Annotated in this window: 49 protein-coding genes and 1 pseudogene; 28 read left to right on the forward strand and 22 right to left on the reverse strand. The window is 65.8% G+C overall.

Translation table 11 applies throughout. The features are described 5' to 3' along the window. Positions 1-44 precede the first annotated feature (44 nt). Positions 45-1,235: pseudogene (locus ACTZWT_RS23760) on the forward strand (hypothetical protein); the annotation flags it as partial. 279 nt (positions 1,236-1,514) lie between these two features. On the opposite strand, the gene ACTZWT_RS23765 reads toward ACTZWT_RS23760, so the two are convergent. The 5 genes from ACTZWT_RS23765 to ACTZWT_RS23785 all read right to left on the reverse strand — a co-directional run bounded on the left by ACTZWT_RS23765 (position 1,515) and on the right by ACTZWT_RS23785 (position 6,067). Beyond that, positions 1,515-1,733 (reverse strand): hypothetical protein, encoded by a 219-nt coding sequence (locus ACTZWT_RS23765; RefSeq protein ID WP_444772154.1) that lies wholly within the window; start codon positions 1,731-1,733, stop codon positions 1,515-1,517. A 535-nt stretch (positions 1,734-2,268) separates the two neighbouring features. Continuing rightward, positions 2,269-2,481 carry a light-harvesting protein gene (locus tag ACTZWT_RS23770; protein WP_444772155.1) on the reverse strand — a complete coding sequence of 71 codons (213 nt, stop codon included), beginning with the start codon at positions 2,479-2,481 and terminating at the stop codon, positions 2,269-2,271. 12 nt (positions 2,482-2,493) lie between these two features. Continuing rightward, positions 2,494-2,649 carry a light-harvesting antenna LH1, beta subunit gene (gene pufB / locus ACTZWT_RS23775; protein WP_011440233.1) on the reverse strand — a complete coding sequence of 52 codons (156 nt, stop codon included), beginning with the start codon at positions 2,647-2,649 and terminating at the stop codon, positions 2,494-2,496. Between the two features lie 408 nt (positions 2,650-3,057). Beyond that, on the reverse strand, positions 3,058-3,324 hold the full coding sequence (locus tag ACTZWT_RS23780; RefSeq protein WP_444772156.1) for a hypothetical protein: 267 nt from the start codon (positions 3,322-3,324) through the stop codon (positions 3,058-3,060). Positions 3,325-4,036: 712 nt separating this feature from the next. Next, positions 4,037-6,067: an ATP-binding protein gene (locus ACTZWT_RS23785; RefSeq protein WP_444772157.1), complete on the reverse strand. Its 2,031-nt coding sequence runs from the start codon at positions 6,065-6,067 to the stop codon at positions 4,037-4,039. A 549-nt stretch (positions 6,068-6,616) separates the two neighbouring features. Between ACTZWT_RS23785 and ACTZWT_RS23790 the strand changes: the two genes are divergently transcribed. Beyond that, on the forward strand, positions 6,617-6,934 hold the full coding sequence (locus ACTZWT_RS23790) for a hypothetical protein (protein ID WP_444772158.1): 318 nt from the start codon (positions 6,617-6,619) through the stop codon (positions 6,932-6,934). A gap of 245 nt (positions 6,935-7,179) precedes the next feature. On the opposite strand, the gene ACTZWT_RS23795 is transcribed toward ACTZWT_RS23790, so the two are convergent. Further along, positions 7,180-7,887, reverse strand: coding sequence for a DUF1013 domain-containing protein (locus ACTZWT_RS23795; protein ID WP_444772159.1), 708 nt, complete (start codon positions 7,885-7,887; stop codon positions 7,180-7,182). 258 nt (positions 7,888-8,145) lie between these two features. Between ACTZWT_RS23795 and ispH the strand changes: the two genes are divergently transcribed. From ispH to rnhA, 3 genes are all read left to right on the forward strand, one after another. Then, positions 8,146-9,111: a 4-hydroxy-3-methylbut-2-enyl diphosphate reductase gene (ispH, locus tag ACTZWT_RS23800; RefSeq protein ID WP_322515918.1), complete on the forward strand. Its 966-nt coding sequence runs from the start codon at positions 8,146-8,148 to the stop codon at positions 9,109-9,111. 98 nt (positions 9,112-9,209) lie between these two features. Then, a complete protein-coding gene (locus tag ACTZWT_RS23805; protein WP_444772160.1) occupies positions 9,210-10,190 on the forward strand; it encodes a homoserine kinase in 981 nt (326 codons plus the stop codon). Continuing rightward, entirely contained in the window at positions 10,187-10,648 is a 462-nt protein-coding gene (gene rnhA, locus ACTZWT_RS23810) for a ribonuclease HI (RefSeq protein WP_444772161.1), read from the forward strand. Before ACTZWT_RS23805 ends, rnhA begins: the two co-directional genes overlap by 4 nt. A gap of 151 nt (positions 10,649-10,799) precedes the next feature. On the opposite strand, the gene ACTZWT_RS23815 is transcribed toward rnhA, so the two are convergent. The 4 genes from ACTZWT_RS23815 to ACTZWT_RS23830 form a co-directional block, all read right to left on the reverse strand. Then, positions 10,800-11,285, reverse strand: coding sequence for a peroxiredoxin (locus ACTZWT_RS23815; protein WP_444772162.1), 486 nt, complete (start codon positions 11,283-11,285; stop codon positions 10,800-10,802). Positions 11,286-11,532: 247 nt separating this feature from the next. Continuing rightward, entirely contained in the window at positions 11,533-13,221 is a 1,689-nt protein-coding gene (locus tag ACTZWT_RS23820) for a long-chain fatty acid--CoA ligase (protein WP_444772163.1), read from the reverse strand. A gap of 223 nt (positions 13,222-13,444) precedes the next feature. Continuing rightward, complete coding sequence (locus ACTZWT_RS23825) at positions 13,445-14,860, reverse strand: D-alanyl-D-alanine carboxypeptidase family protein (RefSeq protein ID WP_444772207.1); 1,416 nt, start codon at positions 14,858-14,860, stop codon at positions 13,445-13,447. Between the two features lie 234 nt (positions 14,861-15,094). Beyond that, positions 15,095-16,900, reverse strand: coding sequence for a glucan ABC transporter ATP-binding protein/ permease (locus ACTZWT_RS23830; protein WP_444772164.1), 1,806 nt, complete (start codon positions 16,898-16,900; stop codon positions 15,095-15,097). A 426-nt stretch (positions 16,901-17,326) separates the two neighbouring features. Between ACTZWT_RS23830 and ACTZWT_RS23835 the strand changes: the two genes are divergently transcribed. From ACTZWT_RS23835 to ACTZWT_RS23895, 13 genes are read left to right on the forward strand one after another with little or no spacing between them, the layout of a single operon-like run. Further along, positions 17,327-17,716, forward strand: a complete 390-nt coding sequence (locus ACTZWT_RS23835) for an NADH-quinone oxidoreductase subunit A (RefSeq protein WP_322515925.1) — start codon at positions 17,327-17,329, stop codon at positions 17,714-17,716. Beyond that, positions 17,713-18,339: a NuoB/complex I 20 kDa subunit family protein gene (locus ACTZWT_RS23840; protein WP_444772165.1), complete on the forward strand. Its 627-nt coding sequence runs from the start codon at positions 17,713-17,715 to the stop codon at positions 18,337-18,339. The genes ACTZWT_RS23835 and ACTZWT_RS23840 overlap by 4 nt, the downstream gene beginning before the upstream one ends. After that, a complete protein-coding gene (nuoC, locus tag ACTZWT_RS23845) occupies positions 18,336-20,081 on the forward strand; it encodes an NADH-quinone oxidoreductase subunit C/D (RefSeq protein WP_444772166.1) in 1,746 nt (581 codons plus the stop codon). The genes ACTZWT_RS23840 and nuoC overlap by 4 nt, the downstream gene beginning before the upstream one ends. Next, a complete protein-coding gene (gene nuoE / locus ACTZWT_RS23850) occupies positions 20,078-20,566 on the forward strand; it encodes an NADH-quinone oxidoreductase subunit NuoE (protein ID WP_444772167.1) in 489 nt (162 codons plus the stop codon). The genes nuoC and nuoE overlap by 4 nt, the downstream gene beginning before the upstream one ends. Beyond that, positions 20,563-21,849 carry a complex I 51 kDa subunit family protein gene (locus ACTZWT_RS23855; RefSeq protein WP_444772168.1) on the forward strand — a complete coding sequence of 429 codons (1,287 nt, stop codon included), beginning with the start codon at positions 20,563-20,565 and terminating at the stop codon, positions 21,847-21,849. Before nuoE ends, ACTZWT_RS23855 begins: the two co-directional genes overlap by 4 nt. Further along, positions 21,846-24,464 carry an NADH-quinone oxidoreductase subunit NuoG gene (gene nuoG, locus ACTZWT_RS23860; RefSeq protein WP_444772169.1) on the forward strand — a complete coding sequence of 873 codons (2,619 nt, stop codon included), beginning with the start codon at positions 21,846-21,848 and terminating at the stop codon, positions 24,462-24,464. The genes ACTZWT_RS23855 and nuoG overlap by 4 nt, the downstream gene beginning before the upstream one ends. Next, positions 24,461-25,420: an NADH-quinone oxidoreductase subunit NuoH gene (gene nuoH / locus ACTZWT_RS23865; protein WP_444772170.1), complete on the forward strand. Its 960-nt coding sequence runs from the start codon at positions 24,461-24,463 to the stop codon at positions 25,418-25,420. Before nuoG ends, nuoH begins: the two co-directional genes overlap by 4 nt. Next, positions 25,417-25,932 (forward strand): NADH-quinone oxidoreductase subunit NuoI, encoded by a 516-nt coding sequence (gene nuoI / locus ACTZWT_RS23870; RefSeq protein ID WP_444772171.1) that lies wholly within the window; start codon positions 25,417-25,419, stop codon positions 25,930-25,932. The genes nuoH and nuoI overlap by 4 nt, the downstream gene beginning before the upstream one ends. Then, complete coding sequence (locus ACTZWT_RS23875) at positions 25,929-26,435, forward strand: NADH-quinone oxidoreductase subunit J family protein (RefSeq protein WP_444772172.1); 507 nt, start codon at positions 25,929-25,931, stop codon at positions 26,433-26,435. The genes nuoI and ACTZWT_RS23875 overlap by 4 nt, the downstream gene beginning before the upstream one ends. Further along, positions 26,432-26,740: an NADH-quinone oxidoreductase subunit NuoK gene (gene nuoK / locus ACTZWT_RS23880; protein ID WP_444772173.1), complete on the forward strand. Its 309-nt coding sequence runs from the start codon at positions 26,432-26,434 to the stop codon at positions 26,738-26,740. Before ACTZWT_RS23875 ends, nuoK begins: the two co-directional genes overlap by 4 nt. 2 nt (positions 26,741-26,742) lie before the next feature. Beyond that, positions 26,743-28,809, forward strand: coding sequence for an NADH-quinone oxidoreductase subunit 5 family protein (locus ACTZWT_RS23885; protein ID WP_444772208.1), 2,067 nt, complete (start codon positions 26,743-26,745; stop codon positions 28,807-28,809). Beyond that, entirely contained in the window at positions 28,800-30,245 is a 1,446-nt protein-coding gene (locus tag ACTZWT_RS23890) for a complex I subunit 4 family protein (RefSeq protein WP_444772174.1), read from the forward strand. The genes ACTZWT_RS23885 and ACTZWT_RS23890 overlap by 10 nt, the downstream gene beginning before the upstream one ends. Beyond that, positions 30,242-31,603 carry an NADH-quinone oxidoreductase subunit N gene (locus tag ACTZWT_RS23895; protein ID WP_444772175.1) on the forward strand — a complete coding sequence of 454 codons (1,362 nt, stop codon included), beginning with the start codon at positions 30,242-30,244 and terminating at the stop codon, positions 31,601-31,603. The genes ACTZWT_RS23890 and ACTZWT_RS23895 overlap by 4 nt, the downstream gene beginning before the upstream one ends. 167 nt (positions 31,604-31,770) lie before the next feature. Here ACTZWT_RS23895 and ACTZWT_RS23900 read toward each other — a convergent pair whose 3' ends face one another. From ACTZWT_RS23900 to ACTZWT_RS23930, 7 genes are all read right to left on the reverse strand, one after another. Continuing rightward, the gene (locus ACTZWT_RS23900; protein WP_444772176.1) at positions 31,771-33,078 is read right to left on the reverse strand and encodes an O-acetylhomoserine aminocarboxypropyltransferase/cysteine synthase family protein; all 1,308 of its coding nucleotides are present in this window, start codon (positions 33,076-33,078) and stop codon (positions 31,771-31,773) included. A 349-nt stretch (positions 33,079-33,427) separates the two neighbouring features. Continuing rightward, on the reverse strand, positions 33,428-34,117 hold the full coding sequence (locus ACTZWT_RS23905; protein WP_322515938.1) for a helix-turn-helix domain-containing protein: 690 nt from the start codon (positions 34,115-34,117) through the stop codon (positions 33,428-33,430). Positions 34,118-34,308: 191 nt separating this feature from the next. Continuing rightward, a complete protein-coding gene (locus tag ACTZWT_RS23910; protein WP_444772177.1) occupies positions 34,309-34,701 on the reverse strand; it encodes a response regulator transcription factor in 393 nt (130 codons plus the stop codon). Between the two features lie 85 nt (positions 34,702-34,786). Further along, entirely contained in the window at positions 34,787-35,404 is a 618-nt protein-coding gene (fixJ, locus tag ACTZWT_RS23915) for a response regulator FixJ (RefSeq protein ID WP_444772178.1), read from the reverse strand. Further along, positions 35,394-36,926: a sensor protein FixL gene (gene fixL / locus ACTZWT_RS23920; RefSeq protein ID WP_444772179.1), complete on the reverse strand. Its 1,533-nt coding sequence runs from the start codon at positions 36,924-36,926 to the stop codon at positions 35,394-35,396. The genes fixJ and fixL overlap by 11 nt, the downstream gene beginning before the upstream one ends. A 154-nt stretch (positions 36,927-37,080) precedes the next feature. Beyond that, positions 37,081-37,812 carry a CBS domain-containing protein gene (locus ACTZWT_RS23925; RefSeq protein WP_444772180.1) on the reverse strand — a complete coding sequence of 244 codons (732 nt, stop codon included), beginning with the start codon at positions 37,810-37,812 and terminating at the stop codon, positions 37,081-37,083. 73 nt (positions 37,813-37,885) lie between these two features. Further along, positions 37,886-38,719, reverse strand: a complete 834-nt coding sequence (locus ACTZWT_RS23930; RefSeq protein ID WP_444772181.1) for a universal stress protein — start codon at positions 38,717-38,719, stop codon at positions 37,886-37,888. Positions 38,720-38,898: 179 nt separating this feature from the next. Between ACTZWT_RS23930 and ACTZWT_RS23935 the strand changes: the two genes are divergently transcribed. Beyond that, positions 38,899-39,729, forward strand: a complete 831-nt coding sequence (locus tag ACTZWT_RS23935; RefSeq protein ID WP_444772182.1) for a universal stress protein — start codon at positions 38,899-38,901, stop codon at positions 39,727-39,729. A gap of 256 nt (positions 39,730-39,985) precedes the next feature. Next, a complete protein-coding gene (locus ACTZWT_RS23940) occupies positions 39,986-41,755 on the forward strand; it encodes a PHA/PHB synthase family protein (protein ID WP_444772183.1) in 1,770 nt (589 codons plus the stop codon). Here the strand turns inward: ACTZWT_RS23940 and ACTZWT_RS23945 are convergent. Then, a complete protein-coding gene (locus ACTZWT_RS23945; RefSeq protein WP_444772184.1) occupies positions 41,737-43,302 on the reverse strand; it encodes a bifunctional aminoglycoside phosphotransferase/ATP-binding protein in 1,566 nt (521 codons plus the stop codon). The genes ACTZWT_RS23940 and ACTZWT_RS23945 overlap by 19 nt on opposite strands. 240 nt (positions 43,303-43,542) lie before the next feature. Between ACTZWT_RS23945 and ACTZWT_RS23950 the strand changes: the two genes are divergently transcribed. Continuing rightward, positions 43,543-43,974: a CBS domain-containing protein gene (locus ACTZWT_RS23950; protein WP_444772185.1), complete on the forward strand. Its 432-nt coding sequence runs from the start codon at positions 43,543-43,545 to the stop codon at positions 43,972-43,974. A gap of 127 nt (positions 43,975-44,101) precedes the next feature. After that, positions 44,102-46,825 (forward strand): bifunctional acetate--CoA ligase family protein/GNAT family N-acetyltransferase, encoded by a 2,724-nt coding sequence (locus tag ACTZWT_RS23955; RefSeq protein WP_444772186.1) that lies wholly within the window; start codon positions 44,102-44,104, stop codon positions 46,823-46,825. Between the two features lie 55 nt (positions 46,826-46,880). Here ACTZWT_RS23955 and ACTZWT_RS23960 read toward each other — a convergent pair whose 3' ends face one another. Further along, the gene (locus ACTZWT_RS23960) at positions 46,881-47,291 is read right to left on the reverse strand and encodes a hypothetical protein (RefSeq protein WP_444772209.1); all 411 of its coding nucleotides are present in this window, start codon (positions 47,289-47,291) and stop codon (positions 46,881-46,883) included. Between the two features lie 163 nt (positions 47,292-47,454). Here ACTZWT_RS23960 and ACTZWT_RS23965 point away from each other — a divergent pair, with 163 nt between their 5' ends. From ACTZWT_RS23965 to ACTZWT_RS23975, 3 genes are read left to right on the forward strand one after another with little or no spacing between them, the layout of a single operon-like run. Then, positions 47,455-48,603, forward strand: a complete 1,149-nt coding sequence (locus ACTZWT_RS23965) for an ABC transporter permease (RefSeq protein ID WP_444772187.1) — start codon at positions 47,455-47,457, stop codon at positions 48,601-48,603. Between the two features lie 2 nt (positions 48,604-48,605). Then, positions 48,606-49,382, forward strand: a complete 777-nt coding sequence (locus ACTZWT_RS23970) for an ABC transporter ATP-binding protein (protein ID WP_444772188.1) — start codon at positions 48,606-48,608, stop codon at positions 49,380-49,382. A gap of 7 nt (positions 49,383-49,389) precedes the next feature. After that, positions 49,390-50,562 carry an ABC-type transport auxiliary lipoprotein family protein gene (locus ACTZWT_RS23975; protein WP_444772189.1) on the forward strand — a complete coding sequence of 391 codons (1,173 nt, stop codon included), beginning with the start codon at positions 49,390-49,392 and terminating at the stop codon, positions 50,560-50,562. On the opposite strand, the gene ACTZWT_RS23980 is transcribed toward ACTZWT_RS23975, so the two are convergent. Then, entirely contained in the window at positions 50,525-50,839 is a 315-nt protein-coding gene (locus ACTZWT_RS23980) for a c-type cytochrome (protein ID WP_444772190.1), read from the reverse strand. The two genes, ACTZWT_RS23975 and ACTZWT_RS23980, sit on opposite strands and share 38 nt — an antisense overlap. Before the next feature lie 186 nt (positions 50,840-51,025). Between ACTZWT_RS23980 and aadR the strand changes: the two genes are divergently transcribed. Then, the gene (gene aadR / locus ACTZWT_RS23985; RefSeq protein ID WP_322515952.1) at positions 51,026-51,745 is read left to right on the forward strand and encodes a transcriptional activatory protein AadR; all 720 of its coding nucleotides are present in this window, start codon (positions 51,026-51,028) and stop codon (positions 51,743-51,745) included. 49 nt (positions 51,746-51,794) lie between these two features. Beyond that, positions 51,795-53,051, forward strand: coding sequence for a cyclic nucleotide-gated ion channel (locus ACTZWT_RS23990; protein ID WP_444772191.1), 1,257 nt, complete (start codon positions 51,795-51,797; stop codon positions 53,049-53,051). 1 nt (position 53,052) lies between these two features. Here ACTZWT_RS23990 and ACTZWT_RS23995 read toward each other — a convergent pair whose 3' ends face one another. After that, entirely contained in the window at positions 53,053-53,376 is a 324-nt protein-coding gene (locus ACTZWT_RS23995; RefSeq protein WP_444772192.1) for a hypothetical protein, read from the reverse strand. A 143-nt stretch (positions 53,377-53,519) separates the two neighbouring features. Here ACTZWT_RS23995 and ACTZWT_RS24000 point away from each other — a divergent pair, with 143 nt between their 5' ends. Continuing rightward, complete coding sequence (locus ACTZWT_RS24000) at positions 53,520-55,631, forward strand: molybdopterin oxidoreductase family protein (protein WP_444772193.1); 2,112 nt, start codon at positions 53,520-53,522, stop codon at positions 55,629-55,631. Between the two features lie 71 nt (positions 55,632-55,702). Here the strand turns inward: ACTZWT_RS24000 and ACTZWT_RS24005 are convergent, their stop codons facing one another. After that, positions 55,703-55,984 (reverse strand): hypothetical protein, encoded by a 282-nt coding sequence (locus ACTZWT_RS24005; protein WP_444772194.1) that lies wholly within the window; start codon positions 55,982-55,984, stop codon positions 55,703-55,705. Positions 55,985-56,246 lie beyond the last annotated feature (262 nt).

Here is a 56,246-nt window from a genome sequence, read left to right on the forward strand (position 1 = left end):
GCAGCGCCGCTTGCGCCCGGTGTTGACGCCGAATTCCTTGCCGCGACGAGCGTGCGCAACGCAGCCTTCGCGTCGAGCCGCCGCCGATCCCGCCGGAGCCGCCGCTGCCCGGCCGCGAGCGCCCGGCGCCGCGCCGTCCCGACCAGCCGCCGGCCGCGGCCCAGGGCGCAGCAGCGCCTGGCGCGGACAATGCGGGGCTGCGCGGCTTCCGCGACGTCACCGCCGATCTCGCCGATCTCGGCCAGGCCGCCGCCCAGGCCAACCGTTCGGCGCGCAAGACCTACGCCAATGTGGCGCCGTCGACCGAATTCGACCGGCTCGAGCCGTCGATGGAGAACCGCGCCGATCCGGATGCGCCGTATTCCTACGACGAGTCGCTCGACGAGGCGTCGCGCTATCAGTCCGCGGCGGCGCGGTCTCGCGGCGAGCAGGACCGCACGGCCCCGCCGCCCAAGCCGCCCCGTCAGCCGTCGAAATTCCCGCTGCGCAGCGCGCTGGTGGTCGGCCTGGTGCTGGTGCTGGTCGGCGCCGGCCTTCTGTGGGGCCCGTCGCTGTACGAGTCGCTGCGCGCCATGATGAGCTCCGAGCCGTCGACCGAGACGGCGGCGCCGGCGCCGCCGCCGGCCTCGACCGAGCGGCCGAAGATCACCGATCGCGTCGGCCAGCCGTCGGGCGCCGAGCAGGTCGCCCCGGTGGCGCAGCGCGTCGTGCTGTACGACGAGGATCCGAGCGAACCGAAGGGCAAGCAATATGTCGGCTCGGTGGTGTGGCGCACCGAGCAGATCAAGGGCGCCAGCGCCAAGGGCGGCGCCGATCTGGCGGTGCGCGCCGACATCGAGGTGCCCGAGCGCAAGTTCAAGATGACGATGTCGTTCCGCCGCAACACCGACACCTCGCTGCCGGCGAGCCACACCGCGGAACTGACCTTCATCCTGCCGCAGGATTTCAGCGGCGGCGGCGTCAGCAACGTCCCCGGCATCCTGATGAAATCGAACGAGCAGGCGCGCGGCACGCCGCTGGCCGGGCTCGCCGTCAAGGTCACCGACGGCTTCTTCCTGGTCGGCCTGAGCAATGTCGAGGCCGACCGCGCGCGCAATCTGCAGCTGCTGAAGGAGCGCTCCTGGTTCGACGTGCCGATCGTCTACAGCAACCAGCGCCGCGCCATCATCGCCATCGAAAAGGGCCCGCCCGGCGAACGCGCCTTCTCCGAGGCGTTCACGGCCTGGGGCGAGTAGGCTGGGGCGAGTAGGCTGGGGCGAGTAGGCCTCCGTCATTCCGGGGCGCGAGCGCAAGCTCGCGAACCCGGAATCCCGATGAGTTCATCCTCCCGTCGTATCAACGTCGAGATTCCGGGTTCGCGCTGCGCGCGCCCCGGAATGACGAGCTGTCGTCGAGGGCTCTCGCTGTCGCGCGCCGACGATGCCGTCAGATGTTGCTGATGTCCTCTCCCCGAATCGAAACGCGCCGCGAAAATCGCGGCGCGTGCAGGAACGGTGGCCGAGGTTGCGGTGGCGCTACGGCGCGCCGTCGGCGCCGGCCAGCACGGCGTCGTGCACCAGCGCGCTCGCATCGGTGACGCCGCGTGCGGCGTTCTGCACGATGATCTGCGCCATCATCGCCTTGGTGGCCGGCGTGCGATGCTCCGTCGCGATCTGCGCGACCGCGATATCGAGCACCTCGCGCAGCGTAGCGACGTAAGCGGGATCGAATTTCGGCTGGTCGGTGGCGGTCATCGAGGGTCTCCTTCTTTGCAGTCCGCATCGTTTGCCGTCGCAATGCGGCTCAAGTGGGTCGCCTGGATGAAGTTGCGGTGACGCGCGCTGATATTTCGGTGATGGGGATCGTGACGCTTTCTTCATGTGTTGGAGAAGTGCCTGCGGCACAGTCATTTCCGGACGCCGCGCCGGCGTGCCGTGGAGCGCCGCTGCTGGAGTCATTCCAAATCGCATGCGGGCCGCGATGCGTCGGTGACGGCGTGTCGATCGCGATGAGTCCGATGACGGTGCTGTGTCCCGGCTGCACGCCGCCGTGTGGCGCGCGCGTGTCGGCGGGCGACGCAGGACACGGTCGGCGCGGCGACGATGCGGAAGAGCGAGGGGCGGCGGCACGATGGGCGCCGCGGTCAGCGCCGCGCCGCGCCGGCGTGGCGCGCGGGGCACGCCGGCGCCTGTGGCGCCGCGGCGCGCCGGGTCGCCGAACGCACAACGCCCGCCGAGGTCCCCCCAGGGTCCTCGACGGGCGTCGGCTATTGCGTCGAAGTAAGGAAGCTTACTTCTTGGCCGGAGCAGCGGCCGGGGCCGGTGCAGCCGGAGCCGCCGGGGCGGCGGCGACGGCGGTGTTGCCGTTCCAGTACTTCGGGAACCACGACGTGTTGTTGATCAGTGCGAGATGCACCAGGATCGCGATCACGGTGACGCTGCCGAGCAGGAGCGGCAGGCCGACGGTCGGATTAACGACGGTCCAAATACGACCTTGATTCATGTTCGATGCTCCTTAGTGCAGCCAGGGCGAGTAAACATACGCCAGGAAATGGGCCACGATCGCGATCGCGCCGAAGATGCGCGTGCCGTCGATGACGTGCTTGTGGATCTCTTCCGACTCCGCGATCGTCAGACCGGTCGGCCAGACCTTGTTGGGATCGTCTGCCATAGGTAACCTCCTCAGAGACTTCATAAACTTCGTGCTGAACCCGCACGCGAGTGCCGCTCACAGCGACCGGGTTCGAGTTCACCGGTCGACCGGGCGCCGGCCGCCCGCTGGGGCCTGCCGCGTCGTCGACCGAGCACTGTGTCCCGGCTGAGACCTCCGCCTCCGGACCTCCTCCAGCGCTGCTGGTCAGGTGCCGATCACGGCGTTCTCTCGCTTGGTCACATTATCGTGACAGCATCGCTTGTCAACTTGACATGACACTACAAGCTGTCCGGTTCATGCCGGACAGTGCCGTGGGGATTGCTGCGGGATGCGGCCGGGATTTCGCTGGCAGCCTTCGCCGCTCATTCCCTCTCGTCTTGCGGGGGAGGGGGTGAGCGGGCACAGCGCCCGCGACGTCCGGCCGCCTCAGGGGTTCAGCGAGGTGATCATGGGCAGCAGTCGGTAGGCGAGCGCGACGGTGAGCGCGATCGCCGCCCAGATCAGCACATGCTGGAGCCAGGCGCCGGTCCTTGCCCCGTGCAGCAGCCCGCGTCCGAGATAGATGGCCAGCGCGGACAGCGCGGCGACGCTCACCACCATCCCGGAGTCGAACAGGCTGCCGTCATAGGCGGCGTCGTTCACGATCGCCGCGGCGGCGCCGATCAGCACGATCGCAAGGAGAAGCCACAACATGGCGCAAGTGTCGGTCGCGATCCGCGGCGCTGTCAATCCGCAGCACCGCCACGGGCGACCCATCGCCGCAGCGGCGTGGTTTGAAGCAATGCCCTCTCCCCGCATCGCAGCGCGCTCCCTCTCCCGCTTGCGGGAGAGGGCTGGGGTGAGGGCGACGCGGGCAGTGAGGCTGCTATTCGTCGACAGCCCTTCCCCCACCCGGATCGCTACGCGATCCGACCTCCCCCGCAAGCGGGAGAGGTTGCGCCGTGCGTGTTGGCAGGCAGGATGAGAACAGCGAGGTGCACTCCGTCGCCTTCGTGCGCAACGCCTCTCCCCGCGCCGCAGCGCGCTCCCTCTCCCGCTTGCGGGAGAGGGCTGGGGTGAGGGCGCGCCGGGCAGTGAGTCCGCATTGTGCGGGCGACATCGTAGGGCGGGTCAGCCGCACGCGTCACCCGCCGATCGCGAAGTCAAAGAAGGCGGCGGATGACGCTGCGCTCATCCGTCCTTCGGATTATGGAATCGGAGTTAGGTCGATAGACCTAGCGCGAGATGTCACCGCTGGAAAAAAGGCGCACCATTTCCGAAAGTAGTTCAGCCCGTAGGGTGGGCAAAGCGTAGCGTGCCCACGCTCGCGCGCGTGATGCACGAGTTCTTTCGACGTGGGCACGGCGCTCCGCGCCTTTGCCCACCCTACGCTTGCTAATCCGCCTACGGGCTTGGCTGATGCACTTTATGGCGCAGGAGGAGATTCTTCTCCTGGAAGCCCCTTACCTCGTGGTGAAGGCTTTGTATTTGACGAGGGCCTCTTTTCGTCAGTCCTCTCCTTCAAAACCGAGGATCTCAGTGCGAGGATCTTTGCGTTAATCTCCTCGGCGGATATCTCAACCCTCAGTTTTTCCTGAATAAAGGAAAGCCGTGATTCGCATTCCCGTATCAATTCTGACCACGTTTTGACCCATACTTGCGAATTTGGACTATCTAGGAACAGGCCAGGCGGGCGCTCTTTCTGAGTGATCCGGTCTTTTATGGTGGGGTGATATTCTCCCGTTATCAGGAAGAAACTCCAAAACGTATCAGTATGAAGGTAATCGGGTTGAGACTTGATCGCGGAAACGTAATCTTCGAGTTGGTCGAGTTCTTTCCGTCCGACCGAAATCGATGGTCGCTTGAGTTCAATTACTAAGTATTCGCGTTTGTTCGAGTCGGGTTGAGGTATGACGCGCCCGAGAAAATTGTCGAGCCTTCCAATCGCTCCGTTTGGCTTTCTTACTTTCCGCGAAGTCTTTGCAGCGAGGTCCTGAGCTACTCGCTCCATTACCTTTGTGAGGCCGCTCTCGGCCAAGGTGATATGAAATTGCTCGCCAAATATCCAAGTATTGTCGCGAACTATAACGTCAAGCTCCCCGCGCTCCCGAACTCGTTCTCGATGCTCAGGATTGAATGCAATTTCTCTCAAAATCTCCAAGGCAACCACTCGGTCCGCAATCAGGCTCGATGCTGAGATAATGTTGCCAAGGCCTGTCTTCTCCAAAAGCGAGGAAAATTCATCTTGACGAGCCTTTGGCAGGTTGACGACTGCGCGTAGAATTGTTGAGAGCGAGTCGGGATTGTGACGTACTGCTTCCTTTAGTAGGGTCAAAGTCATCTTCTTCAGTGAAGTGTCCGCTCGGCCAAATTCGCGTGAGTATGAAGAAACTGCATAGGTGGCAATATCAAAAACCTGACGTTCTTTTCGTTCGATTTCGTCGCGGGGCTCTCCTACGTATGGATATGCGCCCTCAGTCTTCAGTTTGTCGATCAGGCCCCGGGAGTTGTCTGCCTGTCGCTTGCGGAAGTAATCGGTTAGTTGATCTCTGACGTAAATGAGGATCTTGGCAAAGTCGGGATCGGTCAGGCTGTCAATTTCCAATAGATTTGCGTCTGCGATTTCTTGAAAGAAAGTGGAGTATGCGTATGCAGAGTACTCAAACCCTGGGGCTGTGACGTTCGCGGGTTGTGACCCTAAAACGATCCCGTTTTCTCCTCCCAGATGAATTCGCCTTGCTTCGACGTGCGAATTCCACTCGACCACAGTGATGGAAAGGTCAGTTATTGTTCGAGATGGGCAAATGACTATGTCGCGAGGGAGTTCTGTGGAGAGGTATATTGCGTCAGATGGTCTAATCCTCGTTCCGTTGTAATTGATTTCAACATTAGGGTATCGCAGGAGGTACGGCGCGAACACTGCACTCAGTTCTAAGAATGCTGCCTTTGACGCAAGCCAGTCCAGCGGTGACTTGAGGTTGATTAGTTCAACTCGAGTGCCGGTGGACGGATTGGTTGATCGTGCGGGATCACTTACTTCGCATTTACCCAGCGACGCGGCGTCAATTCTGATCTCGATATCTGTAAGTTGGTCGTTCTCTCTGTAAGTCGATTTCCAGATCGCTGCATTTGCGAGAGAGAAGAATCTGAGCCGCCCTCGGCCCTCTTTTCCGTGAAGCGCGCGTTTTCCAATCGTCGTCCTTGCGGACTTTTTCCAGGAGTCGCCGAGGTTGGCGAAGTCTTCCTCAGCTCTTCTCTTAGAAATACCCGTTCCGTTGTCGGAGACTGTGATGGTCTGGATGCCTCCAAGTGGATTCAACGCGAGGTCGATAGATATCTCCGTCGCATTCGCATCCAGTCCATTCCAGATGAATTCGGAGATGGCTTTTATTGGATCGCTTGTTCTCGCGACTTTCTCCAAGTGGTCCTGTTGAGCGGTTAATTTGAGCGTTCCCATGAAAAACTCTTTGCGAGATATAGATTCAATCCTCTCACCTCTAGCATTTCGTATCCAACTTCGCACTTGACAATTCAGGCGACTAGGAATATAGTCAATCCATCCCGCCCCATCGAGGGGCGCGTTGCCGGGACGCTGGTCGTCGCGGGGCGGGGTGTGGCGCCTGCGGGCGCGGGGCAGACGTTGCCCTGCGCCTCCGGGGAGCCGAGGGTACCGTCCGCCGCTACTACGAGCGGCTGCCGCTTTCGTGGCTGGACGGGCGCAGCAGAACGCGAGGTAACTCGCGAGCTCCCTGCGTTCCCGGAAGCACGGCCCTCGGTCAAAAATCGCCACGGTGGAGCGTCGAAAGGCGTTTCCGCGGCCTCTGATCGCCGGCGATCCGGCGATCACGCTGCGGCACTGCTACCAAGTTGCGCCTTTCGGCGCTCCGCCTCCCTCGGCCTGATGGCCGCCGGGAGGCCCCCTGAACCCACCACTCACGCAAATGATTTTGCGGGCAACGCCGCCGCCTGCGCGCGCGCGCGTCCCGCCAGCCGCAGGAGACGATTCATGATTTCTCCGGACGATTCCCTGTCGTGGGGCGAAGACTTCCTTGCCGCGGACGAGGCCGAGGACGACGCCGAGGCGCAGTCTGACGCGGACTACGCGGTCGCCGTGGTGGCGGTGCAGCGCGCGCTCGCCGATCGCGCCGGCGCGCACCAGCGCTGCAAGCTGGGGCGCTGCCGCCGCGAACGCGGCTGCCGCACCTTCGGCGATTGCGCCGTGCGGCCATGGCGCGACCCGGCCGATCATCGATACCAGCCGGCGATCGACGCCCTCTACGAGGCGATCAGGCGCGGACGGCGCGTTGCGGCGTTGGATGGCTGAACGGGGCTGGCCGTGCGGATCGCACCTTCGCTCCCTCTCCCCGCCCTTTTGCGGGGAGAGGGTTGGGGTGAGGGGCCGGGCAATGCGTCGCGATGCGGCGAAAGCTGTCGGGGGAAATCATTGCGCCGCGGAGTCCGCGCGGCCCGCGAGGCTGGTGACGAGGCGGCGTCGTGCCATGCCCCTCACCCGGAATTCGCGCTGTGCGCGAATCCCGACCTCTCCCCGCAGTGCGGGGAGAGCGTCCCTTATTCCTCGTCTTCGTCCCCGGCCTTCTTGCCGCCGATGGTCTTGAGCTTGGCGAACACGGCGTCGACGTTGAGGTCGTCCTCGCTGCGGCCGGAGGCGGCCGGCTCGAATTCGGCGTCCTTGCGGGTGGTCTCGGAGGCCGGCAGCAGCGTGGCGCCGCCGTATTCCTGGTCGGTCGGCTTCTCCTTGGCGGCGCGCTGCACCTCGAAGTCGAGCTCGATCTGCGAGCACAGGCCGAGCGTCACCGGGTCCATCGGCGTCAGCGTCGAGGCGTTCCAGTGGGTGCGGTCGCGCACGCTGGCGATCGTGGTCTTGGTGGTGCCGACCAGCCGCATGATCTGCGCATCCTTGAGTTCCGGATGATTGCGCACCAGCCACAGGATCGCGCTCGGGCGCTCGTGGCGGCGCGACACCGGGGTGTAGCGCGGGCCTTTCTTCTTGCTGGCCTGCGGCAGCACGACCTTGCTCTCGGCGAGCTTGAGGCGGTGGTCGGGGTCCTTCTCGCCCTTTTCGATCTCGTCGCGGGTGAGCTGGCCGGTCGAGATCGGGTCCATTCCCTTGATGCCCTGGGCGGCGTCGCCGTCGGCGATCGCCTGGATCTCCAGCGGGTGCATCTTGGTGAAATCGGCGACCTGGTCGAACGACAACGCCGTGTTGTCGAGCAGCCAGACGGCGGTGGCCTTCGGCATCAGCGGTGCGTTGCTCATGGCAAATCTCCTTTGTCCCTTGCCCCTCTGGTTTCGGAGGCAAGGCGGGTCATCGGCGATGACGGGGAATTGCCGCATATATATGCCGTTCGGGGCTTGCCGCGCAATGGTCCTGCTAAAGTGCAGCAGCTTGACGCCTTGACAGAGCCTCAAAGCCGTCCCAATTCCTTGATCAAGACGAACCCCACGCAACGCCCCAGGGCGTTGGCCGTTGCCGCCGTTCGCGGCGTGCGGGCAAGCCTCCCGGATCGCTCAAAAATGCTGGCCAAACCGCCCCTGAAGATCGTCCTCTGCTCGCCGCGCGGCTTCTGCGCCGGCGTGGTGCGGGCGATCGACACCGTCGAGCGTGCGCTGGCGCTGTACGGTGCCCCGGTCTATGTCCGGCACGAGATCGTCCACAACAAATACGTCGTCGACAGCCTGCGCGCCAAGGGCGCGATTTTCGTCGAGGAACTCGGCGAAATTCCCGACACGCGGGCCCCGGTGGTGTTCTCCGCCCATGGCGTGCCGAAATCGGTACCCGAGGACGCGCTGTCGCGGAACTTCTTCTCGGTCGACGCCACCTGTCCGCTGGTCACCAAGGTGCACCGCGAGGCGGCGATCCATTTCAAGCGCGGCCGCGAGATCCTGCTGATCGGCCATTCGCATCATCCCGAGGTGGTCGGCACGCTGGGCCAGCTCCCGGCCGGCGCGGTGACGCTGATCGAGACCGCCGCCGACGCCGCGAGCTTCACCCCGAAGAATCCGGACAATCTGGCGTTCGTCACCCAGACCACGCTGTCGATCGACGACACCGCCGGCATCGTGGCGATCCTGCGCCAGCGCTTCCCGAACATCTCCGGGCCGCACAAGGAAGACATCTGCTACGCCACCACCAACCGCCAGGCGGCGGTGAAGAAGGTGGCGCCGGTGGTCGACGCCATGATCGTGGTCGGCGCGCCGAATTCGTCGAATTCGCAGCGGCTGCGCGAAGTCGCCGAGCGCGAGGGCTGCCGGGTGTCGGTGCTGGCGCAGCGCGCCGCCGACATCGACTGGTCGCAGTTCGAGGGCATCACCAGCCTCGGCCTCACCGCCGGGGCCTCCGCCCCCGAGGTGATCGTCGAGGAGATCATGGGCGCCTTCGCCGAGCGCTTCGAGCTCAGCGTCGAGACGGTCTCGGCGGCGGAGGAGAACGAGTTCTTCCCGCTGCCCCGCGTGCTGCGCCCGGACGCCGCCGCCGAATAGCGGTGGGGAAGGGGGCCGGCCCCGGGGCCCGCCCTTTCATTGCCGGGCGCGCTGGTCTAGGAAGCCGCCATCACTCCTCACCACCCGGGACGCCCCCCATGGCGGTCTATACCGACGTCGCCGCCGACGACCTCGCGGATTTCCTCAAAGCCTACGAGATCGGCGATCTGTTGTCCTACAAGGGCATCGCCGAAGGCGTCGAGAATTCCAACTTCCTGCTGCACACCACGCGCGGCTACTTCATTCTGACGCTGTACGAAAAGCGCGTCGCGTCGGAAGATCTGCCGTATTTCCTGGCGCTGATGGCGCATCTCGCCGCGCGCGGCGTCAGTTGCCCGCAGCCCGCGAGCAATCGCCGCGGCGAGGTTTGCGGCACGTTGTCCGGTCGCCCGGCGGTGATCATCAATTTCCTCGAAGGCGTCTGGCCGCGCCGTCCCAATGCAATCCACTGCGCCGGCGTCGGCGAGGCGCTGGCGAAAATGCACCTCGCCGGCCTCGATTTCCCGCACACCCGCGCCAATCCGCTGTCGGTCGGCGGCTGGCGTCCGCTGTTCGAGATCGCGGCGCCGCGCGCCGACGAGATCCAGCCCGGCCTGCGCGATTTCATCGCCGCCGAGCTCGACCACCTCGAAGGTTGCTGGCCGCAGCATCTGCCGACCGGCGTGATCCACGCCGACCTGTTTCCGGACAACGTCTTCTTCATCGGCGACACGCTGTCGGGGCTGATCGACTTCCCGTTCTCCTGCAACGACATCCTCGCCTACGACGTGGCGATCTGCCTGAATGCCTGGTGCTTCGAGCCGGACCACGCCTTCAACGTCACCAAGGCGCGGGCGCTGCTCGCCGCCTATCAGCGCGAGCGCGCCTTGAGCGAGGCCGAGCAGGCGGCGCTGCCGCTTCTGGCGCGCGGCGCGGCGCTGCGCTTCCTGCTGACGCGGCTGGTCGATGTTCTCGACGTGCCGGAAGGCGCGCTGGTCAAGCCGAAGGATCCGCTCGAATACGTCCGCAAGCTGCGCTTCCAGCAAACCGTCGCCAGCATTCGCGATTATGGTGTCGAAGCTGCGGGAGCGGTGGCGTGAGCGAGTTACGACCGGTGATCATCCACACCGACGGCGCCTGTTCGGGAAATCCCGGTCCAGGCGGCTGGGGCGCGATCCTCAAATTCGGCGACACCGAAAAGGAACTCAAAGGCGGCGAAGCCCATACCACCAACAACCGGATGGAATTGCTTGCGGCGATCTCGGCGCTGGAAGCGCTGACGCGGCCGTGCACGGTCGATCTCTACACCGACAGCCAGTACGTCAAGAACGGCATCGGCAGCTGGATTCACAACTGGAAGCGCAACGGCTGGAAGACCGCCGACAAGAAGCCGGTGAAGAACGTCGACCTGTGGCAGCGCCTCGACGCCGCGCTGAAGAGCCATCAGGTGCGCTGGCACTGGGTCAAGGGCCACGCCGGCCACGACGAAAACGAACGCGCCGATCAGTTGGCCCGGGACGGGCTAACCGAGAACCGCATGAAATCGCGGATTAGTTGAGGCGGTATACGTCGTAGTGCCGTCATCCTGAGGAGCGAGCCCGAAGGGCGAGCCTCGAAGGATGCGGAAACGCGTGCAAGCGGCCCATCCTTCGAGGCGCGCGCAACAGCGCGCGCACCTCAGGATGACGAGCGTTGTGTAGTTAGTCCGGTTACAGCTGCCCCAGCAGCGTATCGCCGCCCGAGACTTCGACCTTGCCGGGGTTCGGCTCGAGGTTGAGCGTGGTCACCACGCCGTCTTCGACCAGCATCGAGTAGCGCAGCGAGCGGGTGCCGAGGCCGAATCCCGAGCCGTCCATCTCCATACCGATCGCCTTGGTGAATTCGGCGTTGCCGTCGGCGAGGAAGATCGCCTCGTCGCGCTGGTCGGTGTCGCGCTTCCAGGCGCTCATCACGAAGGCGTCGTTGACCGAGACGATCGCGATGGTGTCGACGCCCTTGTCCTTGATCGCATAGGCGTTGAGGAAGATGCTCGGCAGATGCATCTTGTGGCAGGTGCCGGTGTAAGCGCCGGGAACGGCGAACAGCGCGACCTTCTTGCCCTTGAAGATCTCGTCTGTGGTTTTGCTCTGAACGCCGTCCGCGGTCATGACGCGGAACGTGGCCTCGGGCAAGCGGTCGCCAACCTTGATGGTCATCTGCAGTCTCTCCCTGAAAAGGTGTTCGGTTCTAGCTTGCGGGCGGCGCACTGACAATCAGGCGCGGCGGCGAAGGCCGACGCAGATCACCTCACGCTTGCGTCATCGATGATACGTGTCCGCGTCATTCCGGGGCGCTCGCGCAGCGAGCGAACCCGGAATCTGAAACGGGCACCATCACTTCGATATTCCGGGTTCGCGCTGCGCGCGTCCCGGAATGACTGGAAAGGGGAAGAGCAGCTCGGCTTTATGCCGCCGCCTGGTTCTTCTTCTCGTCGCGCAACTCGCGACGGAGGATCTTGCCGACATTGGTCTTCGGCAGCGTGGTGCGGAATTCGATCTGCCGCGGCACCTTGTAGTTGGTGAGCTGGGTGTGACAGAACTTGATGACGTCCTCGGCGGTGAGGTCCGGGTCCTTCTTGACGATGAACGCCTTGACCGCCTCGCTGGTGCGCTTGTCGGGCACGCCGATCACGGCGCATTCCAGCACGCCGGGATGGCTGGCGATCACTTCCTCGACCTCGTTCGGATAGACGTTGAAGCCCGAGACCAGGATCATGTCCTTCTTGCGGTCGACGATCTTGGTGAAGCCGTCCTCGGTCATGACACCGACGTCGCCGGTGCGGAAATATCCGTCCTCGGTCATCACCATCGCGGTCTCGTCCGGCCGGTTCCAGTAGCCGCTCATCACCTGCGGTCCCTTGGCGCAGATTTCGCCGGGGGTGCCGAACGGCACTTCCTTGCCCTCGTCGTCGCGGATCGACAGATAGGTCGACGGCACCGGCACGCCGATCGTGCCGTTGAACTCGGTGACGGTGGCGGGGTTGCAGGTCAGCACCGGCGCGGTCTCCGACAGGCCGTAGCCTTCGGCGATCGGGCAGCCGGTCATCTTCAGCCAGGATTCGGCGACGGGCCGCTGCACCGCCATGCCGCCGCCGTTGGAGATCTTCAGCTTGGAGAAGTCGACCTTGTCGAAGCCGGGCGAATGAAGCAGGCCGTTGTACAGCGTGTTGACCGCCGGGAAGCTGTTGACCTGATACTTCATCAGTTCCTTGATGAAGCCCGGCATGTCGCGTGGGTTCGGAATCAGCAGATTGACGCCGCCGGCGCGCATGCCGAGCAGGTAGCAGGCGGTCAGCGCGAAGATGTGGTACAGCGGCAGCGCGCAGACGATGAACAGCTGATCGACATGCGGCGGCTTCGCCAGCGCCGGCTGCAGCCAGGCGTCGTTCTGCAGCACGTTGGCGACGACGTTGCGATGGAGCAGCGTAGCTCCCTTCGAAACGCCGGTGGTGCCGCCGGTGTATTGCAGGAAGGCGACGTCGTCGGGGCCGAGTGTCGGCTTGGTGAGCTTCAGGCTGCGCCCCGCCGAAACCGCGTCGTTGTAAGCCACCGCGCCGGGCAGCGAATAGGCCGGCACCATCTTCTTGATCTTGCGCACCACCAGATTGACGATCACGCCCTTGAAGCCGAGCAGGTCGCCCATGGTGGCCACGACGACGTGCTTGACGGCGGTCCGGGCGAGCACCTGTTCGACGGTGCTGGCGAAGTTCTCCAGCACGATGATCGCTTCGGCGCCCGAGTCCTTGAGCTGATGCTCGAGTTCGCGCGGGGTGTACAGCGGGTTGACGTTGACCACGGCGAAGCCGGCGCGCAGCACTGCCGCGATCGCGACCGGATATTGCAGCACGTTGGGCATCATCAGCGCGACGCGGGCGCCCTTTTGCAGACCCTTGCCCTGCAGATAGGCGCCGAGCGCGGCCGACATCTCGTCGAGCTCGCGATAGGTGATCGCCTTGTCCATGCAGATGAAGGCCTTGCGATCGCCGAAATCCCGGAAGCTCTCCTCGAGCAGCTGGACCAGCGATGCATATTGCGTCACGTCGATATCCGCCGGCACGCCCGGCGGGTAGTGCTTGAGCCAGATCCGCTCCATGGTCTTTTCCTCACATCGCCGGGAGCGCGTCGCTCCGCGTTATTGATTGTCGCACATCGCCCTGGTCCGGCGAATTGGCCGAAAGGCGCGGCAATTCAATCCTGTTGATTGCCAGTCGAGTATTGGGCGAAGCCGCGGCCGAACGCAAGCTGACCGGCCGCCGCACGCAGCCGTTGCACGGTCTGGGTTAATACGGGTAGTCGACGCGACGGACCGGGCTCCGTCAGGTGCCGGGCTTGGCCTCGCCGCTCGCGCTTTTCGGCCCGGGGCTGGCGGCGGCCGCCTTGGGCTTCGCCGCGGCCGGCCTGTCAGTTGCGGCCGGCGTTCCGGGCTTACCGGCAGGCTTGGTTGTGGCCTGCTTGGCTGAGGCGGGCTTGGCTGAGGCGGGCTTGGCGGCAGCAGGCTTGGCGGTAACAGGCTTGGCGTTAGCAGGCTTGGCGTTAGCAGGCTTGGGCTTGCTGGTATCGATCGTTACCGTCGTCCGGCCATTCTGCTTCTCCCCGGCGGCGGCTTCCTTGGGGGCGTCGTTCCGCTTCGCGCTCTTCTTACTGGTAGTCGTCTTCTTGCCGGCGGCTGCCTGGCGCTCGGCGTCTCTGGCAGCGGCGGCGATCAGGTCTGCGCCGGTCCGGGTCGGCCCGGTGTAAACCTGGATCGGCTCGGTCGGGGCGGGCGCGGCGGCGATCATGTCGACCGGGCGCAGCGCCGGCGGCGAAAACATCGAAAGCATCGTGTCGCCATTGGCGATGACGCTGGCGACCTGTTCGTCCTCGTCGCTGGCCGGCCGCTTGCGCTTGGGTCCGCACATCTCGTCGCGAAGGTTCGGCGGGGTGGCGTCGATCGGCGCGAGGTTGTCGACCGTGCCGAGCGACGGCGTCAGCCATGCGAGCGTGTTGGCCGAGAAGCCGCGCTCCAGCAGCTGCGCCGCCTTGACGGCGCGGTCCTGCCCGGAATTGGCGCCGAGCACCACCGCGATCAGGCGCCGGCCGTTGCGGGTGGCGCTGGCGACCAGATTGTAGCCCGAAGCACAGATGAAGCCGGTCTTGAAGCCGTCGGCGCCCGGATAGCGGCCGATCAGCTTGTTGAAATTGTGGGTGACGCGCTTGCCGAACCGGATCGCCGGGATATGAACGAAGTACTCGTATTCCGGCAGGTCGCGCAACATCGCGCGCGCCAGGATCGCCAGATCGCGCGCCGAGGTGACCTGACCCTCGGCCGGAAGCCCGTTCGGATTGACGTAGTGGGTCTGCGTCATGCCGAGCCGCTGCGCCGTCGTATTCATCATCTCGGAAAAGCCGTCGACCGAGCCGCCGACGCCTTCGGCCAGCACCACGGCCATGTCGTTGGCCGACTTCACCATCATCATCTTCAGCGCATTGTCGACGGTGAGTTGCGTGCCGGGGGCGAAGCCCATCTTCGAGGGCGACTGCGCTGCAGCGACCGGCGACACGGTCAGCAGCGAGTCGAGCGCCAGCCGGCCTTCCTTCACCGCCTTCAACGTGACGTAGGCGGTCATGATCTTGGTGACCGAGGCGGGATACCACGGATAGGTGGCGTTCTCCGCCTGCAGCACCTTGCCGGTATCGGCCTCGACCAGCAGCAAGGCTTCCGCCGAGGCGATCCGCGGCAGAGCCGTCAGCATCAGCAGGGCGGTGAGGGTGATCCAGAACAGCGAAGGGCTGCGAGGCTGCGCGGTGAAAAATTGCACGATCCGATTCCGGTCCTTTGAGATCCGTCCGGTGCGGACGAGGTCTTTACGGGTTGACGTTCGGGTTCAGGCGTTGGCCCAGCAGACCCGACCCTATACCGGCTTGGGCTCGTCGAATAGAGCGCGCATGGGTATTCGGTGAGGAAAGGGGCCGAAATTCGACGGTGCTCAAAGCCTGACGGTGTCGTCCGCACTCGCCGCAACTGTGGCCCGCGCGTCCTCCTGAACCATGAACTGCGCCCGCGCGAGTTCCGCAAAGTGTCCGCGCAGTGCCACCAATTCGTCGAATGTTCCGCTTTCGATCACCCGCCCGCCCTCGAATACGAGGATTCGGGTGGCGTGGCGGATCGTCGAGAGCCGATGCGCAATCACGAACGTGGTGCGGCCTTTCATCACCTCGTCGAGGGCGAGGTTGACTCTGGCTTCGGTCACGGCGTCGAGCGCCGAGGTCGCTTCGTCGAGGATCAGAATCGGCGGATCCTTCAGCAGCGCGCGGGCGATCGACAATCGCTGCCGTTCGCCGCCGGACAACATGCGGCCGCGCTCGCCTGCGGCGGTATTGAAGCCGAGACCGCTGCGCTCGATGAAATCCAGCGCCTGCGCGCGCTCGGCGGCCAGCCGCAATTCGGCGTCGGTAGCGTCCGGCTTGCCGACACGCAGATTGTCCGCGATCGAGCGGTCGAACAGCAGTGCTTCCTGAAACACCACGCCGATGTTGCGTCTGAGCCCCGACAGCGTCAGGCCACGGATATCCATGCCGTCGATCTTGACCGTGCCCGACTGCGGATCGAACGCGCGATGCAGCAGCGCGATCGCGGTCGACTTGCCGGCACCGGTGGCGCCGACCAGCGCGATGGTCTGCCCTGGCAGCGCGGTGAACGACAGATCCTCGATCGCCGGCCGCTTGCCATCATAGGAGAACGACACATCCTGGAATTCGACCAGCCCGGACAACCGGCCCGGATCGATCGCATTGGGACGGTCGCGGACAGCCGGCACCTCGTCGAGCACGGCGACGAATTCCTGCAGCCGCGGCGCTTCCATCAGCAAACTGTTGACGAAGCTCACGACCTGCTCCAGCCGCTGGATCAGCAGGGTGGCGAACGAGACGAACATCACGATCTCACCGACACTGGTGAGGCCCTGCTGATTGAGGACGATGCCGAGCGCGAAGATCGCCAGCACGGTGATCGTGGTCGAGGCGCGGGTGATCACCGTCACCAGCGCCCACCACGACAGCACCGGCATCTGCGCCGCCAGCAGCTTGTCGGCGACGAAACGCAGGCCCTGGACCTCGGCGTCGATCCGTACGTAGCTCTGCACCAGCGCGACGTTGCCGAGCGCATCGGAGGCGCGGGCCGACAGATCGCTGTATTGCGCCTCGACCTCGTTCTGCATGCCGTAGGTCTTGCGCACGACCAGCGTGGTCAGCACCGTGAACACGCCGCACAGCCCGAACAGCAGCAACGCCAGCCGCCAGTTGATGAACAGCGACAGCGGCAGCAGGACGACGAGCGAGAGCAGCGCGGCGAAGTGCTCGCGGAAGAAGCCGAGCCAGACACGCCACAGCGCATCGGTGCCCTGCAGCATCACCTTGATCAGCCGCCCGGAATGGGTGCCGGTGTGGAACGTCGTCGGCAATTGCAGGATGTGTTCGAAATACCTGGTCAGCACCGCCTGGCGCTGGCGATGCGCCAGCCGGTCGGCGTACAGCGAGACGACCGCAGAGCAGAGAATCGTGAACAGGCCGAAGCCGACCCAGGCGGCCAGCAGCGGCCAGGGCGAACGCGTCTCCGGCACCAGCGCGCCGGTGGCGAGATTGCCGGACATCACGTCGATGATCCGTCCGAACAGAACGGGCTCGGCGAATTGGGCGGTGGCGAGCGCCAGATTGGCGACGGCCAGCATCCAGCCGAGCCGGCGCTCTTTGCCTAGCAGCTCGAGCACGCGCGTATAAACACGAAATAGCGACATCGGTCGCCCCCGAGCGATGGAACCCGCTATCGATAGATGATTTCGTCCTGCAGCGGAATGCGGGCGCCGCCGACTCCGGTGGATGGCGCGGCGGGTGACGAAGTCACTGACTGGCATCAGCGCGCGTGATGAAAACGCGGGGCGGCATCGTGCCGCAGCGCAATGCGGCTATTCGAGACGGTTAAGGTCACGCCGTCGCTGCGGGTGGGGAAAGCCCGCGCGAGAGCGATTTGCGCGGTCTCGCCCCGGTTCCAAGTCGCGGATATCATACCGGGATTCGGGCTCTGCAGCGGTGCGGACCTTGATCGGCGTCAACGGTCCTTGACGGCCCGGATGACATGGTCACCATGATGCACCGGCGATCCGGATTCCAGACGGGTTCGAATCGCGCGTGTTGCTGTTTGCCGTTCGCCAGGAGCCTCGTCGGTGAGTGATTCGATCTTCCCGATCAATCCGGATGCTGCACTCGCCATCCATGTCGCGCTGTCGGCGGGCATCGTCGCGGCGATCATCGTCGTTGCCGCCTGGCTGCGCGAGAAGCGCGCCGGCGCGCGTGCCGACGTCCCCTATGAGGGCGGCGTACTGCCGGCCGCGCCACAGCAGGGTCCGGTCAATGCGCCGTATTTCCTGATCGCCGCGTTGTTCGTGATCTTCGACATGGAGGCCGCGATCCTGTTCGCCTGGGCGGTTGCGGCGCGCGACACCGGCTGGTTCGGGCTGATCGAGGCGGCTGTTTTCATCGGCGTGCTGCTGCTGGCGCTGGTCTATCTGTGGGCGGACGGCGCGCTCGACTGGCACAAGGAGCGCAAGCGATGACGATCCTGCCGCCCAATGCGCTTCAACCGGCCGAGCCGGTCTCCGTCGAACAACATATGGCGCTGTCCAGCCTGTTCACCACGCTTGAGGACCTCACCGCATGGTCGCGCAAGCACAGCCTGTGGCCGTTCAATTTCGGGCTGTCGTGCTGCTACGTCGAACAGGTCACCGCGCTGACGCCGGTGTATGATCAGGCCCGCTTCGGCGCCGAAGTGATCCGCGCCTCGCCGCGGCAGGCCGATCTTCTGGTCGTCTCCGGCACGGTGTTTCACAAGATGGCCGCGCCGCTGCTACGGCTGTACGAGCAGATGCGCGCCCCGCGCTGGGTGGTCGCGATGGGCGCCTGCGCCTGTTCGGGTGGGATGTACGACATCTATTCGGTGGTGCAGGGCGTCGACCGCTTCATTCCGGTCGATGTCTATATCCCCGGCTGCCCGCCGCGCCCGGAAGCGATGCTCGATGCGCTGATCATGCTGCAGCAGCAGATCGGCAGCGAACGCCGGCCGCTCGGCGTCACCGTCGGCAACAGCGCCGGCCTCGGCTTCGACGCGCCGCGCCGGCGCGACCAGCGCCACGACGAGCGTATGGCGCAGACCCTCCTCGACCCGCCGGAGACATTGTGAACGACACCGACCTCGTCAGCGAACTCAGCGCGCGGTTTGGAGACGCGGTGCTGGGGGAGCAGACCACGCGCGAGCGATTTCCGACGGTGTGGATCCGTCCGGAGGCGTCGGCTGCCGTGCATCGCTATCTGAAGAACGAGGTCGACCGCCCGTTCAGGATGCTGGTCGATCTGTGGGCGATCGACGAGACCGCGCGCAAGCATCGCGAGGGGCAGCCGCCGTCCGGCATCACCATCGCCAGCCATCTGATGTCGCACGAGCGCAACGCCGATATCCGGCTGAAGATTGCGCTCGATGCCGAGTATCCGAGCGCGAAATCGATCGCGAGCGTGTACCCCAACGCGGCGTGGTACGAGCGCGAAGCCTACGACATGTTCGGGGTCGAATTCGAGCTGCAACCGCACTCGCTGCGCATCCTGCTGCCGCCCGGATGGGAAGGCCATCCGATGCGCAAGACCCAGCCGGGCCGCGCCACCGAGCGGCCGCTGTTCAACATGACCGCGGCGCTGTTCGACGCCAAGGAGCACGCGCTCGCCGCCGATCCGGAAAAATTCGGCCTGCCGACGCATCGCGACGGCGTCGAGCTGATGATCCTGAACTACGGGCCGCATTCGATGGCGACCCACGGGGTGTTTCGCATCGTGCTGGCGCTCGACGGCGAGGAGATCGTCGCGGCGCGGCCGGACATCGGCTTTCACCATCGCGGCGCCGAGAAAATGGCCGAGCGCCAGACCTGGCACAACTTCCTGCCCTACACCGACCGCGTCGATTATCTGGGCGGGGTGATGGGCGAGATGCCGTACCTGCAGGCGGTGGAAAAAGCCTGCGGCATTACCGTGCCGGATCGCGCGCTGACGGTGCGGGTGATGCTGTCGGAAATGTTCCGCATCATGAATCACCTGCTATTCTACGGCACCATGGCGCAGGACACCGGCGCGATGTCACCGGTGTTCTACATGTTCGTCGATCGCGAACGCGGCTACCGGGTGATCGAGGCGATCACCGGCGCGCGGATGCATCCCGGCTATTTCCGCATCGGCGGGCTGTCGATGGACCTGCCGCAGGGCTGGGACAGGCTGGTGCGCGAATTCCTCGACTGGATGCCGGCGCGGCTGGCCGACTACGAGGGCATGGTGCTGCGCAACGAGATCTTCCAGGCGCGGACCAAGGGCGTTGCTGCCTACGACACCGCGATGGCGCTGGACTGGGGCGTCACCGGCCCGGGGCTGCGCGCCACCGGCTATGGCTGGGACGTGCGCAAGGCGCGGCCCTATTCGGGCTTCGAGAACTTCGACTTCGAAATTCCGGTCGGTCACAACGGCGATTGCTACGACCGCACCGTGGTGCGGGTCGAGGAGATCCGCCAATCGCTGAAGATCATCCGGCAGTGCGTCGACAACATGCCGTCCGGCCCGATCAAGGCCGATCATCCGCTGACCACGCCGCCGCCGCGCGAGCGCATGCTGCACGACATCGAAACCATGATCCATCACTTCGTCGGCGCCAGCTGGGGGCCGGTGCTGCCCGCCGGCGAAACCACCGGGCAGGTCGAGACCGTGCGCGGGTTGACTCAATTCGCGCTGATCTCCGACGGCGAGCCGTCGAGCTATCGCACCCGGATTCGCACGCCGTCGTTCCCGCATCTGCAGATGATCTCGGCGGTGGCGCCGGGCATGATGGTGGCCGATCTCGTCGCCTATCTCGGCAGCATCGACTACGTGATGTCGGACGTCGACCGATGAGCCTCAGCCCCGCCATCAGGACCGCGATCGCGCAGGCCGCCGCCAATCATGGCGGGCCGAAGGCTGCGATGCTCGAAGCATTGAAACTGGTGCAGGAGGCCGAAGGCTGGGTCTCCGACGCGCATCTGAAGGAAGCAGCAGAGGCGCTCGGCGTCACCACGGCCGAGATCGACAGCCTCGCCACGTTCTACAGCCAGATCTTCCGAAGTCCGGTCGGCGACACCGTGATCCTGCTGTGCGACGGGCTGAGCTGCTATCTGTGCGGCGGCGACGCCGTGCGCGACGCGGTGATGAGCCGGCTCGGCATCGGCTTCGGCGAAACAACGCCGGACGGCAAGTTCACCCTGATCAACATCTGCTGCGTCGGCGGCTGCGATCGCGCGCCGGTGGCGCTGGTCGGGCCGGAGCGCAAACTGGTCGGCCCGCTGACGCCGGACGATCTCGACGCCCTGATCGACGGCAGGGCGGTCGGAGGCAAGCCATGAGCGACAAGCCGCTCACCGGCCGCGCCCGCGCCGATCGCCAGCCGCACAGCCTCGCAGCATGGCGCGGGCTCGGCGGCGGCGCTGGATTGGCTTTGGCGCTGAAGCGCCACAGTCCCGACGCGATCATCGCGCTGGTCGAGGCCGCGGGTCTGCGCGGTCGCGGCGGCGCCGGATTCCCGACCGCGAACAAATGGCGCTTCATGCGTGCCGGTGCGGAGAGGGCCGGGCCGGGCGCGCGCTATCTCTGCGTCAACGGCGACGAGACCGAGCCCGGCTCGTTCAAGGACCGCCTGCTGATGGAGGCGCTGCCGCACCAGCTGATCGAGGGCGCCACGATCGCCGCCTACGCGATGGGCGCAACCGAAGTGATCATTCTGGTGCGCGACGAATATCGCGCCGCCGCCGCAGCGCTGTCCCGCGCCATCGTCGAGGCCGAACAGACCGGCCTGCTCGGCCGCGATATTCTCGGCTCGGGCTTCGATCTGACGATGCGGGTGCACGCCTCGGCCGGCCGCTACATCGTCGGCGAGGAGACCGCGCTGATCGCAGCCCTCGAAGGCGAACGCCCGGTCCCGCGGCATCGCCCGCCTTATCCGGCGGTCAGCGGGCTGTGGGGCCGGCCGACCACCGTCAACAATGTCGAGACGCTGTCGGCGGTGCCCTCGATCGTCGAGCACGGCGCCGACTGGTATCAGGGTCTGTCGCACACCAACGAAGGCGGCACCAAGCTGTACGGCGTCTCCGGCTGCGTCGCGCGCCCGCAACTGATCGAGGCGCCGATGGGCACCACCGCGCGCGAATTGTTCGAGCTGTGCGGCGGCATTCGTCAAGGCCGCGCGCTGTTCGCCTTCCAGCCCGGCGGTGGCGCCACGGCGTTTCTGGAGACGGCCGAGCTCGACGTGCCGCTCGACTTCGCGCACACCAAGAGGGCCGGCTCTTCGCTCGGCACCGGCGCGCTGATCGTGCTGGACGACCACGCCTGTCCGGTGGCGGCGATCGGCCGCCACATGCGGTTCTATGCGCGCGAGAGCTGCGGGCTGTGCACGCCGTGTCGCGACGGGCTGCCGTGGGTGGCGAAGCTGCTCGACACGATCGAGGCCGGCAAGGGCACGCGCGGCGATATCGACCTGCTGCACCAGCACGTCGCGCTGTCCGGCCCGTCCGGCCGCAGTTACTGCGACCTCAACACCGGCGCGTTGACGCCGCTGCGCAGCGGCCTCGAACGCTTCGGCGATATCTTTGCTGCCCATCTGCAGGGCTCCTGTCCGGTGGGCCGCGCATGACCAAGAAGATCGACATCGACGGCCGCATCATCGAGGCCAAGGACAACGAGGATCTGCTGTCGGCGTGCCTGACCCACGGCATCGACGTGCCGTATTTCTGCTGGCACGGCGCGCTCGGCTCGGTGGGCGCCTGCCGGCAATGCGCCGTCAAGGTGTATGCCGGCCCGGACGATACCGAAGGCCGCATCGTGATGTCGTGCATGACGCCGGTGGCCGACGTCGAGCGGGTCTCGGTCAGCGATCCCGAGGCGGTGGCGTTCCGCGCCCAGGTGATCGAATGGCTGATGGTCAATCATCCGCACGATTGCCCGGTGTGCGAGGAGGCCGGCTCCTGCCATCTGCAGGACATGACGATCGCGACCGGCCACGCCATCCGCCGCTATCGCTTCGACAAGCGTACCCATCGCAACCAGGATCTCGGCCCGCTGCTGACGCACGAGATGAACCGCTGCATCGCCTGCTATCGCTGCACGCGGTTCTATCGCGACTACGCCGGCGGCCGCGATCTCGACGCCTTCGGCGCGCATGACGACGTGTATTTCGGCCGCGCCGAGGATGGCGCGCTGGAAAGCCCGTTCGCCGGCAATCTCGCCGAGGTGTGTCCGACCGGCGTGTTCAACGACAAGGGCTGGTCGCAGGACTATGCGCGCAAATGGGACATGCGGGCGACGCCGTCGGTCTGCCCGCATTGTTCGCTAGGCTGCAATATCCTGGTCGACCAGCGCGACGGCCGGGTCAAGCGGGTGCAGAACCGCTATCACGGCGCGCTGAACGGCTATTTCATCTGCGATCGCGGCCGCTACGGCCCGTTGCACGTCGTCTCGGAAGCGAGGCTGATGACGCCGCTGCTCCATGGCGAAGCAGCGAGCGAGCACGACGCCTGCGCAGCCGCTCATGCCGTCGTCGCCGAAGGCGCGATCGGCATCGGCTCGCCGCGCGCGTCGCTGGAGGCGAACTACGCGCTGCAGCGGCTGGTCGGGCCGGAGCGGTTCTTCGCCGGCGTGTCCGACGCCGAAGCGGCGATGGTCCGCCGCATCGTCGCGATCCTGCGCGCCGGACCGGCGAAGGTCGCCTCGCTGGCGGATGTGGAGCAGGCCGACGCGGTGCTGGTGCTCGGCGAGGATCTCACCAACGCGTCGCCGCGGCTGGCGCTGGCGCTGCGGCAGACCGCGCGCGGCGCCGAGCGCGACCTCGCTGAGCAGAAGGGCGTGCCGCGCTGGCTCGATCCGGCGGTGCGGACCGCCGGCGAAGGCCGCCGCTCGCCGATCGTGCTGGCGACGCCGCTCGCCGATCCGCTCGACGACATCGCAGCTCTTTCGCTACGTTGCGATCCGCTGACGATCGCGGCGTTCGGCGCCGGGGTTGCCGCAACGATCGGCGGAGAGACCGGTGACGACGCCGAGGCCCGGCGCGTCGCCGAGATCCTCGCGGCCGCGCAGCGTCCGCTGATCGTCGCCGGCTGCTCGCTCGGCCTAGCTGAAATCATCGAAGCCGCCGCGGCGATCGCCTCCACGCTCGGCGCCAAGGCGCGGATCGTGATGCTGCCGCCCGAGGCCAACAGCGTCGGCCTGGCGTTGCTCGGCGGCGATGGCCTCGACAGCGCCGCGGCGCTGCTGGAACGCGGCGCGGCGAAAACCGCGATCGTGCTGGAGAACGATCTGTTCGAACGCGCGCCGCGCGTCAGCGTCGAGCGGCTGTTCGCTGCGGCGAAGTCGGTGGTGGCGCTGGATTCGATGACCAGCGAAACCACCGCGCGGGCGACGGTCGCGCTGCCGGTCGCGCCGTTCACCGGCTGCGCCGGCACTTTCGTCAACTACGAGGGCCGCGCGCAACGCTTCTTCGCCGCGGTGCCGCCGCAAGACGCCGCGCCGTCGTCGTGGCGCAGGCTCGATGCGTTCGGCGCCGGCGACTGGCACAGCCTCGACGCGCTGATCGGCGATCTGATCGTCGAATGGCCGGATCTGGTCGGCGTCGCCGACGCCGCGCCGGACGCCGATTTCATGATGGCCGACGGCCAGGTCACGCGCGCGCCGCGACCGTATTCCGCCCGCACCGCCGACGACCGCGCCGGGCAATTCGCCGACGCGGTGATCCCGATCGATCCCGACGGGCCGATGACTTTCGGCATCAAGGGCGCACGCGGCACCGCCGTGCCGCCGCCGCTGATCACCAGCTACAAAACTGCCGGCCTGCACTCCGCCAACAACGTCACGCGCTTCATGGAAGAGATCGGCGGCCCGCTGCGTGGCGGCGATCCGGGCGCGATGCTGCTGAAGCCGAATGCGGCTGCGTTGATCGACGCACCGCCGCGCGAGCCGGTCGCAGGCGAGGGGCTGCTGCTGCTGCCGCTGCACGATGCATTTTCCGGCTTCGAGCTCAGCCGCGCCAGCGCGCTGCTCGCCGCGCGCGCGCCGGCGCCGCGGCTGCTGCTGCATCCCGACGACGCCGCGCTGCACGGCCTCGCGCAAGGCGCCGCCGTGCTGATCGACGGCCGGGCTTGCGCCGCGACGGTTTCCGTGGACGCCTCGCTGCCGCGTGGCATCGTGGCGGTCAGCGTCGGCATCGACGCCCCGCGCGGGCCATTGCGCCGGGTGCGGCTGGAGGCTGTGCGATGATCGGCCTCATCATCACTGCGACGATCTCGGTCGTCATGATCATGGTGCTGCTGGTGGTCGCCGGCACCTTCACCTGGGTGGAGCGGCGGCTGCTCGGCTTCGTGCAGGAGCGGCTCGGGCCGAACCGCGTCGGGCCGTTCGGCTCGCTGCAATGGGTCGCCGACACTGTCAAGATTCTCACCAAGGAAGACCGGCCGCCGCCCGGCGCCGACAAGCTCACCTACATTCTTGCGCCCGCGGTCGCCGCGACGCCGGTGCTCGCCGGTTTCGGCGTCGTCGCCTTCGGCGACGGCCTGGCGCTGGCGCCGGTCGATGTCGGCGTGCTGTTTCTGCTCGGCATGATGGGGCTCACCGCCTACGCCACCGTGCTCGGCGCCTGGGCCTCGAACAATCGGTTTTCGCTGATGGGCGGGATGCGCGCCGCGGCGCAGATGCTGGCCTATGAGGTGTTCCTCGGCCTGTCGCTGATGGGCGTGGTGATGCTCGCGGGCTCGCTGTCGATGAACGCGATCGTCGAGGCGCAGCAGGGCGTCTGGTTCGTGGTGCTGCAGCCGCTCGGCGCGGCATTGTTCTGCATCGCCGGCGTCGCCGCCGCGCACCGGCTGCCGTTCGATCTGCCGGAATCCGAGAACGATCTCGTCGCCGGCTTCATCACCGAATACACCGGCATGTCGTTCGGCCTGTTCTTCCTCGGCGAATATCTCGCGGTACTGCTGGTCTCGGCGCTCGCGGTGACGCTGTTCTTCGGCGGCTGGCAGGGGCCGTTTCTGCCGGGGCCGGTCTGGTTCGGCCTCAAGACCGCCGTGATCGCCGTCGTCTTCGTCTGGCTGCGCGCGACGCTGCCGCGGCCGCGCTACGATCAGTTGCTCGGCTTCGCCTGGAAGATCGCGCTGCCGCTGTCGCTGCTCAACCTGCTGTTGACCGGCATCGTGGTTGTGGCGAGGAGCGCGTCATGATCGGCTGGCTGGAAGCGATGTTGCGGGTCGGCCGCAAGCTGTTCGTCAAGGCGGAGACGCAGCTCTATCCCGAAGAGAAGCCGAAGCTGTTTCCGCGCAGCCGCGGCCGCATCGTGCTGACGCGCGATCCCGACGGCCAGGAGCGCTGCGTCGCCTGCAACCTGTGCGCGGCGGTGTGCCCGGTCGGCTGCATCGATCTCGCCAAGGCGGTGGCCGACGACGGCCGCTGGTATCCCGAACATTTCCGCATCAATTTCGCGCGCTGTATCTTCTGCGGTTTCTGCGAGGAGGCGTGTCCGACCGCGGCGATCCAGCTCACGCCGGATTTCGAGCTCGGCGAATGGCGACGCGATGCGCTGGTCTACGAGAAGCACGATCTGCTGATTGCCGGCGAAGGCAAGGTTCGCGGCTATCGCTACTGGTCGGTCGCCGGCAAAGCGATTCCCGGCAAGGACAAGGGTGAGGCCGAGAACGAATCCCCGCCGGTCGATCTGAAGGGGCTGCTGCCATGAGCCTGCTGCTCGCCATTTATGCCGGCGCCTTTGCGCTGGTGTCCGCGGCGATCGCGGTGACGCGGCCGAACGCCGTGCATGCGCTGCTGTATCTGGTGGTGATGCTGCTGGCGCTGGCGGTGGCGTTTTTCGCGCTCGGGGCCGCGTTCGCGGCCGTGCTGCTGATCCTGATCTATGCCGGCGCGATCGTGGTGCTGTTCGTGTTCGTGGTGATGACGCTGCCGATCTCGCCGGAATCGATCACGCGCGAGCGGGCCGGGCTGCGCGGCGCCTGGCCGCTGCCGCTGCTGCTGTCGGTGCTGATCCTCGCGCCGTTCCTGTTCGGGGAGTTCGGCATCGCCGGCAACAGCGCCGCCGCCCCGGTGTCGGCGCAGGAAGTCGGCCGGCTGCTGTTCGGGCCGTGGGCGCTGGCGATCGAACTCGCCTCGCTGCTGCTGCTCGCCGGCCTGATCGGCGTCCGCCATATCGGCCGCAGCGACCGCACGCCGGGGAGCCGCCCATGACCGGTTCCGATCTGATCGGGATGATGATCCTCGCCGCCGGCCTGTTCGCGGTCGGGCTGTTCGGCGTGCTGGCGCGGCGCGGCATCCTGTTTCAGCTCGTCGCGCTGGAAGTCGCCCTGAGCGGCCCGGCGCTCGCCTTCGTCGCCGCCGGCGCCTATCACGCCGATGCGCAGGGGCAGGGCATGTTCATTCTGGTGCTGACGCTCGCGGCCGCGGAGGTCGCGGTCGGGCTGGCACTGTTCCTGCGCATCCGCCGCACCGCCGGCACCGACGACAGCGACATCATCAACGGGATGAAGGGATGAGCATGGCATCCTTGCTTCCCTTCGTCCCGGTCCCGGCGCTGATCGGCTTCGTGGTTCTGTCGCTGATCCCGATGACGCTGTCGCGTACGGTGGTGATCGCGATCGGCGTCGGCGCCGCGGTGCTGCCGGCGATCCTGTTCGCGCCGGTCGCGCTGTCGTGCCTCGATGGCGCCTGCGTCGCCGGCGCGGTGGTGCCGATCCTGTCGATCGACGCCGGCATGTTCGTCGCCCAGATCGCGATGTCGCTCGATCCGCTCAGCATGGTCACCGGCGGCACCGTCAGCGTGGTGGCCGCATTGGTGCTGATCTATTCCGGCGCCTACATGGCTTCCGAGCCGCTGCCGGATCTGCGCCGCTATTTCGCGCTGATGAATCTGTTTCTCGCCGGCATGCTGGCGGTGGTGTTCGCGGCCGACGTGATCCTGCTGTTCCTCGGCTGGGAAACCATCGGCCTGTGCAGCTTCATGCTGATCGCGTTCTACGACCGGCTGCCCAAGGCGGTGTCGGCCGGGCGCAAGGCGCTGATCACCACCCGGATCGCCGACAGCCTGCTGCTCGCCGGCCTGATGATGCTGTTCCTGTCCGCCGGCACCACGCGGCTCGACGGCATGCTGGCGGCGGTGCCCGGAATGGACCCCTGGCGGTTGGCGCCGATTGCCGGCCTGATCGCGCTCGGCGCGCTCGGCAAATCGGCGCAATTTCCGTTTCACACCTGGTTGCCGAGCGCGATGGCGGGCCCGACGCCGGTGTCGGCGCTGCTGCATTCCGCCACCATGGTGGCGGCCGGCGTGATCCTGCTGGCGCGGCTGGCGCCGCTGTTCGCCGCAGCCCCCGAAATCTCGGCGATGGTGGCGATGCTCGGCATCCTCACCGCGGCGGGCGGCGCGCTGATCGCGGTGATCCAGACCGATATCAAGAAGCTGCTGGCGTTCTCGACCATGAGTCAGATCGGCTTCATGGTGCTGGCGCTCGGGCTCGGCGCGCCGGCGGTGGCGCTGGCGCATTTCGCCATCCATGCCGCGTTCAAGTCGCTGCTGTTCCTCAGCGCCGGCGTGATGAGCCATGCCTCGGGCGGCTCCACCGCGATCGAGGCGCTTCGCGGCGCGCGGTATCGCCAGCCCTGGGCGTTCTGGAGCTTTGCGATCGGCGCCGCCTCGCTCGCCGGCCTGCCGGTGATCACCGCCGGCTGGTACTCCAAGGAAGCGGTGCTCGCCGCGGTGTGGAGCAGCGGGCCGTGGGGCGTGCCGCTGTGGCTGCTGGCGGCCGCGGCCGCCATGCTGACCGCCGCCTATGCGTTCCGTGTCGTGTTCGTCGCCGGCAGCCAGTCCGCCGATCTCGCCGCGCCGCCCTGGGGCGGAGCCGCGGTGATGATCCCGCTGGTCGTGCTCACGGCGGTTGCCGTGGTCGGCGGCCTGTCGGTCGGCGCGCTGATCGGCTTCGCCGGTGGCACGGAGGACCATCTCCCGCTGCTGCCGACGCTGCTCGGCGCCGCCGCGCCGCTGCTCGGCGTGGTGCTGGCGCGGCAGCTCGTCCGGCATCCGCGGGAGTTGGAGCATTTCGCGAAGCGGCTGCGCCATGTCCGCGCCCTCCGCATCGAGATCCTGTATTACTACTACATCGTCCGGCGTTTCCGGCGTCTCGCCACGGTGCTCGGTAACGCCGAAGGCACCGAAGCGGTCGCGCAGGCGGCGGCGCTGCGCCGGGAAGGCGTTGACGCGCCGGGACTGATGGCGGACGATCCGCTCGGTCGCGCGTTCGGGAAAGAGGCGGCCCAGCCTGATTTCATATCGCGTGCGACCGACGGGCAGACCCCTGTGGTGCGTCTCGTTGCCGGAGATCCGGTCGGCCGGATTCTGATCATCGTCGCGCGGGTATTTGTCGGCAGTTTCGTCGCACGGTTCAATCCCGATCAGATCGATCGGGCGTGGATGGGGTTCGCAGGCGGCTTCGGTCATGCCTGGGCGCAGGCGCGGCGGATGCAGACCGGCCGCGTCCGCGATCACTCGCTCTGGATCGCGCTCGGCTGCGCGGCGCTTCTACTTTATGCTTGGGGGACGTCATGGCGCTGATCGCGCTCATTCTGCTGCCGGCTATCGGCGGTTTCGTCGCATTCTTCATCGCGGGGCGCGGCGACCGCGAACGCTGGGTCACGATCGTGACCTTCACGCTGATGCTGGTGCTGCTGACTGCGATCGTCGCCGGCGCGCCGGAAGGCCGCTGGTACGCGAAGGTCTCCTATCCATGGGTGCCGTCGTTCGGCATCTCGCTCGAATTCGCGATGGACGGGTTGTCGGCGGCGTTGATCGCGATCTCGGCCGGGCTCGGCATCATCTCGGTGATGGCGTCGTGGTCGGAGATCCGCACCCAGTCCGGGCTGTTCCATGCCTGCCTGTGCTGGACCGTGGCGGCGACGATCGGCGTCTTCCTCTCGTTCGATCTGCTGATCTTCGCGTTCTTCTGGGAAGCGATGCTGGTGCCGGCGTTCACGCTGATCGCGGTGTGGGGCCATGGCGACCGGGAAGGCGCAGCACTGAAATTCCTGATCTTCAACGCGGTCGCGGGCTTCGGCCTGCTGGCGGCGGCGTTCGCGCTGGCGTCGATGGCCGATCACATGACCTTCAACGCATTCGAACTCGCGGAGATGAAGCTCGGCACCTCGGTGCAGGTCTGGATGCTGCTCGGCTTCTCGCTCGCCTTCCTGGTCAAGCTGTCGGTGCCGCCGTTCCACGCCTGGCTGCCTGAGGCGCATACGCTGGCGCCGACCGCGGGCTCGATCCTGCTCGCCGGCATCCTGCTGAAGACCGGCGCCTACGGCCTGTTCCGCTTCGCGCCGATGCTGTTTCCGCAGGGGCTCGAAGCGGTCGCGCCCTACGGCATCGCGCTCGGCGCGGCTGGCGCGCTGTATGGCGGCCTGGTCGCCTGCGGCCAGAACGACGCCAAGCGGCTGGTCGCCTATACCTCGATTGCGCATATGTCGATCGTGCTGATGGGCATCGCCGCGGGCGTGCACTACGCGGTCGCCGGCGCCGCGGTCGAGATGATCGCGCATTCGTTTTCCGCCTCGGCGCTGTTCCTGCTGATCGGCGCACTGTACGAGCGCACCCACACCCGCGACCTGCGCCAGCTCGGCGGCCTGCAGCAGATCGCGCCGCGCTTCGCCGCCGCCTTCGCGCTGTTCTGCTCGGCGCTGCTGGCGCTGCCGGGAACGGCGAATTTCGTCGGCGAGGCGCTGGTGGTGGTCGGCATCTTCCAGGTCAATTGGGTGTTCGCGCTGCTGGCGCTGTCGACGCTGGTGGTCTCGGTGATCTACGCGACGCGACTGTTGAAGGGGCTGGTGTTCGGTGAGCCGCGCCTCAACGCGCCGGTCGCCGATCTGACCTGGCGCGAATATGGGCCGGTGCTGGTGATGGGCCTCGCCACGCTGGTGATCGGCCTGTATCCGCAGAGCCTGCTGGCGCTGCTGGAGCCGGCGATCAAGGCCGCTCTGGTGCTGCCGCAGCCATGACCGCAGCCCAGTTCGCCGCGCTCTCGCCGCTCGTTGCGCTCGCGATCGCCGCGATCGCCGCGATGATGCTGGTGCCGCTGGCGCGCATCGAAGCTGCGCAGGCGGCTGCCGGTGCGGGCCTGCTGGCCGCCGTGGGACTTGTGCTGCTGCGCGTCGGCGCGCCGGCCGCGCCGCTCGGTGCGTTGTTCACCGACGACGGCATGGCGCGGTTCGGCATCGCCTATGCCTGTCTCGCCTCGCTCGGCGCGCTGGTGTTTCTGCGCACCGGCGTGCCGGCCAAGGAGGCGCCCTGTTTGCTGGCGTTGGTCGCGCTCGGCGCGGCGACGCTGGCCGGGGCCGGCCATGCGGCCACGCTGTTTCTCGGCATCGAGATCGTCAGCCTGTCGCTGATCGCGCTGTTCGCCTACCGGTTGACGCGGCAGGGGCTGGAGGCGGCCTACAAGTTTCTGGTGATGAGCGGGCTTGCCTCGGCGGCGCTGCTGCTCGGCACAGCCCTGATCTATGCCGAGACCGGCGCGCTGGATTTCGTGGGCTGGACCGGGCACGGCGCGCTGGCCGCGCTCGGCACCGCGCTGCTGCTCGCGGGTCTCGCGTTCAAGTTCTCGCTGGCGCCGTTCCACATGTGGACGCCGGACGCCTTCGAGGCCGCGCCCGCGAGCGCCGCGGCGCTGGCCGGCGTGGTGTCGAAAGCGGCGGTGGCGATCGTGTTGCTGCGGCTGTTTCTCACCGCGGATCTGCCGGAGCCGGTGTGGAGCTCAGGCCTCGCCGCGCTCGGCGCCGCCTCGGTGGTGGTCGGCAATCTGCTGGCGCTGCGCCAGCCTCAACTGCCGCGGATGCTCGGCTATTCGACCATCGCGCATTCCGGCTACATCGCGCTGATCCTGGCCTCGGGCGCGCCGCGCGCGGCTGAGGCGGTGCTGTTCTATCTCGGCGTGTACGCGCCGGCGATGCTGGGCGCGCTGTGCGTCTCGGCGGCGCTCGGCCGTGCACCGACGCTGCCCGATCTGCACGGACTGATGAAGCGGCGGCCGCTGGAGGCGATCGCGCTGTCGCTGTCGCTGCTGTCGCTGGCGGGCTTGCCGGCCGCGGGCGGCTTCATCGGCAAGCTGTATCTGCTGCACGTACTGGTCGATAGCGGGCTGTGGACGCTGCTGGCGATCACGGTCGCCGGCGCGTCGCTCGGCTTCTATTACTACGCAAGGTTCTTCACCGCGCCGTTCTTCGGTCATCTGCACGAAGAGGCCGAGCCGCTGCCGCGGCTGGATCAGGGACTGATCACGGTATGCGTGGTGCTGATCGTGCTGTTCGGCGTCGCGCCGGCGGTGCTGATCGATGTGGTGAGGCTCGCCCTGCCTTAACCTCTCCCGCTTGCGGGAGAGGTCGGATCGCGCAGCGATCCGGGTGAGGGCACTCCGCTCCATGCTTGCTGAGTCAGTGCTTGTATCGCCCTCACCCCAACCCTCTCCCGCAAGCGGGAGAGGGAGCGCGTTGTGCTTGGGGAGAGGGAGCGTATATTAGTCCAAACTTACGCCGCCCTGGCGAGGCGTCCCGCGGCGAGGCCGCGGTCCAGATCGGCGATGATGTCGTCGATGTGTTCGAGGCCGACCGAAAGCCGCACATAGCCGTCCGACACGCCGGTCGCGAGCTGATCCTCGGCCGAGAGCTGCGAGTGCGTGGTCGTCGCCGGATGGATCGCGAGGCTGCGCGCGTCGCCGATATTGGCGACGTGATACAACAGCTGCAGCGCGTCGATGAATTTGCGCCCGGCCTCGAGGCCGCCGGCGAGCTCGAAGCCGACCAGGCCGCCGAACTTGCCCTTGAGATATTTGTCGGCGCGCTCTCGCGCGACGCCGCTCTGCTTCGACGGATGGATCACCTTGACGACCTCGGGCCGCTTTTCCAGATAGTCGGCGACCGCCTGGGCGTTCTGCACGTGACGTTCGATTCGCAGCGGCAGTGTTTCCAGGCCCTGCAGGATCTGGAAGGCGTTGAACGGCGACAGCGCCGAGCCGATGTCGCGCAGCAGCGTGGTGCGCGCCTTGATGATGTAGGCGACCGGGCCGATCGACTTCACTGCCTCTACCCAGACGGCGCCGTGGTAGCTCGCATCCGGCGTGTTCAGCGCCGGCTGACGCTGCGGGGATGTCTCCCAGTCGAAATTGCCGCCGTCGACGATCAAGCCGCCGATCGAGGTGCCGTGGCCGCCGAGATATTTGGTCGCTGAATACACCACGATCGCAGCGCCGTGTTCGAGCGGCTTCACCAGCAACGGCGCGGCGGTGTTGTCGACGATCAGCGGAATGCCGAATTTGCGGCCGATCGCGGCCACTTCGGCGATCGGAAACACCGCGAGTTTCGGGTTCGGCAGCGTCTCGGCGTAATAGGCGCGGGTGCGGTCGTCGGTGGCGCGCTCGAAGGCTTGCGGATCGGTCGGATCGACGAAGCGGACTTCGATGCCCTGGTCCTTCAGCGTGTTGGCGAACAGATTCCAGGTGCCGCCATAGAGATCGGTCGAACTGACGACGTTGTCGCCGACACGAGCGAGGTTCTGGATCGCAAAGGCCGAAGCCGCCTGGCCCGACGCCACTGCGAGCGCCGCGACGCCGCCTTCCAGCGCCGCGACGCGCTTTTCCAGCACGTCGGTCGTTGGGTTGCCGATGCGGGTGTAGATGTTGCCGAGTTCCTTCAGCGCGAACAGGTTGGCCGCATGCTCGGTGTTGTTGAATTGATAGGACGTCGTTTGAAAGATCGGCACTGCGACCGAGCCGGTCGAAGGATCGGCGCGCCAGCCCGCGTGCAGCGCGAGGGTTTCAGGGTGAAGCTTTTCGGTCATGACGGAATCCTTCGACAAATTTGAAAGGCGAAACCGTCGTGGCGTCGGGTCTGCATCGGGTCGACGCTGAGGTTCGCCGGGACCTCCATCAGGTCGGGGCCGTCGTCCCGAGTCAATTCGTCGCGTGAAATAAAAATCTATGAATTGGAAGGATGGCGGCTTTGACGCGTTCGTTCTTTAGTTTGGTGGTTCTTTAAGAGAAATTTCTTTCGCGAAGCGGGGTGCTCGCTCCGGCGCCGTCGCGTTCTCGTCGCAACAAAAAGGCCGCCATTTCTGGCGGCCAATTCTGGAGAGATGCATGACGCCGGAAACGATGGGGAGGGTCGCCACCTCTTCTGCGTTGAAGCGTTCAGGCGTCGAGGTTGCGGAGCTGCTGGCGGTTGCGCAGTTCGATCTGGCGGGCGCCGGAGAAGCCGAGGATGCCCTGGCTCTGCAGTTGCGACAGCGCGCGCGACACAGTCTCGAGCGTGAGGCCGAGATAGTCGCCGATATCGCGGCGGCACATCGGCAGCGCCATCATGCCGGCGACGGCGAGGCGGCGGTCCATTTCCAGCAGGAAGTTGGCGACGCGCTCCATCGCATTCTTGCGGCCGAGCAGCAGCATGTGGTCTTCGGCGTGGCGCAGCTCTCCGGCGGTCATCGACCACAGGCCGCGGGCGACGTGAACGTCGGTGGCGGCGGCCTGTTCGAGGCTGCGGCGCTTCAGCAGGCGAACGGTGGTGTCGACGATGGCTTCCGCGGTGAGGCGATGGGTCGGTCCCGATTCCAGCCCGAACACGTCACCGGGAAGATAGAAGGCGCCGATCTGGCGGCGTCCGTCGGAGAGCAGCTTGTAGCTGCGGACCGCGCCGGACACGACCTGGTAGACGTATTCCGACGGCTCGTCCTCGCCGTAGATCTCCTCTTCCTTCTTGTAGGAAAATTCGGAGGCGATCAGGCCAGCGTGGCCGGTGCTTGCAAAGAACTGATCAGCCGGGGAGCAGGAAGGGTCAACCGGAGCCTTGGCGACGGTCGGGGCCCTGAGCGACTGGTTCAGCATCTTGCCATCTCCTATCGGGGTATCGGGATCGGATGGCGTGGTTGTATTGAAGATTCCGGCGGCCAGGTATTTCGCCCCATATCTTAAGGGGGTCTACCTAAGTAGAATTACGGAGGAAGGTATCGATCTCCGGCGCTTGCGGACGAAAAAAGTCATAAGAATCAATGTGCGGTCGCACGGCGATGTGCGCCTCAGGCGGTCGCGTCGCTGCCCAGCAGGGCGCCGCGGATGTGGAAGACCAGGCTGTCTTCCAGATGCGGCTTCAGCACCACATGCTGCACGCCGACGGCGGCGGCGCGGCTCGAAATACTCTCGTCCGGATAGCCGGTGATCATCACCACGGGGGTGGAGATCTTGCGATCACGCAGCTTCTGGGCAAGGTCGATGCCGTTCATGCCGGGCATCTTGTAGTCCACGACGATGCAGTCGGCGCGACCTTCGTCGAGCGCGTCGAGCAACGCCGGGCCGCTGCGAAAAGTGCGAACCTCGAAGCCGTCGGTTTCCAGCAGAAACCGAAGCGATCCGAGTACGCCCTGATCGTCGTCAACGACATAGACAACAGATTTTTGGGGCGTGGTGGTCATCAGCTCGTCCCACGCACCTGACCTAACTGCAATTCTTTCATGCAGGGGAGAATAGTTGCTGGCGTGCGAGGCAGGTTGATCTGCCTCAATCCCTGATCACGCCGCCGCGCATCGCCATCCGAACCAGTTCCGACAGGCTGCCGGCTTGCATCTTGGTCATGACGTTGGCGCGATAGACCTCGATCGTCCGCGGGCTGATATCGAACTCACGGGCGATCACCTTGTTCGACATGCCGGCGATCAGACCGTCCATCACCTGCCGTTCGCGCGGGCTCAGCGACTGGATTCGCGCCACGATATCCTGCGACACCGCCTCGCTTCTGGCTTCGTCGCCGGCCTGCTTCAGCGAGGTTTCGATCATCCCGATCAGACGGTCGTCCTCGAACGGTTTCTCGATGAAATCGATCGCGCCGAGCTTCATCGCTTCGACCGCCAGCGGAACGTCGCCATGGCCGGTCATGATCACCACCGGCAGCCGCGTGCGGTCGTTCTTGAGCTGCTTCAGCAGGTCCATGCCGTTCATGCCGGGCATCCGGACGTCGGAGACGATGCAGCCGAACGGCAGGTTAGGCACCTCGTTGAGGAAGTCGATCGCCGACTCGAACAGCCTCACGTCGAAGTCGGCCGATCCGAGAAGGAAGTCGAGCGAGTCCCGCATCGCCTGATCGTCGTCGATGACGTACACGTTCCCCCTACGTGGCATCGGCGAGGTCCTCTTGGGCCGCTGCGGGCAACGTGAAGCGGAAGGTCGCTCCCCCCGCAGGGTTTGATTCAGCCCACATCCGGCCGCCATGTGCCTCGATGATCGAGCGGCTTATCGACAATCCGACACCCATTCCGGTCTCTTTGGTGGTGAAGAAGGTCTGAAACAGACTTGATTTCACGTCCTCATGGAACCCGCTGCCGGTATCGGCGACGGAAATCTCAATCATGTGATCGGCAACGCGAGCGTTGGAGACGACCAGTTCCTTTTTCTCCGAATTGGCCATCGCTTCAAGTGCGTTGCGAAACAAATTGACAAGCACCTGCTGGATCTGAACCCGGTCGACCAGCGCCATGTCGCTCGACGGATCGAGCTTGAAGCGCAGCACCACGCCTTGTTCGCGCGCGCCCGTCAGGCCCAGGGCGCCGGCCTCCTCGATCAACTTCGCGAGGCTTTCGACCCGTTTTTCGGATTCTCCGCGCGCGACGAAATCGCGCAGCCGGCGGATGATCTGTCCCGCGCGCAGCGCCTGCTCGGCGGCGCGTTCCATCGCGTTTTCGATCTTGGAGACGTTCGGATCGCGGCTGCCGGCGAGTAGCCGGCGCGAGCCTTTCATGTAGTTGCTGATCGCGGAGAGCGGCTGATTGAGTTCGTGTGCCAGCGCGGAGGCCATTTCGCCCATCGCGGTGAGCCGCGAGACGTGCACCAGTTCCGCCTGCAATTCGTGGAGGCGTGCCTGGGTCTGCTGATACTCGGTGAGATCGCGGATGAAGCCGGTGAAATATCGTTCGCCGGCGGATTCCATTTCTCCGATCGACAGATGGATCGGGAAGGTGGTGCCGTCCTTGCGCTGTCCGGTGACGATGCGTCCGATGCCGATGATGTGACGCTCGCCGGTGGAGTTGTAGCGGGAAATGTAGTTGTCGTGGCGGGATGCGTCCGGGCGGGGCATCAGAACGCTGATGTTCTGGCCGATCGCCTCCCGCTCGGACAGTCCGAACATCCGTTCGGCGGCAATCGAGAAGAATCGCATGATGCCGCGGCCGTCGATCAGGATCATCGCGTCCGGCACGGTGTCCAGAATCGAACGGAGCTGGTTCTGCTGCAGTCGCAGTTCCTGCTCGAGCACCTTCTGCTGATCGATGTCGAGAACGATGCCGCAGAGATAGCCCGCGGTGCCGTTCTCCTTGACCAGACCGCCGCGGGCCCGCAGCCAGTGCCTGGGCTGACCGCGGTCGGCGACCCGGTACATGACGTCGAGAGGCTCGCCGCGGTCGATCGACCGGTGCAAGGCCTGCGCGACGCGGTCGCGGTCTTCCGGATCGACCAGCGAGACGAAGGTGTCGAAATCGATCGGCTTGTCCGTGGCGACGCCGTACAGCCGCCGGGTCGTCGCAGACCACACCAATTCCCGCGTGGCGAGATTGAGTTCCCAACTCCCCACGCCGTAATGATCAATGCCCTGCTGCAGCCGCCGATCGCGCGCCAGGGCTTCCGATGACGATGGAGCTTGATCCGTCACGCGTTACCTTCGCAACTCATTGGATTTTTCTATCATATAGGTGTTCTGGTCCGCAACGCACGCAGTGCACAAACGCAATTCGATGCGGCAAACGTCGGTTTGCCGCATCGGTCAAGTCTGTCAAGCGCTGGCGCGCCGGCCGGCGCAACCCTGGTCAGACGGCCTTTTTGGCGGAGCGGTCGTCCTCGGGCGAATTGAGATAGAAGCCGGACATGGTGTCGACCCAGCACAGGTGGTCGTGGACCTCCCGGACGCCGCAGACGTTCTCCGCCGCGACGATCGCGGCCTGACGCGAGCGCTCCTCGGTGATCACGCCGTTGAGATGCACGACGCCGTCGCGCACCAGGACGCTGAGCCCGAACGGCCGCCAGTCGTTGCGTTCGATCTCGGCGATGATCTTTCCGCGAATCTTGTCGTCGGCCGTGGACGGGTCGGGTACTTCGCGGGCGAGATTGGCGACCGCGCGCAGCAGGTTCTTGCGGGTGACGATGCCGACCAGCTGGTCGCCGCGCATCACCGGCAGCCTCTTCACATGGTGCTTCTCCATCGTCCTGACGATGGCTTCGATCGAGGTATCCTCGTTGATCGTGTGTGGATGGTGGGTCATCACCTCGCCGACCTTCCGGCCGTGCTCGTGCACGAAGTCGGCCGCACAGGTGCCTGGCCCGAGCAGCAGCCGCAACCAGCGGCTGCGCTTGCGTTGGGTGCCGAGTTCGGCGCGGCGGATAAAATCGCCCTCCGAGATGATGCCGATCAGTCGGCCGTCGCCGTCGACCACCGGCAGGCCGCTGACGTGATGCTCGAGCATGGCATTGGCGGCGTCGACGATCGAGGCCTCGGGCCCGATCGTCACCACATTGGCCGTCATGATCTGGTGCGCACGCATGTTCTGGATCCCCTTCGGCACGGCGGTGCCCGTCCATTGCCCGGCCGCCGACGCCGGCGGCCGGTCATCCGGCTCAGTGCGAGATCAGCGCCGGCAACGTCAGCGACTTGAAGATGCCGCGGGTGACGCCGCCGAGGATGATCTCGCGCAGCCGCGAATGACCGTAGCCCCCCATCACCAGCATATCGGCGCCGAGATCGGCCGCCAGCGACAGGATGGTGTGGTGAATATTGGCCGGGGGCGAGGTGAAGTGGTGCGCGGTGGCCGCCAAGTCGTGGCGCAACAGATGCGCCAGCAGCGCGTCGGTCGATGCCTGGCCGACTTCCTCCTCGTCTTCGTTGACAGCCAGCACGTCGATGGCCTTGGCCCGGCGCAGGAACGGCATGGCGTCGTGGACGGCGCGGGCGGCCTGGCGTCCGCCGTCCCAGCAGATCAGCATCCTGTCGAGCCCCATCGGCCCGGAGTGGACGTAAGGCACCATCAGCAAAGGCTTGCCGGAGTTGAACAGGATGCTTTCCGGCAGTGGATCCTGGTGGCCCGGTTTGGCTCGATCAGGCTGCGGCACGATGCTGAGATCGTACAGCCGGGAGATCTCGGAGAGCGACTCGTTGGCGAGCACCGGCGTGTCGCAGATGCTGCGTGCGCCATGCGTAATGCCCGCGGCGCGGGCCGCGATCTCGAACTGATCGAGACGCGCGGCGGCTTCGTCGTTGTCGGTGTTGTACTGATTGACCGCGGCGTAGTAGGCCGCGGAGGCGCCGATCACGACGGCGGGATTGATCGGCTGGTACGTGCAGACGATGCCGTCGAGATGCGCATCGAACGCCCTTGCGACGGAGACGGCGCAATCGACAACGCCGCCGGCCGGCCGGTCGGCCGGAACATGGACGACAATATCATTCAGCATGGCAATGCTCTCCGCGTGAGCCGTATATCGATCTGGCGCGCAATATATCGGCCCGCAGGTGCCGCACTTTGATCTAGCTCATCGTGCCGCACTGGCTCTGTTGCAGAAACAGGGCTGTGTTGCAGAAATGAAAGCGGACCGCCCGATTAGTTCAGGGCCGGCGGAGTCGGGAGGTATCGATGACGTATTCGACGGTAATGGTCGCCCTGTCGTGCGATCGGCAGAATGCGTGTCCGCTCGGGATCGCCGCCGAACTGGCCGAGCGGTTCGAAGCCCGGCTGATCGGCATCGCGGCCTCCGACCTCAGCCCGCCGCTGTACTATACCTCGGGAGATCGTGCCGAGCAGATGCTGGAGCAAGGCCGGGCGGCAATCCGGCAACGCCTGGGCGAGCTGGAGGCCGAGTTCCGCAAGGCGATGCATGGGCATGCGCGCGAGTTGCATTGGCGTTCGGCGATCGCGCAGCCGGCCAAGCACATCGTGCAGCAGGCGCGCGCTGCGGACATTGTGGTCGTCGGCGCCGCGACCGGAGGTGTCCTGAGCGATCCGTTTGCAGTCGCGGACCCTGGCGATCTGGTGATGCAGATCGGACGGCCTCTGCTGGTCGTGCCTGCCGATGTCTGCCGGATCGATCTGTCCAGCGTGCTGGTGGCGTGGAAAGACAATCCCGAGGCGCGGCGCGCGGTCGTCGACGCGCTGCCGCTACTGCGTCAGGCGAGTCATGTCGCCGTCGTCGAAATCGTCGAGGAGGACGGCGACCGCGCCGAAGCACTCGCCGGAGTCCACGATGTCGTGGACTGGTTGTCGCGACACCACATCCACGCCGTCGGCGAGGTGCCGGTGGCGGCCGGCGACGTCGCCGGGCAAATCGATTCGATCGCGGTGCGGAACGGCGCCGGCATCGTCATCGCCGGCGCTTACGGTCATTCGCGTTTCCGCGAATGGGTCCTCGGCGGCGTCACGCAGTATCTGATCGAGCAAACCGGCCGCTGCGCCTTCCTCGCGCGCTGAGTGTGCTGAACGTCCAGCAGCCGATAACGGGAGCAGGTTGAGGCCGGATTGATCGACGCCAGGGGCTGCGGGGTCTGGTCCGGTGCTGTCGTGCCGGGTCGCTACGTCTCCTTAACCATTCGGGGAACGGGCTGCCTTCTCCAGGCGTGTGACTGCGCGATGACAGCTTCGTCATCCTATATGTCGACAGCGCGGACCTGCCGTGATCGGGCGGTCCGCAGTACATCGAGCCGACGCGCAAGCAATCGAGGTGATGATGCTGCAGACCCAGATCCATGCGCTCCCCGTCGAGCCGCACCCGGCACAACTGCCGCGGAAGCATGCCGCCCCGAACGATATCGATCGCGAGTTGCACGCGACGCTGGCGCCGCTGACCGGCGGGCTGTCGCCGACGGCGCTGTCGCTCGCTTATGCCGACTGGCTGGCCCATTTGTTCTGGGCGCCGGTGCGCCGGCTCGATCTCGCCCACGATGCGTTGCAGCGCGCGTCGCAGCTGGCGGAAGCCGCGGTGCATCCCGGGCCGCCGTGGGCGCTGATTGCGCCGCAGCCGCAGGATCGCCGCTTTTCCGGCCCGGAGTGGCTTCAGCCGCCGTTCAACCTCATGGCGCAGGGCTTTCTGCTCACCGAGGAGTGGTGGCACGACGCCACCACCGGCATCCGCGGCGTGTCACGGCAGAACGAAAAGATCGTCGAGTTCTCGATTAGGCAGATGCTCGACGTGTTCGCCCCGTCGAACTTCGCCGGTACCAATCCCGAGGTGATCCGTCATACGCTGGATTCCGAGGGCGGCAATCTCGCCGCCGGCCTGCGCAACTGGTGGGAAGACCTGTTGCAATCGATGTCCCACGAGACCGAGCTGAAGCACGATTTCGAAGTCGGACGCGACGTCGCGGTGACGCCCGGCAAGGTGGTGTACAGCAACGATCTGATCGAGCTGATCCAGTATGCGCCTGCGACCGCCGAGGTGCGGCCGGAGCCGATCCTGATCGTGCCGGCCTGGATCATGAAGTACTATATTCTCGATCTGTCGCCGCACAATTCGCTGGTGAAATACCTGACCGATCAGGGCTTCACCGTGTTCATGATCTCGTGGCGCAATCCGACCGCGAAGGATCGCGACATCGCGCTGGAGGACTATCGCCGGCTCGGCGTGATGGCGGCGATCGAGACCGTCGGCGCGATCGTCCCTGACCGGCCGATCCATGCGGTCGGCTACTGCCTCGGCGGCACGTTGCTGTCGATCGCGGCGGCGGCGATGTCGCGCGACGGCGATGCGCGATTGAAGTCGATCACGTTGTTCGCGGCGCAAACCGATTTCACCGAGGCCGGCGAACTGACGCTGTTCATCAACGAGAGCCAGGTTGCGTTCCTGGAAGACGTGATGTGGAAGCACGGCGTGCTCGACGCCAAGCAGATGGCCGGCGCATTCCAGATGCTGCGCTCCAACGATCTGGTGTGGTCGCGGATGGTGCGCGACTATCTGATGGGAGAGCGCTCCGAGTCCAACGATCTGATGGCGTGGAATGCCGATGCGACGCGAATGCCGTACCGGATGCACTCGGAGTATCTGCGCAAGCTGTTCCTCGACGACGACCTCGCCGAAGGACGCTACACGGTCGAGGGCAAGGCGATCGCGCTGTCCGACATCCACACGCCGATGTTCGTGGTCGGCACCTTGCGCGATCACGTCGCGCCGTGGCGCTCGGCCTTCAAGATTCATCTGCTCGCAGACGCGGAGATCACCTTCTGCCTCACCGGCGGTGGCCACAATGCCGGCATCGTCTCGCCGCCGTCGCCGAAGGCGCGTGGCTATCAGGTGATGACCAAAGAGGCCGACGGCCCCTATGTCGGGCCCGACGACTGGATCAAGCAGGCTCCGCACGCCGAAGGCTCATGGTGGACCGAATGGGTGCAATGGCTCGGCGCCCGTTCAGGCGAACTGGTGCCGCCGCCGCGGACCGGGCTGCCGGGCGCGAATCCGGACGAGCTGCCGGATGCGCCGGGCCGCTACGTGCTGCAGGCCTGATCGCCGCGACCAAGCGTCCCGACGGCGCGGGCCAGCGTTTGGTCCGGCGTGCCGGAGGCGTCGATCCCGGTCCAGCCGATCGCGCCTTGTTCGTAGGCCTGCTGCTGCCGGACGATGTCGGGCGTCGCGTCCGAGGCATCGCCGGTGCGGCGGCTGACTCGGTCCATCCGGGTCTTCAGATCGGCGGCGAGATACAGTCCGAGGAACGCGCATCCGGCGTCTGTCGCAATGCCTTCGATCGCCTGCCGCTCCTCGGCCTTGGCGAAGACTGCATCGACGATGACCGAATGCCCTTGCGCCAGAATCTGCGCGGCGCGCTCGCCGAGGCTGCGATAGACCTGTGCGGTCACCTCGGGCGAATACGCGGTCGGCGGCAGCCGCTCGGTGTCGCCGACGCCGAACAGCCGTTTGCGCGCAACGTCGGAGCGCAGCACGACGGCGCCGGGCAATGGCGCGATATGACCAGCCAGCGCGCGGGCCAGCACCGATTTGCCGGTTCCCGACAGTCCGCCCACCGCGATCAGCCGCGGCGGCGGGGGCGCGATCAGGCGCCGGGCGAGCGCAAAATAGGCGTCTGCTGTCGCACGGTTGCTGCGCACCGACCCGGCGTCGTCGGCCGGCCGGGACAACATCACCTTGGCGCGGATCGCGGCGCGCATCGACAGCAACAGAGGCAGTAGGCCGAGCGCGTCGCCGTTCTGCCGGGGCGTGACTGCCAGATATTGGTTCAGGAGTTCGGCGGCAGCGTCGCAGCGGCCATAATGGACGAAGTCCATCAGCGGGAAGGCGAGGTCGTACAGCACGTCGACCGAGGCAATCAAAGGATCGAACTCGATCGCGTCGAACAGCACCGGCGCGCCGTCGATCAGCACGATGTTGGCCAGATGCAGGTCGCCGTGGCACCAGCGCACGAGCCCCTGCGCGCCGCGTTCCTCCAGCCGGCTGCGACAGTGGTCGAACGCGGCGCGGCTGGCGCGATCGAGCGTTGCGACCTGATCGGCCGGAAATCCGCCCTCCTCGAACGCCGCGGTGTTGTCGGCGATGATTGGTTCGATCGAGGCGATCCAGGGCGCGGTGGCGGCTTCCGGCGCGGCGTGATGCGATGCCGCGATCGCGCCCGCAATGGCGGCGACGAGATTCGGATCAATTGGTCCATCGGCCGCAATGCGGTCGATGGTGCGTCCTTCGTCGAAACGCATCATGTCGACGGCCCATTCGACCGGCTCGCCGGCACCGTCGATTTGAAGCGTTCCGTCCGCCTCGCGTGTGATCGGCAGAACGCGGCGATAGATTCGCGGCGCGAACCGGCGGTTGACCGCGAGTTCCTGGTCGCAGGCTGCCTTGCGCCGTTCCAGCGTCGAATAGTCGAGAAACGGGAACCGTACCGCGCGCTTGATCTTCAGCGCCCGATCGCCGGCGAGGAACACCGCGGCGCCATGGGTGTCGATTCGCGTCGCCGGCTTGCCGCCATGCGAGGCCGGAGCGGCGACGAACTGGAAAACGTCGTCCTGTCGGACCGTGCCGGGTGAGTGGATCGGTTCTGCCATGATGACTACCAGGAGAAAATCCGAACTGTCCGGAAATGGATCATTGCCACGGGCTGTCGTGCCGTCATCCTGAGCATTGTTGCACGGATATCAAGACGTCCGGGAAAACGGCGTCGGATTGACCTTGATCAATTCAATTCGGCAAAGCTGCGGTCAATTTGCCGGAAATGGCGATTAGCAGGTGCCTCGACACACTCTGTTACATCCCGCGATCGAAGCCCGACCGATTGGAATCTGGTCTTGTACAAATTTCTCGAGGCAACAGTTGCCGACCACATGACGCGCTCGGTGAAATCCGTGTCGCGGGAAATGACGATGCGCGAGCTGGAAGACCAGTTCGAGCGCGACGACTACAACGCCTATCCGGTCGTGGAAGGTTCACGCGCGATCGGGCTGGTCACGAAATACGACTTTCTCAACTGCTTCGCATTTCACCCGACCCAGATGCTGCCGCATTATGACGACCTGATGAATCGGACGATCGGCGACATGATGACGCCGGACTTCATCTACGTTCACGCCGATACCAAGCTGACGCGCGTCCTGCAATTGATGGTCGAACATCAGACCCGCAGCATCCCGGTGCTGGATGCCGATCGCAAGCTGGAAGGCATCATTTCGCGTGAGGACGTGATCAGGGCGTTGGCGAGCTTCACCAAGGTAAAGTCCTAGCCGGCGCCGCGCGGCGCCGCGGCCGACCGGTTGGAAACGCCGCCATATTTGTACTACAAGGCTGCGTGCAGATCAGGCTCAATGCAACGTGGGGCATCGGCCGCCGTCTGCCCGGTGCCGAGGTGAGATGTCGACTTATCGATTGAACAATCTCCTGGCGCCAGCCGCAGTGGCGGTGATCGGCGCCAGCCCGCGGCCAGCGTCGCTCGGCCGCGCGGTGCTCGACAATTTGCGCAGCGCCGGCTTCAAAGGCGAGATCGGCGTCGTCAACCCGCGCTATCCCGAGATCGGCGGTTTCAAGACCGTTCGCTCGCTCGGTGAACTGGCATTCGTGCCCGACCTCATCGTCATCACTGCGCCGTCGCGGACGGTGGCGAAGATCATCGCCGATGCCGGCGAACGCGGCGTCGCCGGGGCGATCATCATCAGCGCCGAAATGGGCCGCGGCAAGGGATCGTATGCGGAGGCCGCCAATCGCGCCGCGCGAACATCGGGGATCCGGCTGATCGGCCCGAATTGCCTCGGCATCATGGTGCCAGGCTCCAATCTCAACGCCAGTTTCGCCGCGCACATGCCGCGGCGAGGCCATCTGGCGCTGATCTCGCAATCCGGCGCGATTGCGGCCGGCATGGTCGACTGGGCCGCCGTCAAGAACATCGGTTTCTCCGGGATCGTTTCGATCGGCGATCAGCTCGACGTCGACATCGCCGACATGCTGGATTACTACGCCGGCGATATCGAGACCCGCGCCATCCTGCTGTACATCGAAGCGGTGACCGACGCGCGCAAGTTCATGTCGGCGGCGCGCGCGGCGGCGCGGGTCAAGCCGGTCGTGGTGGTGAAGTCGGGGCGGATGGCGCACGGCGCGCTCGCGGCTGCAACGCACACCGGCGCGCTCGCCGGCGCCGATGCCGTGTACGGCGCCGCGTTCCGCCGCGCCGGCATGTTGCGGGTGTTCGACCTGCGCGAATTGTTCGACTGCGCCGAAACGCTCGGCCGCGTCAGCGCGCCGCGCGGCAAGCGGATTGCGATTCTCACCAATGGCGGCGGCATCGGCGTGCTGGCGGTCGACCGGCTGGCCGAACTCGGCGGCATTCCGGCGACGCTGTCGAAAGAGGTTTGCGACAAGCTCGACGCGGTGTTGCCGCCGAGCTGGTCGGGCTCCAATCCGATCGACATCACCGGCGATGCCGATGCCGAGCGCTACGCCGCCGCGCTGGCCGTGCTGCTCGCCGATCCCGAGAACGACGCGATCCTGGTGATGAATGTGCAAACCGCGATGGCGTCGTCCAGCGAGATCGCCAAGGCGGTGATCCGCTTGGTCGGCGAGGAGCGTATCCGCCGCAGCTTCTTCAAGCCGGTATTCGCGGTCTGGGTCGGCGCCGACGATTCCGTGACGCAAGCATTCGATGCGGCCGCGATTCCGAATTATCCGACCGAGGACGACGCGGTTCGCAGCATCATCAATCTGGTGCGCTATCGCGAGGCCGCGCAGCTCCTGACCGAAGTGCCGCCGAGCCTGCCGAAGGAGTTCGATCCGGACAGCGAGGCTGCGCGTGCGGTGATCGAAAAAGCGCTGGCGGAAGGCCGTTCCTGGCTCGATCCGATCGAGGTCGGCGCGCTGTTCGCCGCCTATCAGATCCCGATGGTGCCGACGCTGGCCGCGGTCGATGCCGATGCCGCGGTGGCGTGGGCGGAGCCGTTCCTGGCGCAGGGCGTCACGGTGGTGGTCAAGGTGATGTCGCGCGACATCACCCACAAATCCGACGTCGGCGGCGTGGTGCTGAACCTCACCAGCGCCGAGGCCGTGCGCACGGCGGTCGGCGAAATTCTGGCGCGCGCCGCGAAGCTGCGACCGACGGCGCGGCTCGATGGCGTGATGGTGCAGCCGATGATCATGCGCCGCAAGGCGCGCGAGCTGACCGTCGGCATCGCCGATGACCCGACCTTCGGGCCGGTGATCGTATTCGGCCACGGCGGCACCGGCGTCGAGATCATCGACGATCGGGCGCTGGCGCTGCCGCCGCTCGATTTGCCGCTCGCCTGTTCGCTGATCGCGCGCACACGGGTGTCGAAGCTGCTGCAGGCCTATCGCGACGTGCCGGCGGTGAAGGACGGCGCGGTGGCGCTGACGCTGGTCAAGCTGTCGCAGATGGCGGCGGATCTGCCGGAGATCCACGAGCTCGACATCAATCCGTTGCTCGCCGACGAGAATGGCGTCGTGGTGATCGATGCGCGCGTCGTGGTGCGCAAGGCGATACGCAAATTCGCCGGCCTCGGCAACGCGACCTTCGCGGTGAAGCCGTATCCATCCGAATGGGAGCGCCACCTGGTCATGAAGGACGGCTGGCGGGTGCTGGCGCGGCCGCTGCGGCCCGACGACGAGCCGGCGATTCATGAATTCCTCACGCATGTCACGCCCGAGGATCTGCGGCTTCGGTTCTTCGCGGCGATGAAGGAGTTCAGCCACGCCTTCATCGCGCGGCTGACGCAGATCGACTACGCCCGCGCGATGGCCTTCATCGCGCTCGACGAGGCGACCGGCGAAACCCTCGGCGTGGTGCGGATCCACTCGGACTCGATCTACGAGAGCGGCGAATACGCCATCCTGTTGCGCTCCGACCTCAAGGGCAAGGGCCTGGGCTGGGCACTGATGAAGCTGATCATCGAATATGCCCGCGCCGAAGGGCTGAAATTCGTCTGCGGTCAGGTGCTGCGGGAGAACACCGCGATGCTGCGAATGTGCCGCCAACTCGGCTTCGAAGCCAAGACCGATCACTCCGAGCCGGACATCCTCAACGTGACATTGCCGCTGACCGACGAGTCCGCCCGCGCCGCCGCCAAGGCGTGAGCGAAAAGGTCGTCACGCCGTCCGGGTGATCCTGTCCGTTTCGCCGAAGACGCGCCTAAAGCCGGTTCACCGACACCACACGGAAGGTATGCATATCGCCTTCCTCGCGAATCGAGACGTATTCGCCCTGGACGAATCGTTCGTCGCCGAAATGGTAGCCGGCTTCATCCGGAATGTTGGCGGTGGTGTCGTATTGAAATGCCCATGAACCGCCCGGGCGATGGATCAGATGACCGAGGCTGTCGGGCTGCTGCGGCCGCTGCCGCGCGACCCGGCATGCCTCGCGGTGCTTCTTCCAGGTCTCGGCGTCGATGTGGTCGTTTTCGTCGAGCGGCGCGACGATCACATAGGCGATTTGCGATTCGCCTTCGGGATGACCGGGCTCGCGCGCGAGCTCGAGCCGGATCTGGCGAAAACGCGCGGGCAACGAAGTATTAAGGATGGCGGACGGAGAGCCCTTGGTCATCGGATCGATCCTGTCGTTGCTGCGGGCGTCAAGCTTACGAAACGTCGACGCGCGATAATTGATTTGCATCAACCGCATTTCGCGACGCAAGCTGCGGTTCGAGGTGGCCGCGTCGGCGGCCGGGAATCGCAATGGAGCATCGGATGGCAGCACTGAAGACCGGATGGGAGCGGCCGTGAGTTCTGCACCGGTGTTGAATGCAGCGATCCACGGCGATGTGCTGGAATTGCATCCGGGCGGCGCCTGGATCGCGACCCACTCGGCCGTGCTGGAGCGGCTGTTCGACGGCGTGGCGGCGCAGGTCGCCGCCGCCAAGTCTCTCGAGATCGACATGACCGAGGTCGTGGAAATCGACACCATCGGCGCCTGGCTGCTGGAAAAAGTGTCGCGCGACGCCGCGCAGGCCGGTCGCACCGCGCATTTCATCGGCGTCGCCGATCGCTATGCCGGGCTGATCGAGGAGGTCCGGCAGGTCAATCGCCACCAGCCCACACCCCGCCCCAAGGTCAATCCGATCATCGCCCGGCTCGACCAGATCGGCCGCTCGGCCTGGAGCGCGACGCAGGACGTTTCGGTGTTTCTCGCCATGCTCGGCGCGCTCGGCGCAGCGCTGCTCGGCGTGCTGCGGCGACCGCGATCGTTGCGCCTGACTTCGCTGACCTATCAGGTCTATCGCGTCGGCTGGCAGGCGATCCCGATCGTCGTGCTGATCACCTTCCTGATCGGCGCCATCATCGCGCAGCAGGGCATTTTCCACTTCCGCAAGTTCGGCGCCGAATCCTACGTCGTCGACATGGTCGGCATCCTGGTGCTGCGCGAGATCGGCGTGCTGATCGTCGCCATCATGGTCGCCGGGCGCTCCGGCAGTGCCTATACGGCCGAACTCGGCTCGATGAAGATGCGCGAGGAGATCGACGCCCTGTCGACCATGGGGCTCGACCCGGTCGAGGTGCTGATCCTGCCGCGGATCATCGCGCTGGTGATCGCGCTGCCGATTCTGACCTTCATCGGTTCGATGGCGGCCCTCTACGGCGGATTGCTGACGGCGTGGTTCTACGGCGGCATGCAGCCGGCGGTGTATATCGCGCGGCTGCACGAGGCGGTCTCGCTGAACAGTTTCGAAGTCGGCATCTGGAAGGCGCCGTTCATGGCGCTGGTGATCGGCATCGTCGCCTGCAGCGAGGGGCTCCGCGTCAAGGGCAGTGCCGAATCGCTCGGCCTGCAGACCACCACTTCGGTCGTGAAGTCGATCTTTCTGGTGATCGTGCTCGACGGGCTGTTCGCCGTGTTCTTCGCTTCGATCGGGATGTAGCGATGGATGCGCTCGCCGAACTCTACGCCATCCGCGTTTCCGATCTTGTGGTCGGCTTCGGCCACCAGACGGTGATCGATCATCTGTCGCTCGACGTCCGTCGCGGCGAAATTCTCGGCCTGGTCGGCGCCTCCGGCGGCGGCAAGTCGGTGTTGATGCGAACCATCATCGGTCTGATCCCGAAGCAGGGCGGCCATATCACGGTGATGGGGCGCGACACCGAAGGCGGGCTCGGCCGCGGCACGTCGGTCGCCTCGACGTGGGGCATCCTGTTCCAGCAGGGTGCGCTGTTCTCGTCGCTGACCGCGCGGCAGAACGTGAAATTTCCGCTGCGCGAGACGCTCGAGATTTCGGAGAAGCTGCAGGACGAGATCGCGACCGCAAAGCTGGAGATGGTCGGGCTGGCGCCCGACGACTGGGACAAATTTCCGGCGCAACTGTCCGGCGGCATGACCAAGCGGGTCGCGCTGGCGCGCGCGCTGGCGCTCGATCCGGGCATCGTGTTTCTCGATGAGCCGACCTCCGGCCTCGATCCGATCGCCGCCGGCGATTTCGATCAGCTCATCAAGACGCTGCAGACCACGCTGGGGCTCACCGTATTCATGGTGACCCACGATCTCGCCAGCCTCAATGTCGTCTGCGACCGCGTCGCGGCGCTGGCCGACGGCAAGATCGTCGCGATCGGGCCGATGACTGATTTGCTGCAATCCGAACATCCCTGGGTGCGGGCCTATTTCCACGGCAAGCGCTCGGCGATGCTGCGCCCCAAACAGGACTAGGACGCCCATGGAAACCCGTGCTCCCTTCGTCGTCGTCGGTGCGTTCGTGCTCGCGGCCATTCTCGCTGTTTTCGGCTTCGTGTTCTGGCTGCACAACACCAGCGGCATCGGCGCGCGCACCAGCTATCACATCCAGTTTCGTGATCCGGTGCCGGGCCTGCTGGTCGGCGCCGCTGTGCTGTTCAACGGCATCCGCGTCGGCGAGGTCACCGAGCTTGGACTCGCATCCGACGATCCGCGCCGCGTCAATGCGACGATCGCGGTGGCGACCGGCACGCCGGTGCGGCCGGACACCAAGGTCGGTCTCGACTTCCAGGGCCTGACCGGCGTCCCGGTCGTCGCGCTGGAAGGCGGCAAGGACCTCACGGGGTCGGCGATCGCCACGACGCTGATCGCCGAGCCGGGCGCCGGCATGAGCATGACCCAGGCCGCGCGAGAGGCGCTGCGCAAGGTCGATTCGGTCCTCGGCGAGAATTCACAGCCGCTCAAGGAGACGATCGGTAATCTGAAGACCTTCTCCGAATGGCTGTCGAGCAGGACCGGCAAGCTCGACGGTATTCTCGGCGGCGTCGAGCGCATGACCGGTGCCGACGAGCCGGTCGTGAAGAAGGTCGTCTACGATCTGAAGCCCGCCTCGGGCTTTTCGCCGCCGGTCAGATCGATGAAGGGCCAGCTCACGATCCCCGAGCCGACCACGGTGGTGCTCTACGACAGCCAGAAGATGCTGGTTGCGCCCGGCCTCGACCTGCCGGCCTTCGCCGGCGCCCAGTGGAGCGACAGCATCCCGAAGATGCTGCAGGAGAAGCTGATCCAGAGCTTCGAGAATTACGACATCGCGCAACCGCCGCTGCGGCCGAACGATGCCGTGACGCCGGACTACCAGTTGCTCATCGACATTAGGAGCTTTCAGGTTGCGGACGAGAGCGCGCTGAACGCCGACGTCTCGTTCGGCGCCAAGATCATCGACAAGAACGGCAAGCTGGTCGCAGCGCGGCTGTTTCAACAGTCGGCCAAGCTCGACAAACCAGAGCCTGCTGCGGCAGTCGCCGCTTTCGAGAAGGCGTTCGATGCCGCCGCCAAGGAGCTGATTCCGTGGACTGTGGATAGCTTGTCGAGCGGCAGCGCCGTCGAGGGCAGGCCGACTACTCCAGGCTCTTCAGGTATGCCAAAAGGTCGTTGATCTGATCCGGGTCGAGTTCGAACGCCGGCATATCGGAATGTCCGGTATAGATACCTTCGGCGAAAGCCTCGGCCAGACTTTCGATCGGATAGCGGTCATGTAGCAGGCGGAATGGCGGGGCTTGCTTCAAGCGGCTGTCGCCGGTGCGGCCGATCGCATGGCAGCGTGCACAATTGGACTTGGCAAAGGCCAGCCCGCGGCGTTCAGCCTTGGTGGCGGCTGAAGCTGTCGTGATGATCGGAATCAGGATCGCGAGACAAACGGCAATGATCCGCATCGGGCGCTCAGTCTGGAGGGACGCCGCAACGGCGCCCACGACCATTGATGGCGGCGGACCGGATGGCCTTGATCTGTGTCAAGCCGACTTGACGATTTGGCGACATATTGGCTTTACGGCCGCATGGCGATCAATCGACGGCAGTGCGCGGCAAGTAATCTGATCGACGACCGCATGGAGTGATGGATGCCGCACCTCGCTTTTCCGAACTCGACTTGCGACGGGTTTCGTTGCGCGACGCACTGCGCGGTACGCCCGCTGGCGATCTGCGGCGAGCTGGAGCAGGTCGAGCACGAGGAGTTCGAGCGCCTCGCGCAGCATGTTCGCTACGGCGCGAAGGAAGCCTTGTTCTCCGAGGACGAAACCGCCGACGCAGTCTACAGTCTGGTCGAAGGTATCGCGCGGCTCTACAAGCTGCTGCCCGACGGCCGACGCCAGATCATCGGATTCGCGCTGCCGGGCGATTTTCTCGGCATGGCGCCGTCCGCGCGATACTCATTCTCGGCCGATTCGATCGGCGGCGTGACCGTCTGCAAGTTCTTCCGCGGTCCGTTTCTGCGCTTCATTGAAAACCGGCCGCACATGTTGATGCGGATGAATGAATTCGCCACCCGCGAGCTGAGCCTCGCGCAGGATCAGATGCTGCTGCTCGGCCGCCGCTCGGCCGAAGAGAAGGTTGCGGCTTTCCTGGTCGGCTGGCGCGATCGGCTGGCGCGGCTGGAAGGCGTCACCAAGACCGTCAGCCTGCCGATGGGGCGGCAGGACATCGCCGACTTCCTCGGGCTGACGATCGAAACCGTCAGCCGCACCTTCACCAAGCTGGAGCGGGAAAAACTGATCGTGATCGTGCCGGACGGGGTTCGCGTGCTGGATCCGAAGCGCTTCGACGCCCTCGCCGCGGCCTGAAGCGGCTCGTCCGCCGGCCTGGCGCCCGGGGTCGTTCGAGGTTCCTCTGATGCCCGACGCCCGACCGCTCCGTCTCCGAGCAAGGCAGTATGTCTACGAGATCCTCGAGTCGCACGCTCGGAACTCGGGCGTCGGCCTGACCGTCAACCGCGGCATCGTTTTCTTCCTCCTCCTCAGCGTCGGCATCACGGTGCTGGAGTCGGTGCCCCAGCTGCGCGACGACTATGACCTGCCGCTCAGGGTGGCGGAACTGCTCTGCCTGGTGGTGTTTTCGGTCGAGTACTACATCCGGATCTGGATAGCGCCCGAGCATTTTCCCTTCCGGCAGATGAGCGCGTGGCGCGCAAGCTGGTCCTACATGGTCAGCCCCCAGGGGATCATCGATTTCCTCGCGGTTCTGCCGCTATGGGTGGCGCTGGTCGGTCCCGGCGATCTGCGGGTGTTGATCCTTCTGCGGGTGCTGCGGGTGCTGAAGTTCGCCCGCTATTCGTCCGGCATGCGGTCGCTGCTCGAGGTGCTGGAGAGCGAGCGCCGCGCATTGTTCGCCTGTCTGGTCATCCTGGCCTGCGCGACGCTGCTGTCCGCGACCGCGATGCATATCGCGGAGGGGCAGGTCCAGCCGGAGAAGCTCGGCACCATTCCCGACGCGATGTGGTGGGCGATCGTGACGTTGACGACGGTCGGCTATGGCGATGTCGTGCCCGCGACCAATATCGGGCGGATGATCGCATCGATCACCATCGTCGGAGGCCTGATCATGATCGCGCTGCCCGTCGGGATCGTCGCCACCGCCTTTTCGCAGGTGATCCACCGCCGCGATTTCATCGTCAATTGGAGCATGGTCGCCCGCGTGCCGCTGTTCTCCCACCTCACCGCGGGCGATATCGCCCACATCATGCAGTTGCTGCAGGCGCGTCAGGTCGACCACGGCGACGTGATCTTCCGCCGCGGCGAGCCGGCCACCGCGATGTACTTCATCGCCGAAGGCGAGGTCGAGGTCGAGTTGGGGCCGGCGGAAAAGGGGCGGAGGGTACGGCTGGCCACCGGCCATTTTTTCGGCGAGATCGCAGTCCTGAAGCGGGTTGCGCGCTCAGCGACGGTGAAGGCGGTATCGCGGGCTCGCCTGCTGGTGCTCGACGCTGCCGATCTTCGCGCATTGGTCAGCCGTGAGCCCGGCATCGCGCGCAAGATCAACGAGATCGTCGAAGGCCGTACCGGCGACAATCTCAATCTCGAGATCGCCGATGTCGAGGGGCAGGACGACGTGACGCCGGTGAAGGACGAGCCGTTCGAAAAGACCGTCTGAGCTACGGGGCGACGGCGGGCGGAGCGTCTTCGGTCTCCGCAGCGTGGCGTTTCGGCTTGCTCGGGAACTCATTGGGGAAGGCCAGCGACTTCTGGGGTGCGATCCAATCCATCAGCCGTGCTGCGGCGTCGGCATAGGACGCCCCTTCCGGCGCCCCGAAGGCTGCACAAAACTCCGTGGGCATCGGTCCGGTCTCCGAGCGCAGCTCGATCGCCGATCCCCACCACCACGCGGCCGCCGGCGCCCGCTCGTCTTCGGGGACCGCGCGCCAGGCGCTGACTTCCTTCGCAAGCCGTTCGAACTGGAAGAGTTTTGCCTGATGCACGGGCGCCCCTGTTTGCTGTTCGAGGCGGTAACCGTCGACCGGCCGGGAAGTTGCGCGGCCGGTCGGAGAATCCGGGCTGCGCCCGACAGCGCGCGCGCCGAGGCGCCATTCTCAATCGTGACTTAACATGCTACCTTTTTTCAATGAGCCGACGTGCCGAAATCGAAATCCGCCATTCGACCTGTCCGCATGATTGCCCGTCGGCCTGTGCGCTCGACGTCGAGGTGATCGATCGCTCGACGATCGGCCGGGTCCGCGGATCGAAGCAGCAGACCTACACCGCCGGTGTCGTCTGCGCCAAGGTTGCGCGCTACGCCGAACGCATCCATCACCCGGAACGGCTGACCTATCCGATGCGCCGATCCGGTCCGAAAGGATCGGGGCAGTTCGCACGGATCACCTGGGACGAGGCACTGGACGAAATCGCGGCCCGGTTCAACGCTGCTGAGGCGGAGTTCGGTGCGGAGTCGGTCTGGCCGTATTACTACGCAGGCACAATGGGTCTGGTGATGCGCGACGGCATCAACCGGCTCGCCAACGTCAAGAAGTACTCGCGATTCTACTCGACGATCTGCTCCAATATCGCTTGGTCGGGCTACGCCGTCGGCGCCGGCAAGGTCGCGGGCGTCGATCCGCGCGAGATGGCGAAGTCGGACCTGATCGTGATCTGGGGCACCAACGCGGTCTCCACCCAGGTCAACGTGATGACCCATGCGGCGCGTGCCCGCAAGGAGCGCGGCGCGCGGATTGCCGCGGTCGATATCTACGACAACGACACCATGAAGCAGGCCGATATCCGGGTCATCCTGCGTCCGGGCACCGACGGCGCCCTCGCCTGCGGCGTCATGCATGTGCTGTTTCGCGACGGCTACGCCGACCGCGACTATCTCGCCCGCTACACCGATTGCCCCGACGAGTTGGAGACGCATCTGGCGACCCGGACTCCCGAATGGGCGTCGGCGATCTGCGGCGTGCCGGTGGCCGAGATCGAGGCGTTCGCGCGTGCGATCGGTGAGACCAAACGCAGCTTCTTCAGGCTCGGCTACGGCTTCACCCGCAGCCGTAATGGCGCCGCGCAGATGCACGCGGCGCTGTGCATTCCGGCGGTCACCGGCGCCTGGCAGCATGAAGGCGGCGGCGCCTTCTTCAATAACGGCGCCATATTCGGCTTCGACAAGACACTGATCGAGGGCCTCGATACGCTCGATCCGACGACCCGCGTGCTCGATCAGTCCAAGATTGGTCGCATTCTCACCGGTGACGCCGATGCGCTCTGCGGCGGCGTGCCGGTCAAGGCGATGCTGATTCAGAACACCAATCCGGTGACCGTCGCGCCGGAGCAAACCCTCGTCCGCGAGGGCTTCGCCCGGGATGATCTGTTCGTTGCCGTACACGAGCAGTTCATGACCGAGACCGCGGCGATGGCCGACATCGTGCTGCCGGCGACGATGTTTCTCGAGCACGACGATCTGTATTACGGTGGCGGCCACCAGCATATTTCGATCGGCGCCAGGCTGGTCGCGCCGCCCGGGGAATGCCGGTCCAATCACGAAGTCCTGCAGGGACTGGCGACGAGGCTCGGCATCCGCCATCCCGCGTTCGAGATGACGCCGCGCGAAGTGATCGATGCAACCCTGAAGAAAAGCGGTCGGGGAACGATCGAGGCGCTCGAAGCGGATTTGTGGCGCGACCTGCAGCCCGATTTCCGCACCGCTCACTTCCTCGACGGCTTCGCGCATCCCGACGGAAAATTCCATTTCCGCGCGGACTGGAGTCACGTCAACGTGCCGCGGCAGTTGAAGCTTGGACCGTGGCAGTCGATGCCGAGTTTGCCCGACCACTGGTCGGTAACCGAGCAAACCGATCACGCCCATCCGTTCCGCCTGGCGACCAGCCCGGCGCGAAGCTTTCTCAATACGACCTTCAACGAGACGCCGTCGTCACGCGCGCGCGAAGGTGTGCCGACGGTGCTGATACACCCGGCGGACGCTGAAACGATCGGGGTCGGGGAGGGGGATGCCGTCACGCTCGGCAATATCAGGGGCGAGACCACGCTTACCGCAAGGCTCGACGGCGGATTGCGCCGGGGCGTACTGATCGCCGAGTCGGTTTTTCCCAACAGCGCGCATGCGGGCGGTCGCGGGATCAACGTACTGACCAGCGCAGACTCGGTCGCGCCGCACGGCGGTGCAGCGTTTCACGATAATAAAGTATGGGCGAAGAAGGCCTTACCGCCGCTCGCGAAGCGCGACTGAAGTCCGAAGAGGCGGCGAGAGCCGCCGATCGGCAGTCGTTTGATCGCTTCGCGAGGCGGGTTTTGCCGGGCTCAGCGCTGGTGGCCGAGACCGATACCGAGCTTGAGCGCCTTCTGACGCAGCGAGCCGACGGTCCGCTTGGTCATCTTGGCGATCTGCGCGACCGGGGTCCGCGCCTTCGAATGCGCGCGCAACTCCTTGATGTCTTCCTTGGTGTACTCGCGCCGGGTGATCTTCGTCTTCTTGGCGGCCTTGGTAGCGGTTTTCGCTACGGTCTTCGCCTTCTTCGACTTTGCTGCGGTCTTTGCAGGCTTCGCAGTCTTCGCAGTCTTTGCTTTAGCTTTCTTTGCCACGCGTAGGCTCCTTTAGTGAAGCGTCCTTCTACTACACTCGTTTCGTGTCGACAATTCTCAATTTCACGAATTCTAACTCATCGGCGCCGCGTCGGTTAGCATTCGATTAAGGCGTGGTTAGTTGAGATTCTGGCGAAAATCAGCACGGCTTAGGTAGTAAATACGGGGGTTGTGCTGATGGTCGAACGCCTGCAGGCCGCGTTTCGCGAGACGAAGCGCCGCTACGCACCATTGCCCGGGTGCGCTGATTCGTCACGACTGG

This window comes from Rhodopseudomonas sp. NSM (assembly GCF_052445935.1).
Lineage (GTDB): Bacteria > Pseudomonadota > Alphaproteobacteria > Rhizobiales > Xanthobacteraceae > Rhodopseudomonas.

What these genes read in the sequence shown, in the direction of transcription:
- ACTZWT_RS23770 (WP_444772155.1), bottom strand. Translation starts at nt 2,481, where the DNA reads ATGAATCAAGGTCGTATTTGGACCGTCGTTAATCCGACCGTCGGCCTG.
- ispH (WP_322515918.1), top strand. Translation starts at nt 8,146, where the DNA reads ATGCTGGCCAAACCGCCCCTGAAGATCGTCCTCTGCTCGCCGCGCGGC.
- ACTZWT_RS23790 (WP_444772158.1), top strand. Translation starts at nt 6,617, where the DNA reads ATGATTTCTCCGGACGATTCCCTGTCGTGGGGCGAAGACTTCCTTGCC.
- ACTZWT_RS23895 (WP_444772175.1), top strand. Translation starts at nt 30,242, where the DNA reads ATGACCGCAGCCCAGTTCGCCGCGCTCTCGCCGCTCGTTGCGCTCGCG.
- nuoI (WP_444772171.1), top strand. Translation starts at nt 25,417, where the DNA reads ATGATCGGCTGGCTGGAAGCGATGTTGCGGGTCGGCCGCAAGCTGTTC.
- fixJ (WP_444772178.1), bottom strand. Translation starts at nt 35,404, where the DNA reads ATGCCACGTAGGGGGAACGTGTACGTCATCGACGACGATCAGGCGATG.
- ACTZWT_RS23825 (WP_444772207.1), bottom strand. Translation starts at nt 14,860, where the DNA reads ATGCTGACGGCTCTGCCGCGGATCGCCTCGGCGGAAGCCTTGCTGCTG.
- ACTZWT_RS23990 (WP_444772191.1), top strand. Translation starts at nt 51,795, where the DNA reads ATGCCCGACGCCCGACCGCTCCGTCTCCGAGCAAGGCAGTATGTCTAC.
- ACTZWT_RS23885 (WP_444772208.1), top strand. Translation starts at nt 26,743, where the DNA reads ATGGCATCCTTGCTTCCCTTCGTCCCGGTCCCGGCGCTGATCGGCTTC.
- ACTZWT_RS23945 (WP_444772184.1), bottom strand. Translation starts at nt 43,302, where the DNA reads ATGGCAGAACCGATCCACTCACCCGGCACGGTCCGACAGGACGACGTT.
- nuoH (WP_444772170.1), top strand. Translation starts at nt 24,461, where the DNA reads ATGATCGGCCTCATCATCACTGCGACGATCTCGGTCGTCATGATCATG.
- ACTZWT_RS23785 (WP_444772157.1), bottom strand. Translation starts at nt 6,067, where the DNA reads ATGGGAACGCTCAAATTAACCGCTCAACAGGACCACTTGGAGAAAGTC.
- ACTZWT_RS23875 (WP_444772172.1), top strand. Translation starts at nt 25,929, where the DNA reads ATGAGCCTGCTGCTCGCCATTTATGCCGGCGCCTTTGCGCTGGTGTCC.
- ACTZWT_RS23780 (WP_444772156.1), bottom strand. Translation starts at nt 3,324, where the DNA reads ATGTTGTGGCTTCTCCTTGCGATCGTGCTGATCGGCGCCGCCGCGGCG.
- ACTZWT_RS24000 (WP_444772193.1), top strand. Translation starts at nt 53,520, where the DNA reads ATGAGCCGACGTGCCGAAATCGAAATCCGCCATTCGACCTGTCCGCAT.
- ACTZWT_RS23815 (WP_444772162.1), bottom strand. Translation starts at nt 11,285, where the DNA reads ATGACCATCAAGGTTGGCGACCGCTTGCCCGAGGCCACGTTCCGCGTC.
- ACTZWT_RS23965 (WP_444772187.1), top strand. Translation starts at nt 47,455, where the DNA reads ATGGGAGCGGCCGTGAGTTCTGCACCGGTGTTGAATGCAGCGATCCAC.
- ACTZWT_RS23900 (WP_444772176.1), bottom strand. Translation starts at nt 33,078, where the DNA reads ATGACCGAAAAGCTTCACCCTGAAACCCTCGCGCTGCACGCGGGCTGG.
- ACTZWT_RS23935 (WP_444772182.1), top strand. Translation starts at nt 38,899, where the DNA reads ATGACGTATTCGACGGTAATGGTCGCCCTGTCGTGCGATCGGCAGAAT.
- ACTZWT_RS23925 (WP_444772180.1), bottom strand. Translation starts at nt 37,812, where the DNA reads ATGCGTGCGCACCAGATCATGACGGCCAATGTGGTGACGATCGGGCCC.
- ACTZWT_RS23830 (WP_444772164.1), bottom strand. Translation starts at nt 16,900, where the DNA reads ATGTCGCTATTTCGTGTTTATACGCGCGTGCTCGAGCTGCTAGGCAAA.
- ACTZWT_RS23805 (WP_444772160.1), top strand. Translation starts at nt 9,210, where the DNA reads ATGGCGGTCTATACCGACGTCGCCGCCGACGACCTCGCGGATTTCCTC.
- ACTZWT_RS23905 (WP_322515938.1), bottom strand. Translation starts at nt 34,117, where the DNA reads ATGCTGAACCAGTCGCTCAGGGCCCCGACCGTCGCCAAGGCTCCGGTT.
- aadR (WP_322515952.1), top strand. Translation starts at nt 51,026, where the DNA reads ATGCCGCACCTCGCTTTTCCGAACTCGACTTGCGACGGGTTTCGTTGC.
- ACTZWT_RS23980 (WP_444772190.1), bottom strand. Translation starts at nt 50,839, where the DNA reads ATGCGGATCATTGCCGTTTGTCTCGCGATCCTGATTCCGATCATCACG.
- nuoG (WP_444772169.1), top strand. Translation starts at nt 21,846, where the DNA reads ATGACCAAGAAGATCGACATCGACGGCCGCATCATCGAGGCCAAGGAC.
- ACTZWT_RS23765 (WP_444772154.1), bottom strand. Translation starts at nt 1,733, where the DNA reads ATGACCGCCACCGACCAGCCGAAATTCGATCCCGCTTACGTCGCTACG.
- ACTZWT_RS23910 (WP_444772177.1), bottom strand. Translation starts at nt 34,701, where the DNA reads ATGACCACCACGCCCCAAAAATCTGTTGTCTATGTCGTTGACGACGAT.
- ACTZWT_RS23890 (WP_444772174.1), top strand. Translation starts at nt 28,800, where the DNA reads ATGGCGCTGATCGCGCTCATTCTGCTGCCGGCTATCGGCGGTTTCGTC.
- ACTZWT_RS23955 (WP_444772186.1), top strand. Translation starts at nt 44,102, where the DNA reads ATGTCGACTTATCGATTGAACAATCTCCTGGCGCCAGCCGCAGTGGCG.
- pufB (WP_011440233.1), bottom strand. Translation starts at nt 2,649, where the DNA reads ATGGCAGACGATCCCAACAAGGTCTGGCCGACCGGTCTGACGATCGCG.
- ACTZWT_RS23970 (WP_444772188.1), top strand. Translation starts at nt 48,606, where the DNA reads ATGGATGCGCTCGCCGAACTCTACGCCATCCGCGTTTCCGATCTTGTG.
- ACTZWT_RS23930 (WP_444772181.1), bottom strand. Translation starts at nt 38,719, where the DNA reads ATGCTGAATGATATTGTCGTCCATGTTCCGGCCGACCGGCCGGCCGGC.
- ACTZWT_RS23960 (WP_444772209.1), bottom strand. Translation starts at nt 47,291, where the DNA reads ATGACCAAGGGCTCTCCGTCCGCCATCCTTAATACTTCGTTGCCCGCG.
- nuoK (WP_444772173.1), top strand. Translation starts at nt 26,432, where the DNA reads ATGACCGGTTCCGATCTGATCGGGATGATGATCCTCGCCGCCGGCCTG.
- ACTZWT_RS23840 (WP_444772165.1), top strand. Translation starts at nt 17,713, where the DNA reads ATGACGATCCTGCCGCCCAATGCGCTTCAACCGGCCGAGCCGGTCTCC.
- ACTZWT_RS23855 (WP_444772168.1), top strand. Translation starts at nt 20,563, where the DNA reads ATGAGCGACAAGCCGCTCACCGGCCGCGCCCGCGCCGATCGCCAGCCG.
- ACTZWT_RS23975 (WP_444772189.1), top strand. Translation starts at nt 49,390, where the DNA reads ATGGAAACCCGTGCTCCCTTCGTCGTCGTCGGTGCGTTCGTGCTCGCG.
- ACTZWT_RS23820 (WP_444772163.1), bottom strand. Translation starts at nt 13,221, where the DNA reads ATGGAGCGGATCTGGCTCAAGCACTACCCGCCGGGCGTGCCGGCGGAT.
- ACTZWT_RS23795 (WP_444772159.1), bottom strand. Translation starts at nt 7,887, where the DNA reads ATGAGCAACGCACCGCTGATGCCGAAGGCCACCGCCGTCTGGCTGCTC.
- ACTZWT_RS23940 (WP_444772183.1), top strand. Translation starts at nt 39,986, where the DNA reads ATGCTGCAGACCCAGATCCATGCGCTCCCCGTCGAGCCGCACCCGGCA.
- nuoE (WP_444772167.1), top strand. Translation starts at nt 20,078, where the DNA reads ATGAGCCTCAGCCCCGCCATCAGGACCGCGATCGCGCAGGCCGCCGCC.